Origin of the sequence: Parabacteroides sp. AF21-43 (assembly GCF_003635435.1) — a bacterium.
Lineage (GTDB): Bacteria > Bacteroidota > Bacteroidia > Bacteroidales > Tannerellaceae > Parabacteroides > Parabacteroides distasonis.
Map to the genome: position 1 here is coordinate 1 of NZ_QTMG01000010.1, position 57,671 is coordinate 57,671.

Here is a 57,671-nt window from a genome sequence, read left to right on the forward strand (position 1 = left end):
CAACGGATATCGGGTACATTATAATATAGCACACGCAAAAATACCGACTGCTCACGGAAACGATATAGCCGGTACCCTTGCCATCATAGCGGTAATACTGTGCCACTACGATGGCACGGCCCTGCCACACGGATGGCACAGCGTTGCCACTGTGATGGCACGACCGTGCCAAAGGCGATAAATAAACTGGCACTGCAAACAATTGATAAACAAACATATGCTAGCATGAAAATTTCCCCAGAGGAGACATCTAAAAGACAGGGGACTTTATCTTTTATCTAGATATCTAAAAACAGAATAAGAATCTGCCGTTTTTTTTCATATATTTGAGGTCTCATCTAAATATAAACAAATAATGAAGCACTTGAGTTCCTCTATTTTATTGGGGCTTGGGTTGTTTTCCTTCTTCTCCTGTAAAGAAGCGACAGCGCCCGCCCCTATCCTGCCCGTTCCCACGCCGGCACAAGTTGAATGGCATAAGATGGAAACATACGCCTTTGTCCATTTCGGATTAAATACGTTCAATGATCTGGAATGGGGTTACGGAAATACTCCCGCCTCCACATTCAATCCAACGGATCTGGATTGCGATCAATGGGCGCAAACAATCAAAGCCGCCGGATTGAAAGGCGTAATCTTAACCACCAAGCATCACGACGGTTTCTGTCTATGGCCTACCGCCACAACCGAATATAGCGTAAAGAATTCTCCTTGGAAAGATGGCAAAGGGGATATGGTAAAAGAACTATCCGACGCTTGTAAGAAACACGGGCTGAAATTCGGTGTCTATCTCTCCCCTTGGGACAGAAACAGTGAGAACTACGGACAACCGGGATATGTAGAGAAATTCCATGCCCAATTACATGAATTAGTCTCCAACTATGGCCCGTTGTTCGAATACTGGTTTGATGGGGCAAACGGTGGCAATGGCTGGTATGGCGGCACGAATGAAACCCGTGCTATAGACGCCAAGACCTATTATCAATATGAGCGGGCACGAGACACGATCAAGGCGCACCACCCGGACATCATGGTTTTCGGAGGGACAGTACCCGATATCCGCTGGATCGGTAACGAGGAAGGTTGGGCCGGTGATACCCAATGGAGCATCTTCGCCCCGGAACCCTCCATGCCTACTTTCCAACAGAGTGTATGGGGAGATGAGAACGGACCGATGTGGCTAGGTGGAGAATGCGATGTATCTATCCGTCCGGGATGGTTCTATCACTCCCGGGAAGATCACCAAGTCAAATCTCTGGCAAAATTAGTCGATCTTTATTACCGAAGCGTCGGGCATAACGCCAATTTTCTATTGAACTTCCCCGTAGCGTTGAACGGAAAAATAAGTCCGGTAGACTCCGCCCGTGCCGTACAATGGTATCAAACCATCCAAAATGACTTTAAGGAGAATCTTTTGAAAGGGTGTTACGTACAAGCGAGCAATAAAAGAGGACGTAATTTTAGTCCCAATAAGGCAGTAGATGGGGATTGGGATACCTATTGGGCTACGGACGATGGAGTAACCAGTGGTTCATTGACTTTCACGTTAACCCATCCTACCGATGTAAACCGCTTGGTAATACAAGAATATATCCCATTAGGACAACGAGTACGCTCGTTCAATATCGAACTCGAGCAAGGGGGTAAATGGATTCCGGCACAGACCGTGGATTCTACGACAACTGTCGGCTATAAACGAATTGTCCGTTTCCAGACCGAGAAAGCGGAGAAGATACGCATCAACTTCACGGACGCCCGCGGGCCGCTTTGTATCAATAACGTGGAGGCATACCTTGCCCCCGCCTTGGTGACCGAGCCAACGATTGCCCGTAATATCAATGACGAAGTAACCATACAGGCCGGGGATAAAGGCTCCGAGGTTCATTATACCACCGACGGTTCAGATCCGACCAAGGACTCACCGCTTTATCAGGCGCCATTCGCTTTCGCTCAAAAAGGAACTGTCAAGGCGATTGCCTATGATCCGACTTTCGATACAGTCAGTCCGGTTTCCGCGCAAACGTTCGATATTCCTGCTTGTGATTACACGATCGTATCACCGAAAGATGAGAAAACCAGCCTGATCCTAGACGGAAACGGCTACACAACCTACTATTTGCCACAAGGGAAACAAGAGTTAGTCGTACAATTAGCGAAAGAAATGCCTATATCCGGATTCCGCTACACCCCGAACCAAGGACGTGACGCAAGCGGTCATATCTCCAACTATCAATTATATATTAATGGAAAGAAGGTGGCCGAAGGCGAATTCTCCAATATCAAGGCTAACCCGATCGAGCAAGTCGTACATTTCCCGATAACGAAAGGTAACCAAATCCGTTTGGTCGCAACCCGTATCGTAGATAATAAAAAGCAAGCGGGTATCGGTGAATTCTCGGTAATTACGGAAAAATAAAGAATATCTAATAAAAGCAGAAGGGACCGCCTCGAAAGTTTAATTTCCAGAGGCGGCCCCTTTTAATTATTTATCAATCTTTTATTTATCCTTGAAGGTACCGGTTCATTTGCTTATACACGGCACGTATATTTAATGGTTTAGATATATGAGCGTTCATACCGGCCTCCCTACTTTTCTGCACATCCTCAGCGAAGGCGTTGGCTGTCATAGCGAAGATAGGAACCTTTTGAGCATCAGAACGCCCTAATGCCCGGATACATCGGGTAGCCTCATAGCCATCCATATGAGGCATCTGCACATCCATCAATATCAAATCATAATATCCTTCGGCAGATTCCTTAAACATCTCTACGGCCTGTACCCCGTCCTCAGCACTCTCCACCGACGCACCGGTAACTCCGATCAATTCCTCCGCTATCTCCCGGTTAAGCTCATTGTCCTCAACCAATAAGATCCGTTTACCTTTGAAGTCATAATCAACAGCATAACAATCCTTCGCAAGGTCATTCCTCCCATTAATATCGGAAAAACGAGTGGGCTTACCCGATTCCTTTATTTTGCCGAAAGGCAGATCAACGGTGAATGTACTGCCACTCCCCTGCACGCTCGTCACATGTATGCCACCACCCATCAACCCTGTGAAACGCTTAACGATAGAAAGCCCTAATCCTGTACCTCCATATTTATAAGTAACATCCACATTTTCCTGTTCGAACGATTCGAAGATTTTATCATAGTTCTCCTCGGCTATACCACATCCCGTATCGATTACCTCGAAACGAAGGTAAACATTCTCTTGATCCTCACCTGTTTTAGATACCCGAAGTTTAATCATTCCCTTGGCCGGCGTAAATTTCAGCGCATTCGATAACAGGTTGGAGAGAACTTGATTCAAGCGCAAGGAGTCTCCTATAATCTGTACTTCCAGATCACTAGCCAATATCGTCTCATAGCTGATCCCTTTACTCTTGGCCTGCTCGCCATACAGATTTTCAAAGTCCTGCAAGAATGCCCGGAAATTAAAGCTCTCATGTCGAAGTTCCACTTTTCCGCTTTCTATCTTCGACATATCCAGCACGTCGTTAATGAGAGCGAGAAGATGCTTGGAAGACATGATTACTTTCTCAAGACAGTCCTTTATCTTATCGGTATTATCTATGTTTTGCATGGCGATAGTACTCATACCTACAATTCCGTTCATCGGCGTACGGATCTCATGACTCATCCGGGAAAGAAACTCGCTCTTCGCCAAGTTAGCCGCCTCAGCCCGTTTCAGGTTGCCCTGTATCACGGTCGCTTTCATCCGGGCCCCTATAGCCAGCAGTAATGCCGTAAATAGCACCGACAAGACAAACATCACGATAAACATAAATTGTAAGGGATTCGCATATATAAAGTCCGTAAGAGAGAATTCACTCACGCCGATAGATTCCAGATTCCGATTGCGTATAACAGTCCTCTCGGACTCAGAAAGATTATTGATCGCCTTGTTGAGTACGGTTAATAAATCCGGGTCAACCGGGGTAGGTAACGCAAAACTTATCGCACTCTGATCATTGACCAATGTCACAGGAGCAAGATTGGTGAAATGATAACGCGAAATATCCTGTTCCATTTTAGAGGACAATCCATAGATAAAATCAGCCTCTCCGCTATTGACAGCGGCTAATGCCTCCTTAATGCCCGGATAGGACCGAATCTTCTCCGCAGATATGCCACTTGGAAATCGCTGACTTTCCACCAAAGCACCAACCAAACCCGGAGCGGGATAACTACAGGCTTTATTGCGTACTATGATATTGTTCGCACTCACATAAGAGGCTGAAAGCGCAAGCCCTAGCTGGGCCGCATCGTTCTCATCTCCCAAGAAAAAGCCTAAGATATCAGCTTTCCCTCGTTGTACCAGATGGACCGCATCACTATAATTCTTCGCATACACATACGAAAAATCCAAACCCGTAAAGTCCTTGATCTCATCCAATACATCCACCATGATACCGACATGGTTCTTCTGGGAGGTTTCTTTACAATAAAAAGGATACCAATTCTCCGGAACGGCTACCGTGATCGTTTTCCTTTTCTTGACATATTCCAGATCCCGGTCACTAAATTGGATATTTACAAGTCGGGCAGGAAAGTTAGCGGCATAACGCTCTGCCGCGAAATTTGGATTGGCATCCAAGATCCGTTCCAAAGCCATATTCAAACCATCCAATACTTCCTTATTACCCGGATTGGTTACGATATAATAGGGTTGAGAATTATATGTAGCGATCACCCGTACAGAATCGTGATTGTAAATAATGCCACTCAACAGCAAGTCTATCTCTCCATTCATTAAATAAAAATATAATCCCTCGTCGTTCTTCTGCATATCTTTCAAGCTGTAATATTGGAACTTACAGTCTAATCCGTTGATAGCCAAAAACTCCTTGAGGCGGCGAATATTTTCTTTCGCATTCTCATATACACCGATGGTTTTCCCGTTCATACTCTCCAAATTATAGCTATGGATAGTACGATCGTCAGAACGAGCAAGCAACAAAGAACGGCTATATCCCATATTGTAATCCGGATAAGCATAATATTTCTCTAAACCGGGTATATAATAGTTTCCACCCATCAATTCATACTGACCTGCGATAAATTCATTCAACACGGTTTGCCTATTCGTATCAATGTACTCGTATTCCCAACCGGTATATTTGGCAATCTCATTGAGATAGTCCACGAGCATACCATGATGACTACCGTCCTCCGCCGTCCAACTCATGCCTACCACCTGCGGAAAGGCAACCCGGAGCACACGTTTTTCACTTGTCCGTGCTAACGTAGACAAATGAAACGCCAGCATTATAAATACTAACAAACTTATAGTTATACCATGACCCACATATCTCAGAAGTAAATTCATTATAATGTATATCTTTTATTATCGGCTTTCCCGATGATAACAACCCCTAGACCTCTCCGCAAAACAACGGTTTATTTAGGATAATGCCTATTCATTCTGGTGAACAAAGCTTTTGCGTACCCCAAAACAGAGTACGCAAATATACTACTTTTTATATCACAGCGGATTATAAAATAATTGATTTTTAAAAGAAGATACTATAAAAACAGAAGGGACCGCCTCGAAGGTAAAACACCTCGAGGCAGTCCCTTTCCTAAATCCCAACAAACTTTTATCCCATCGAACTATTGATTACCTGTGTGGTTTTCTCAAAACTCTTCTTTAAGACCTCCTTTACATCCATGGTTTCCCAATATCCCTTATTAAAAAGCTCTACGGATAACCCACCCCGGAAACCGGAGTCGTATAGCAAAGGAAGTACCTTATTAAACGGGCAAATACCATCTCCCGGAAACACCCGATCCGAATCTCTCAACTCCGTACGAGGAGGCAACTCCGGATAATCGTTGATATGAAAAACCGGAAGGATCTTACCATTTATCAAGCGTAAACTATCAAAACTATTTCCTCCTCTGTACAAATGGTAGAAATCCAATAAGACAGAAGCCCGCGAATGCCCGGAGGCGATCGCTATCGCCATGGTATCCGATAATTGATTCAGAACCCCGGCTCCCCATAGTTCCAATATCGGAGTGACACCCATCTCATCCCCTAAATCCAGTATCGCCCGATAGCGTTCGGAATACTCTGGCAACCGTGTACGATCCAGTTGAGTAACTCCTTGAGCAGGAGCGGCGATAAATTTACCGCCCAATCCCGCTACCATCTCCATATCATGCCGCATTTGGTTTAGCCCTTCCTTCCGTTTCGAAGGATCATCGGCAAACCACGAGGCAAAACCGATCATATTCTCCAATAAAAGCCCGGAACCTTCCAGCTGACGCCTGAGTGTCTCATAAGTTCCCCCTTGCTTTACGAACGCATCCACATCACGGGTCCATAACTCAATTCCCTCAAAACCAGCCTCGGCACATAAGTCAATCTGTTTTTGAACAGGAAGTTTATAACCCGCTATCGTAGAGACATTGAGACAGACACGGAAAGGACGTTTCGAAGAGGATGCTTCGGGTGATGGCTCCTCTTTTTTCTTCGGAGCGCAAGAAGCCAAGCCTGCGAACGTACTGCCCAAAACCGCCAGACCGGTAGTCCGAAGCATATTACGTCTTGAAATCTTTTTCTCAAGCATAACACTCTCGTTTTAAATTAAACCTCCAAAGATTTACGGGCCTCCCGGTCCGGATCATTCCGAGCCTCACACGTATTATTCAAGATCATCACCTCTCCATTTTCTTCCGTGTATTTCGGCCAAACGGGTAACTCTCCTCCGTTCGGATCTCCTGTCCGCATGAAATTCAACAAAGCGCCAGACATCTTATCTGACAACGCACGAGGTACCTTACCTCCACCCGTATGAGTAAACATCCGATCCGTATTTTTAAACCAGAAACAGATATCCGAGCAATGGAACGCACGCATACGGTTATTAAACAAGGGCGGACACCAGCCAAACCAAGCTACATACACAGGCTGGCCTTGCTTTAATTTTGCGTTAGCCGCCTCAACCACTCGTTGACGGGAAGACAAAATCATCGCCCAAAGCTCCATCGGAGTCTTATCCGGGAAATTCTTGGCGAAAGCCTTCACGATCGATTCCGCTTTATCACCATATTGACTTCTCAGTTTCTCGATCACACCGTCTTGAGTGATTTTTTCCAAGGCCGCATCCGCCCTGTTCGGGTTCCATTCATGGAAAGTCGTACAGAATATCATCGGGACGACAGGAGACTCCAAATGGCTCTCACCGGAGTAGAATACACCGGCCGGAATATTCCGGTCATCAGCAACAGGGCCAAAAGTCCGTCTCATGCTAATCCCTTGATCTTCCCAGCACTTTTTACAAGCCCTATCCGCTATATCCAAATATTCCCGCCAAGGTATTCTTTGCAATTTATCCAGTTGGGAAGCAGTCAGCCCCGCTTCTCTCAAAATATATTCTCCCACCTTCCGGGTCATCACCTGATCGGAAGCTCCTACCGTAGATCCACTTAAAGCCACGGCTCTATGGATCAAACCTTTTGCCGCCGGCATAGCGGCTACTGTACAGACCTTAGAACCTCCTCCGGATTGTCCCATAACCGTTACGTTCCCGGGATCTCCACCGAAATTGGCGATATTATCATGAACCCATCGCAAGGCGGCAATAATATCTAACATCCCCACGTTTCCGGAATCCTTATACGCTTCTCCACCAACACCAGATAAGTCAGAGAAGCCAATCGGCCCCAACCGATGATTAATGGAACAGAATACGATATCTCCTTCCCGGCTTATATTCTCTCCATGATATCCATCCTGCTCGATCCCACTACCATTTGTAAAACCACCGCCATGCAGCCACACCAATACGGGACGTTTCTTACCATCCGCAATGCCCGGTGTCCATACATTTAAATATAAGCAATCCTCACTCACATCCCAGTAGTTCCAATGATCGGCAAAAGTTCCGTAATTATTGGGCCACCGGTTCTCCATACGTTGCGGCGCCGTATTCCCATAAAAAACCGCCGGTCTCACATCTGTCCACGGCTCTGGCTTTTGGGGAGGCATAAAGCGATTTTTTCCCGACGTATCAGCCCCATAAGGAACTCCCAAGAACGTATATACATGATTCAGCAGATATCCCTGCACCTTCCCATACTCTGTCTGGGCGATGGCGATATCGTCACCGATAAATAGGAATTGATCGTCATCACTCACTTTCCCTCTTTTATCACGGGAATCCCCAGAAGGGGCACAAGAAGAAGTCGATATCAAACTTCCCATACTCAACGAGGCTGTGCCCAATCCTAAGTTTCTTACGAATTGTCGTCTGTTTATTTTCATAATCTCTTAATTCATCTCAACGACCAATACCTCTTTAGATGCCAGCTTCAAGCTGTCCTTAAATAAGATCGTTCGTTTCGTTATTATATCCTTTCCTTCTATTCCCTCTTTTAAAGATTCCTTATAACGGGCAAGTGGAAGATCAACTTCATGATTAGCTCCATTAATAATGACCATGACACTTTTACCCTCTAGATAACGCTCATATACATACACTCCTAATTGTGGCATATAATGTTTCATATTACCTTCAGAAATGATCTTATTGCCCTTCCTCCACTTCAATAAAGTCTGTAAATAATCCCAAGCCTTATTCTGTAGGTCGGAACGTCCTTCCCTCGTAAACCAATTCTGAGAATCTCCAGGCCACCCTCCTGGAACATCTAAACGTATATTCCCATCCCCACCCGGGCGACTTTTCGTCCCAGACATTAACAATTCATGTCCATAATATAATTGAGGAGTGCCAGGGATTGTTAATAAAAAGGCAACCCCTTGTTTATAACCATCTAAGTCTTTAGGCTCCGAACGTAAAAACCTATCAGTATCGTGATTATCTAAAAAACGCAAAACATTTTTAATATCTGGATACACGAAATCATAACACAAATGATCATAGATTTTATCTAATCGCCCTTCCGGTGAAGACTTGTCATTAAAGATATCACTTGCAATACTCATCAGAGTAAAATCCATCACAGACTTCAGTTCCGTATCTTTTCCAAAATTAAGTTTACACCCTTTTTGCCACCAAGCCGTACCAATCGTATAATTAGTCCAAATCTCACCAACTATATTAAACTGAGGATATTCATTCATGATTTGGATATTCCACTCACGCATCATATCAAAATCGGAATATGGATATGTATCTTGCCTAATCGCATCAATCCGAGCATACTCAATCCACCATATAGAATTCTGAATAAGATATTTACCAACATGAGGATTTGCTTGATTCAAATCTATTCCAAATCCTGCATATTTCATTACTTCAGAATCATAAGTTGATGCATAATTGTCATAGAAAATAGCCTTAGCATGATTCCCCCTTTTAGAAGGACTTACATTAAACCAATCCTTAGATGGCACATCTAGCACCCAAGGATGATTTGCTCCAATATGATTAAAAATCATATCCATAACAACCCGTAATCCCTTTTGATGCGCTTTATTTATCAATCGAAGGTAATCTTCATTTGATCCTAGACGCCTATCCACATGAAACATATCCGTTGAGAAATAGCCATGATAAGAACCTCCTTTCCCATCATTCTCCAACACGGGATTTAACCATATAGCTGTTACCCCAAGGTCCACAAAATAATCCAAATGATCTTCGATCCCCTTCAAATCACCTCCATGTCGAGCCCCAGGCTTACTACGATCCATCACATATTCCGTTGACATAGAAATCTGATCATTCGATTGGTCACCATTAGCAAAACGGTCCGGCATAATTAAATACAACACATCCGAAGAATCATATCCTTGTATATCATCTGTACTCTCCTTGCGCTCTTTCAGCTCGTAAGCATATACGAACTTCTTTTCCCCATTCACAAAAGTTATATCAAATGTTCCAGAATGAGCTTGTGATAAATCTAAATATAATATTAAATAATTGGGACTATCTACCGTTACACAACTTTTTAAATAAACACCAGGTTCATTTATAACAGGATGATATTCAGAAATATGATCCCCATATACCATCAACTGTAATTCTGGATTTCTCATTCCTGCCCACCAAAACAACGGCTCTACCTTATTTATCGTTTGAGCAGCCACTGTCCCAAGTACAAATAACAGAAATGAAGTAAATATTATTATTTTTCTAATCATAGCTATAATTATTTAGATGTAAAAGCAAATAAAGGGTGAGCCAAACTCACCCTTTTTAAACAGCCAAGTTAATTCATATTAACATCAGGATTACCATTCTGCTCAACATCCGGAATCTGAAACATCACTTTATGAGAATCCCAAGCTTCACCACGAACCGACTGTTTGATACGCTTCAATTCAAATAATCTCTCACCTTGTAAAGCTATTTCCAAACGACGTTCCTTCTGTACTGCTTTAATAAAAGAAGCCCTATCAGTAGTTGTAGTATTAGCTTTGCCATAAGCCCTTTTTTCTATTTTTTGCAAAGCATTCAAAGCTTGATTCATATTTCCATTCGATTTAGCTAAAGACTCGGCATAAAGTAGTAACAACTCATTATATCCAATAATAATACCATCCATATACTCATAATCAAACTTCAGAGTATACCATGAACCGTCTATATTTTTAAAAAACGTTTTAAAACGATTATCATTTTGTTGGTCATAAGCAGCAATCAACTCATTAGACGGCCTGCTTGTGGGTAAAGCCAATCCATTCGTACGATAATCTCTTAAACCACCCCAAGAATCCTCAATCAATGACGCAGAAGGTATCATCGCTACAATTTCTTGCGTAACAGTCTTTTTTTCCGCTCTACCGAATTTAGCAGTCAAATCCTCATCAAGATCATACTTCTGAGTATTAATAACTTGTTCCGCATATTTAGCCGCATTCCCAAAATCATGTTTATAAAAATAGACTTTTGCCAATAACGCTTTTGCGCCATCAACGGTCGCTCTACCAGACTCTACTTTATTCTCTCCAGGTAAGTTTTCGATCGCATATTCCAAATCTGAGATTATTTGAGAATAAACCTCAGAGACCGTTGAACGTTGTACGACCTCAAATGCAGTAGCACGATCCATCACCCCCCTTAAACGAAGGGGAACTCCCATCTCTGCGATATCCTTAGTCTCCTCTGCATAAGGAAGGCCAAAGGCTCTTACTAAATGAAAATATCCTAATGCACGAATAAAAGATGCCTCAGCCTTAAATTGAGCTTCTTTCTGAGGATCACTCGCCAAGATACTTTCCCCTAAATCGCTAAACGCAACTTGATTCGCCATATTTATGGCATTATATGTCGCGGTCCAGGTATCACGTCCAACCGCATTTACCAAATTCATTGTATGAGCACTCATCTGAACCCATTCAAAAGTAGCCACATCTGCCACACCATCATCTGCGATCACATCAAAACCACGCAACGTCCGGCCTCCCCAAAAGCCCGAAGAACGTATTCCATTATAAGCACCCAACAATAAATTCTCCAAATCATCTACCGTCTTAATACGATCATCTGTCAGTTCTAAACTATCTGGTTTTATTTGTAGAAATCCCATGTCATCACATGCCGTATAGACTAATTGGGTACTGAGTAATATTACTGCTATATATTTTACTTTCATAATCTTATTCATTTAAAAGTTAACACTTAATCCGATAGTATATGTACGAGCTTGAGGAGGTGTTAAATAAGTCACATTCAAACTCAAATTCCTCTTCTGAGCTGAATCGACATCACGCATAATCTCAGGCTCACCACTATATTTATTATAGTATTCACTAAATAAAGTCAATAAATTAGTTGCTTGAGCATATAATCGAATATCCCTTATATTAAACTTCTTGATTCTAATACCTTTGAAAGTATAACCCACATTTACATTTTTTAAACGTAAGAATCCCGCATCATGTAGATATTCAGTTGTATTTCTCGCCAGTTCAATGCCACTTTTTCCTAAACTTACCCGAGGTACATCTGTCACATCACCAGGTTTCTGCCATCTATCAAGAACATTACTTTTCAGATTCCAAGTGCCAACATTATTCATCTGAAATTTCTCACCATCGTCATAAATATTGCCGCCTATTTGGAATGTAAACATAAAACCGAAATCCCAGTTCTTATATGTAAACGTATTATTCAAACCTCCTACAAAATCGGAATAAGGATGGCCTACAGGCTGACGATCTCTATCCGCATTATATTCTTTAGTTTCACCAACCGGTTTCTTATTCTCATCAAGCATTTCATAAACAGGCATACCATCCTGAGGATCAACACGTAGAACCTTAACCAAATAGTTTACGCCAATAGGCTGTCCTACTAACACACGTGTATCACCTTCTCCACTTAATGCGTCTGGTCCTGCATTACCAACATCCAAAACCTTATTCTTATTATAGCTGATATTAAAATCAGTAGTCCATGTAAAATCTCTATTTGTAATATTCACGGATTTAATATTAAACTCCACACCCGTATTTCTGACTTTTCCGATATTTGCCAAGAATGCCGTATATCCCACAGATGCTGGAACACTTACATTCAAAAATAGATCTTTGGAATTCTTATTATAAAATCCGATTTCACCTGAAATCCGATTTTTTAAGAAACCATACTCCAAACCTACATCAAAAGTAGAGGTTGTTTCCCACTTCAAATCTGGGTTTTTCAAAGAATTGATATACCAATAATTATCCCCTACATACAATTGATTCGTATTCACGCTAACTGCCCCCCATTGCGCATAGTTAGGGATTTCCGCATTACCAGTAATACCAAAACCTGTTTTCAATTTCAACAAGCTTACAACCTCGTTATCTTTTAAAAAGTCCTCTTCCGTGATCATCCAACCAATAGAAGCCGCAGGGAAATTACCAAATTTATTATTCTCCCCAAATCGTGACGAACCATCTCTACGGAAAGTACCAGTGAACATATAACGGTCTTTAAATGTATAATTTATACGTCCGAAAAAGGATATAAATGAGAAATCTTGATTAGGATAGCTCGTAAAAGTCTTATTCGTTTCATCATAAGCCGGATTATTAAATAACCAATCTTCTTTTCCTTGCTCAAATACGACATTCGTATAATTCGATACTCGTGTAGATTTCAATGCTTCTGTTCCCAACAAGAAATGAAAACGATGTTTTTCATTAATCGACAAGCTATAATTCAAGAGTGCTTTCGCATTCCAATTTGTCTCATAACGATTTGTCACATTACTATTCGGTTTTGTTGATAATTCTTTCGTTCGTAAATAATTAGACTCATTATCTCGATAATCTATATTACCTTCTAGCCGCAATGACAATCCTTTGATTATCTGTAAGTCAGCATATAAACTTGCCATTGTACGTTGGGTAAATATTCTACGTCTTTTCTCATTTGCCTCCGTCACCGGATTTGTTGATTTAGGAAAAACATAATAACTACCATCCGAATTATAGGCTGGGAAATAAGGCAAAGCCGTACTTATGGCACGTCCCCAACCACCATCCCAACTTGAAGGAGTGGGTCGATGATCCGTGTGAGAGAAACTAAAATTTCCACCTATTTTTAAAATGTTTATAGGCTTATAATCAATATTAAGGCGTACGCTCGTCCTTCCGAAATGATCATTCACCAAATATGAATTCTCTTCTACATTAGAAACCCCTAAATAAGTCTGTATTTTCTTATTACCCCACGATACCGATAAATCATTGTAGGTAGAAATTCCTGTTCTCGTAATAAGATCTTGCCAATCCGTATTATTTAATAAAGCTTGTTCTTCTGAATAACCACCGGGATATGATGATACAGTAGAAGGATCTGTCGCACCAGAGGGATTAAACTTATAATCATTTTCCAATGCTTCTTTATAAATATCCAGATAATCTTTAGTTTCCAACATATCAACTTTCCTATTAGTTGTTGAAAATGCAACTTTAGAACTAAAATTTATTTGAGGTTTTCCTGATTTACCACGTTTAGTTGTTATTAAGACAACACCGTTCGCACCTCTGGATCCATAAATAGCCGTTGCCGAGGCATCTTTCAATATATCAATACTTTCAATATCATTCGCATTTATAGATGACATTGGATTATCTTGTGCTGCACCCACTCGATCTCCGGCATTTTGCATGATGGGTATTCCATCAACAACAATCAATGGATCACCTCCAGCGGTAATAGAAGCGATACCTCTCACTCGAATGGCTGCACCAGAGCCAGCCAAACCCGATGTTTGGGTTACTTGTACACCAGCGGCACGCCCTTGTAAAGCGGCATCGAAAGAGCTTGTTGGAACAGACATTAGTTCCTCACTTCCAACTTTAGCGATCGATCCTGTCACATCTCTCTTATTCTGAACTCCATAGCCAACAACGACCACTTCATCTAATGTCTCCACATCTTCCGATAGACGAACATTAATATGAGTCTGATTTCCGACCTTTATCTCTTGGGAACGATAACCAATATAAGAATACACTAAAATGGCATCTCTATTAGGTACCTCAATTGAATAATTTCCATCCATATCGGAAGTAGTACCCGCAGTGGTACCTTTAATCTGTATGGTGATAAAAGATAAAGGCTCTCCTGTCTCCGCATCAGAAGCAGTTCCTGTGATCTTGATTTGCGCAAACGCTGTCAATGAAAACAAAGAAAGCATAAAGCACATAATAAATTCACTAATACTTTTACATCTCATGACATATTAAATTTAAAGTTAGACAAGTTCTAAAATATAAACACCACGAGCCGGAATATGAACCGCCGTGTCTATCGCAACGATCGTATCTGTTATAATATCTTTCCCAGATCTATAATCTTTTACGACTTCATGAAAACGATTCATATCTAATGTCTGGTTTTGATCTGTTCCATTCATTAAAACAAGTACCGTTTTATTATCCTTTACCCTAGCATATACGTAACAACCCGATTTATCAGGAGTATAATGAATCAACTTACCTTCTTTAACAGCATCACATCGCTGTCTCCAATTCAATAATTTTCTCATATAATCCCAAGCTTGATTCTGCAAATCCGTACGTCCCTCAGGAGTGAAAGCATCTTTTGGATCTCCTGCCCAACCTCCGGGAAAATCAGTGCGGATAATACCATCTCCTTCTGCTTTTGTCCCAGACATTAAAATCTCTGTCCCATAATAAATCTGAGGAATCCCTCGAGTTGTTAATAAAAAAGCAATAGCCTGTTTATACCTTCTTAAATCAGATTCTCCTTTCTGCATAAAGCGTCCTAAATCATGATTATCCAAAAAGACTAGTACATTATTAGGATCCGGGAATAAAAAATCCTGTGCGATAACTTCATAAATTTTAAATAACCCTGCTTCGAATCCTTCACGGCTAGAACATGCATCTCCAAACGCTTTTTGGCAAGTAAAGGTCAAATCAAAATCCATCACTGTCTTTAAGTTACTATTAGATTCATTCATTTTAGAATCTCTTTGCCACCAAGCCGAAGCAGTCCCTCTTGGATACCAAGCTTCTCCCACAATATTGAAATCCGGATATTCATTTTCCACCTCCTTACACCAAGTTGCCATAAAATCATAATCTGCATATGGATGTGTATCTTGACGGATACCATCAATCTGTGAGTATTCAATCCACCAAATGCTATTTTGAATCAAATATCGGGCTAAGTGCCTATTTTTCTGATTTAAATCTGGCATACCTCTACCAAACCAACCATTTACCAAGATCTCTCTCTCCGACTGAGGAGCGTGAACATCCATAAGAGTCCATTTAAAATGATTTGTTTGAACAAAGTTGTCTTGATTATTCAGCCAATCCGAGGAAGGAAAATCTTTTAACCACCAATGAGAGCTTCCGCAATGATTAAAAATCATATCCATCACGACTTTCATTCCTTTTTCGTGGGCCTTATCTATCAATTCACAATATTCTTCATTCGTTCCAAAACGAGGATCTACCTGATAAAAATCAGTAATAGCGTATCCGTGATAAGAACCTCCCGGCATCCTATTTTCCAATACAGGATTTAACCAAATTGTCGTAAAGCCTAAATCACGGATATAATCCAATTTATTAATAATACCACGTAAATCACCTCCATGGCGAGCTCCCCCTCTCGAACGATCTATTTTCACATCATCTAGATTGTCATTAGATGGATCCGCATTTGCAAAACGATCTGGAGTAATCAAGTACATCACATCCGCAGGTGAAAATCCAGCAGCTCCAACCTTTTTATTTCTTTCCTTTAACTCAAAGGCCCGGATTTCTTTCTCTTTCCCTTTTTGAAATATCAAATTCATTGTACCGGGAGAGGCATCTCTGGAGATATCCAAATAAAGGAACAAGTAATTAGGGTTCTCGACTCCAACAATTTCCTTGACTCTTACCCCCGGATAATCAATATAAACTTGAGAGCTTGCGATATTCTTGCCATATACCATAATCTGTAATTCCGGATTTTTCATCCCTACCCACCAGCAAGCAGGTTCTAACCGTGAAATATCAATAGCATATACAGAACTGGCGCACAACAAGCAAATGGTAAACAATAATAGTCTTTTCATAATTTCATTCATTTTATATTCGGAAATTGCCAAGGGCTTCTATATGTTTTGTTCAAGTATGCATCCGCTTTAGGATTGTCCACAAATTTCCTTGTTTGAGGATCGTATACCACACGAGTTCCTGTCCGATACGAGATATTGGCCATATGAGCCAATATTGTAGCAAAAGCCCCCTTTTCTATCGGACTATTTGTCTCAATCGATTTATTCAAAATACATTTACACCAATTAGTCGCATGAGCCTCTACTCCCCCATCTTCAAATTTACCAACCAATTGAGCTTTATCGGCCAAAAGGATACCATCACGGGTTTTCTCCGGTATCAACTCATAGCCTTCACGATTACATACCAGAGTGGCTTTACTTCCGACCCAAGCGACCCCTTGATTCCGATTATAAAGGTAAGCAACTTGTTGAGCCCATTCAATATGGAAATTCTTATATTGGAAAATACTTGTTTGGCAACTTGGAGTTTCATTAAACGATGCCGGATCTTTATATGCAATAGAAAAGACCGCATCTGGGTATTCTCTATCACATAAACCAAGTGCTTTTAACCCGTCAAAAGCAGAATCAATCCAATGCACCCCCCAATCAGTCTGTTGGCCACCACCATAATCCCAAAAACCACGCCAACCACGAAAACGGGAATTATTAAAAGGACGTTCCGGAGCCGGTCCTAACCACATATCATAGTCCAAAGTGGATGGTGCCTCTGAATCCTCAACAGAAGGACGAGGATTTGTAGATTGGCAAAGCCATAATTGTACCTTATAAACATCCCCTAGCACACCAGATTTTAATATCTCATTCGCAGCCCTGAAATAGCGTTGGCTTGTTTGCCATAATCCCGTTGTCACAACACCTTTATACTTTTTCTGAAAGTCCATCATCGCATTGCACTCAGAAATTGAATTACCAACAGGTTTCTCTACATAAATAGCTTTTCCCGCCTTCAAGGCTTCTGCAAAAATATAAGGATGCCAATGGTCGGGCGTGGCAATAATAACCCCATCAATTTCTTTATTGGCCAGTACCTCCCGAAAATCAGTATAAGCTTTTATAGAAACCGTCTGTTCTGGAAAATCTTTCTTAAAACGTGCAAGCTGCTCTTCAAGTCTGACTTTATTCACATCACACATACCGACACAATGTACCCATGGATTATCAGTCAACGCTCCTTGCAAATCTCGACATCCCATTCCAACTCCAATCACGGCAATTCTTACTTTTCCATTTATGACCTCTTCTTTCTGATAAGATCGTAAGGGTGACGAAGACAAAAGAGGAGATACTCCTAAACCTGCCGCCAGCATTGTTGTATTTTTCAAGAAATTTCTACGTGTAGTCATAAGTTATCATTCTTTAAGGTTAAACTTCTTTCTACAAATCTCTAATCCAAATATTTCGGAAAGCAACTTCTACCCCATGGTCTTGTAAACTTAAAGGCATACGGCCATGAGCTACATATTTAGGTAACCCTGTATATGGGGTATTCCCTTTCAGCACATAATTATTCTGAACAACAATCCCATTCAAGACGACTGTTATCATCGCAGGAGATTCCAACTCATCATTTGTTCCAAAACGAGGAGCTTTCCAATATATATCATAAACTTGCCATTCATTCGTCTTTGTAAAAGCATTTGCTAAAGGAGCACTTTGCTTATAAACACTACCAACCCAGCCATTTACGTAAGTAGGATTATCCTCACAATCTAGGACCTGTACCTCATAACGACTTTGTAACATAATGCCACTATTTCCTTTCATTTGTAAAGTATTATCTTTACCTGGTATCGGGGTCTTAAACTCTATGTGTAATTGGCAATCACCAAAATACTCTTTTGTACGGATAGAGCCAGAACCGGGAACTACAACCATCGTTCCATCCTTTATAGCCCATTTTGCAGATCCACCATCCTTCCCAGCAGCTTCCCATTTTGTAAGATCTTTTCCATCAAACAGGATGATTGCATCAGAAGGAGCACTTGTTCCAACTCCAGGGGTTACTTTTGGAGGTACAGGATGATACCATTCTGTACTTTCCGGTTTCCACCGCTCTTGTTGCCTTTGTTGTTGATTACCTTGTTGAGCACTTACAAAGAACGCTCCACATAAAAAACTGATTAAAACAATTACTTTCTTCATATTAACATAGTATTAATTTAACGTTACTAGTCTTATCTCATTAAAGAACTTGTCGCAAATGTATCATTGATATTGAAAAACAAACCATTCAATCATATCAAAATTGTTACTTTTCGTATCAACACACCTATAAACCAACTAGAATTAGAAGAAATTGGAATCTGAAAATCAATATTGAGACTATATGAAAAAGAATGAAACTAATTTACAAAAGCAAAAATCAAAAAAGTTGATATCTTGCAAACGAAACATGGAAAACATCAACAGCTCATGAAGTTTCAAATTGTGCTATTATGCTTATTCTTCTTAGTAGAACTGAATGCAACCCCATTCTACTTTAAGTCCTATGACATGGAAGACGGATTAAGTAATAATCATGTCACATGTTGCGTACAAGACGACTATGGCTTTATGTGGTTTGGTACCAGAGATGGGCTCAATAGATTTGACAGCAAAAAATTCTATACATTCAAGAGCTACTCTTCAGAAAAAGGCTCTTTAATGAGCAGTTATATTCTTGACTTAGCGAAAAGTCCCACCGGACAAATTTGGGTAAGTACCAACCTTGGGCTACAAAAATATGACTATCAAACAGATTCCTTCACACTCATTGATTTCACCAAAGGAATCAACTGTTATTCACTACAATTTGACCAGCAAGGAAATCTCTGGATGATTCTTAATGGGTACTCACTCGTAAAATACAATGAAAGTCAAGGTATGCATCTTAATTATATGTATAAAGGAAGTGATCCTATTACCTCCTTTTATATAACTCCTCAAGACCAAATTTGGGCAACAACAGCGAATGGTAATGTCGTTTTTCTAGATGATGACAAAAATGAATTCATAGCCTTAGATATCAAGAATCTAGATAAAAATCATCCTATCGATGATATGACAGCAATATGGGCCTCTCCTTTAGATAATATATTATTAATTGGAACTAAAGATAATGGTATAAAACGAATCGATATACAGACAAAAACATATAAAGATATTTTACCTCAACAAAAAAAATCTCCACTTTATACTAGAAATATCATTCGTATGACAAAGGAGAAAGTATGGATTGGCACTTTTAATGGCATATATTTATATGATATTCAAAATGATACGATAATGTCTATCCAGCAAAATAAAAGTGACCTCTATTCATTATCCAGCAATGCTATCAAAGAACTCTACAAAGATCAAGAAGGAGGTATCTGGGTTTGTACTGATAATGGCGGTATCAGCTACTCTCCTCCTTATTCAAAATTCAAAAGGCACTATAATATTCCTGGACAAAGAACGCTCAATGGAGATATTATACACGATATTTGCATAGACAAAAATAATAATCTATGGATTGGCACAGAAGACGCTGGATTGAATAAGCTAAACATGAAGGACCATTCATATACATCTTTTAATGACATGAAAGGCCTTTCACAAAATTGTATACATGGATTAGCGTCTATAGATAATCACCTATGGATAGGGACACACGCTAATGGTATTGATTTAATGGATATCCGTACTGAGAAAATAATCAAACATTACACGATTTCCGTAAATCCTTATGCAAACAAAAACGACATCATCGTATACCTTTATAAACTCCAAAACAATGATTTGCTGGTAGCTACCGCTCTTGGTGTCTATCAATATAATTCTCAAAAAGACATTTTTGAGAAATTAAGCCAATTTCCTAATAATTGTAGGATACAAACTCTTTTTGAAGATCATGATGGAGTAATATGGGCTGGAACATCGAGTAAAGGACTATATTATTATAATCCTGCTACTTCCCAACACGGAGAATTTAAATTAGATACAGTAAATACAAGCCGAACAATAAACAATATTTATGAAGATCGTAAGAACAACTTATGGTTCGCAACTGGTGACGGAATCAAAATTTATGACCGTAGTACTCAACAAACGACCAAATACGATATGCAAGATGGCTTACCTAGCAATGTAATTTACCGTATTGAAGAAGATAAAAAAGGAAACATGTGGATCAGTACGGCTAACGGCCTCGCAAGACTCAACCCTAAAAACCATAAAATAAAAGTCTTCAAAAAAGAACATGGATTAACTTCAAATCAATTCAATTATAACTCTTCTTTAAAAACAGATAATGACAAATTATATTTTGGGACACTAAAGGGGATGATTAGCTTCCAACCTAATAGTATCCAAGAATTTTCCATTCAACCGAAAGTATATATATCACAGATTAATTATAATGATCCAGATCATAACTTCTTACACCAAGAGGCTATCACTTTTAAAAAAGGAATCACCTTAGAACATAATCAGTCCACATTCTACATCGACTACACATCATTAAGCTACCAAGCTCCCAACCTCACCCAATACGCCTATTGCATGGAAGGGTTAAGTTCCAAATGGTATCATGTGGTGGGCGAGAACCGGGTTTATTTCACAAAACTACCGCCCGGTAATTATACGTTCAAGGTGAAGGCGGCGAACCTGTCCGGTATTTGGAATGATGAGCCGGCGATGTTCCAGATTACGATCCTTCCCCCATGGTGGCTCTCTACCAAGGCGTTAATCCTATATGGGATTATCGCTATCGGATGCGTAGTGTTGCTGATCTTTATCATTTCCCGGCATAATAAGGCCAATATACAGCAGAAAATACAGGAGTTCGAGAATGAAAAGGAGAAGGAGCTTTATCAAGCTAAGATTGATTTCTTCATCAATATCGCTCATGAGATACGTACGCCCCTAACTTTAATTAAAAGTCCTCTGGAGAAAGTAACACGGGACATCAAGCTATCTCCCAGCGCAAAGAATTATCTGACGATTGTGGATAAAAACGCGAACCGGCTACTGGATCTGGTGAATCAACTACTGGATTTCAGGAAGACGGAAATCGAGGGATATAAACTAAACTTCATACATACGGACATCATCGCATTGATGCAAGAGACCTTTGAGCGTTTCCACGATACGGCGGAGCAGGAGGCATTGCAAATGATTATCGAGTGTAACGTGAAATCTTTCTACGCCTTTATCGATAAGGAGGCTTGCACGAAGATACTCAGCAACCTCCTATCGAACGCTATTAAATACGCAAGAAGCAAGATCATCGTCCGGTTCGAGACGCAAGATGGCGAGCGATTCACGATCGATATCATGAACGATGGAAAGCCCATCTCGGAGGAGATAAAAGAAAAGATCTTCGAGCCTTTCTACCGGGATGACTCCTCTATCCATAAATCCGGGACCGGGCTCGGACTACCCTTGGCCCGTTCTTTAGCGGAGATGCACGAGGGATCGTTGACGTTGGAGGAATCTCCGACTGGGCTTATCATCTTTAGATTACGTTTGCCGGTGAACCAACCGAACTCATTAAAACTAGAGGAAGAGAAAGCAGAGGTCCTGACCAACCCTGCCAGCGAGCGGAAATATGTCACCCAAGAATCCCGCCCGACGGTTCTCGTGGTGGAAGATAACACCGAAATGCTCCATTTCATCGGTCAAGAGATCAATGTCCATTACAATGTTGTCACCGCCGGTAATGGCGAGGAGGCGATTGCCCGTCTTCAGGAATATGGCATCCAATTAATCATCAGCGATATCATGATGCCTGTCATGGATGGTTTCACCTTATTGAAAAAGATAAAGACTAATCTGGAGTTCAGCCATATCCCGATCATCCTCCTGACGGCTAAGAACACCTTGCAATCTCGCATGGAAGGGCTTGAGCTGGGGGCGGACGCTTACATCGACAAACCTTTCTCCATGGATCTATTGCTTACCCAAGTGACGAACCTGCTGAACAACCGGAGCAATATGCGTGCCTATTATTTCAACTCGCCGATTGCCAATATCAAATCCATGGCTTACACGAAGGCGGACGAGAAGTTCTTGAAGAAACTGAACGATATCATCGACAGCCATATAAACGACGTGAACCTAGACGTGGACATGATAGCGGACTTGATGAATCTAAGCCGTCCGACCCTTTACCGTAAAATCAACGGCCTGTCGAACGTAACGCCCAACGAGTTGATCAAGATCAGCCGGCTAAAGAAAGCCGCCGAGTTGATCCTTCAAGGCGATATGAGGATTTACGAGATCGCCGAGGCGGTTGGTTTCAACTCGCAATCCTATTTCAGCCGGGCCTTCTCCAAGCAATTCAACATGAGCCCCTCGCAATACGCGAAAGAAAATAATATCGAATTGAAATAGCCCGCTAGGAAGAATAGGTCTGGAACCAACGAGTTACCTTCTCGCTATACGTCTTGGAGATCGGGATATCGGGTACTTTCTCGATCCCCAGCTCCAGATAAACACCCTCCTTCTCCCTGCGGATCACCTTCACTTGGTCGAAATTTACCATGAAAGAACGATGGCAACGGAGTACATTCGTATCAGCGAGGCTCTCCTCGATCGCCTTCAAGGAGTTGCGAAGCATAAACTTCATGAGCTGCCCCTTATTCAGATACCAGATACAAACGTAATTATCCGCCGATTCAAGGTACAGCAGGTTACTTCGCTTCACGGAAAGGCGCAACTCGTTCTTCTCGTCATAGAAAGAGAAAACGCTTTGCCGAACCGCCGCTTCCGTCTGGTTCTCCTCCAACAATCGCAATTGTCGCTCTTTCTCTTTATAAGAGAAATACAGGTGCAGCACGGAATAAGGGAGCAATAAAACCAGACTGGTATTCACCGCCGAATCGTTAAAAACTTCCATATATTCTCGTTCCGGATTCAGTACCAACGTATAAATCGTATAGAAAAGCGACATGAAGAATATCTCCAGCACGATCCAGATCGCATAGGTCCGGACCGTGATAGCATGCCGCTTCCCCCAATGGAACAGAATAATACGGCTCAAGACAACCACCAATACTCCCGTCAAGATAATCAAGCTGGAGAATACGAAGAACTTAAACTCCGAGACCTTGTACCAAGAGGTGGAGCTAAACGGCTTGTAGATGTTGATAAACACCAACGCAAACAAGGCCGTCCACAAAATCAGCCTCACGATATTCTGTTTACCGTATATGTAACTTGGTATTTTTTGATCCCACATTCCCATCTTTTTGCCTCTATTTTGGAACAAATGTAATCATTTTCCCAGACGAAATTCACCCCTCTATAAAAGATTTCACCCCTAAATAACACTTTATGTCCCCAACAAAGCCCGTTTAAACCATTTATTTTGAAGAGATGTTTTTCTATTGTTTGTTTGCAGTAAAAAATCAGAGGATTATGGATATTTCACTTCGTACTAAGCAACTGAACAGTCTTTTCTCTTATGACAAAAAGACTGAATTGGAAGAGAGCCATCTGGAGATCATCCCGTTTCGCTTCACCCAGACCCGTGGCGCCAGCGAGATCGACGAGTTCCAGAAGGGACTTACCCCCACCGGATTCTGTCCGATGACCGACGATCGTATCCAAGAGAACAAATCTTTCTCATATGCCATATTCACGCCCTCGGGACGTAAAAAGAATAATGAGGCGATTATCCTGTTGCATGGCCTGAACGAGCGGACTTGGGAAAAATACCTCACATGGGCGGAATACCTCACCCATACGACCGGTAAACCGGTCATCCTGTTCCCGATCGCTTTCCATATGAACCGTACCCCGGGATTATGGGCCAATCCCCGTGCGATCCTCCCTTGGGTAAGCAAACGCAAGGAGGAGATAGCGAACGTGACGAACTCCACCTTCGCCAACGTGGCCCTCAGCAGCCGGCTATCCCAAAACCCGTTACGCTTTTACGCCTCGGGCAGAGAATCCGTTTATAATATGTGGCAATTGGTTCATGAGATCAAGAACGGCGAGCATCCTTTGTTCAAGGAAGATACGTCCATCAACTTATTCGCTTATTCCATCGGCGCGTTACTCTCGCAGGTCTTGTTATTAGCGAATCCGGACAAGATGTTTACGGACACCCGTTTATTCATGTTTTGCGGTGGCTCCATCTTCAGTGAGATGGATGGCAACGCCCGTGATATCATGGACAAGGAGGCGTTCGCCAAGGTACGCCATTACTTCCGGCATGATTTCTTGGAGAACCGTACGCTTCCCACCTCGTTCAAGAATGATTTTCTGGAGCAAGCCTTTAAGGCCATGGTACGTGAGGATGTGTTACGAGATTACCGGGAGTCGTTCTTCCAACGGGCTTGCGATCGTATTCGGGCGATCTCATTGAAAAAAGATATCGTTATGCCTACTGGCGGGGTGATCAAGGCTTTAGGAAAAGCGTCCGGCAAGATATTGGAAGAGCTGGATTTCCCGTTCGCTTACTCCCATCAAATCCCCTTCCCGACACACTCCCGTATCGATCCGGGCCTGATCAACCAAGCCTTTCATTCCATATTCACGAGGGCGGCGGCGTTTCTCTAAAGAGATCACAAATTGTGACCTCAAACACTCATATTCTTTTTTAGTTCATGCAGGTACAATAAAAAATCGCTAAATAACTAATATTACGTTATTTAGCGATCATCCATCGTGGTCCCACTTGTACCTATTTTATGTTACTTATTGATACCTATTGATACTCCCTTTATTTCATCATTTGCTGATTTTCAATAGTTTATAAATTACAGCATGTATCAAGGAGTATCAATAGGTAACAAAAAGGTGGGCACAATGTGGGCACATTTCATGAGAAATAATACCTTTGCGAAAATAACAATAACGGGAAGCGGTTACATTTGTCGATCTTTTCTTTCCTTCGCTAAAACTCGTGCGAGAGAAGAAATAAGTTTAAAAAAAATTGTTTTGTTTTAGCGGCACCATCGACACCATCGACACCCGAAAGAATGAGTATAGGTATATGGCAGTGAATTTTTTTCTTCGAGGGAAGAGCGGTCTTTGCGCTATATTCGCAAGGATCCGCAGCAGGAAATACGGAATGGATATAAGAATCACGACCCGCTTGTATATTGACGCTTCCGCATGGGAGAAAGGACATCGTGATATAGAGTCATTAAAAAGATTCCGTATAAGGGAGAAGGCCACATTTGACAAGTTGGACAAAATAGAACGAACGTTGAATCTATTATTAGAAAACGGGACGATCAACAATGATATAGCCTCAGAGCGGATCAACGAAATTGTATATGCCGAGGAAATAGCGGAAGAGACGGAAAAAGAACGGATAAGAGCAGAGGAGGAAAAAGCCGCACGAATGATGGATCTTAACGCCTACATACAAAAATACATAGATGAAATGCGAAACGGGACAAGGAAAAACAACAAGGGAATGTTATATTCACCGGGTACGATAAAGAACAAGGTATCGTTCCAAAGCGAGTTCAATAAGTTCCAAGAATATACCGGCCATAGATATAACTATGATGATATAACCATGGATTTCTACAATGATTTCATAGATTTCTTCAATGATAAGGAGTATAGCCCAAATACCACCGGGAAACATATCAAGAGCCTAAAGGAGATCATGGCGGCGGCGTTCACAGAAGGATTACACGAGAATACGCAAAGCTCCATGAGATCATTCAAGATACTATCGGCCGATGCTGATACGGTTTACCTAACCCGGCAAGAGATCACGGCGATCGAGAATCTGGATCTATCGGGAGACAAGCACAAGGAGCTATCATTGTGCAGGGATGTCTTTCTTGTCGGGGTTTACACGGCGCAAAGATATAGCGATTACCACCGTATAAACAAGACGAACATAATAACGCTAGGGAATGGTATCAATGCGATAAAGCTCACCCAACAAAAAACAGGGGCGAAAGTGGTTATCCCATTAACCGGGAAACTGGACACACTACTAAAAAAATACAAGTACAACCTACCGAAGACATACTCTCAGATCATGAACGAGAGTATAAAGGTCATTTGTCGGATTGCCGGAATAACACAAAAGGTAGAACACACTAGCGCAAGGGGAGCGAGGATCATTACCGAGCGGATCGAGAAACACAAGCTCATTACCACTCACACCGCACGGCGCACGGGAGCTACGCTCATGTACATGGAAGGAATGGACACGTTAAGCGTGATGAAGATAACCGGCCACAAGACGGAAAAAGAGTTCAAGAAATATATTCGTGTCGGCGAGGAGGAGAACGCACTATTGGTGTCTACGTCTAAATTTTTCGGATAAAAGTTGTACAAGGAAATATATTCATCTATATTTGTGAACATGAGAGAAGAACGGAAAAAGACGATATTATCCGAGACGGGGAAATTCCTTGTCGATATAGCCAAGCTGGTGTTTGGTGGGGTCATTCTCGCGGGCATCATGAAGTATGAGAGCGTGAACTCAACATTGTTGTATGGTATCGGTGGTATGGCTGTCGTTATCTGTTTCGTATCAGGACTTATATTATTAACGCTATCAAAAAAATAAAAGCATGGGACTAATCATATTTTTGTCAATAGTCGGGATCATAGCCTTGTGTATAGGGGTATGGGGTATGGTGCAGCTTCATAATGAAACGAAGGTGTCTCATTGATACGATGGGATTCTTTATAAAAAAGGTCGTGTCTAGTAGGTTAGGCATGACTTTTTTATTTTTAGTTCTTTTTACAATTCCGCATTAAATACATAATTATCAGCTTATTACACAATACCATTTCCGCAAAAATAACCAATTAGCATTATTTAACTGATTACGCATTTATACATAACAACATAATATACAACCAATTAACCATCATGTAATTTACGATTACCAAACAAATCACTTTTTTCTATTCGCTATGTCTGAAATATGCCTATCTTTGCGGTGCGACATTTCATATACAGGTACTACAAGCAAGTAGGCCAATAGATAGTAGAAAGCATTTGCAGTTCTATCATAATCCGTTATATATATCTATGATGTATATGGAGTGTCGCAACTTTGGATTATATAGGACTGCTTTTTTGTTTAATTCATCTAACAGCGACATTCCAGATGAAACAATCAATCCAAGCCACCGGTACACCCGTACCCGTGTCCGTAAGAGCCGGAAAGATCTTCTCGTGGCGCACTATCGCCAAGTTATTAACCGTATTGTCATTCGGCTTGCTCGAGTGCGATAACAGGAACGACGTTATCGGTTACGTCAAGGTGCTAATCTTATTGATGTCCGCATTCGTTTTGGCCGGGCTGGAAGGAGGTGCGCTATGAGCAATATAGGGCTATCCTACGATTTCAAGGAGGTAGACAATATGTTACATAACAAGTCTTTGAGTGAATTGAAAGAGGGCTTATTCTATCTTCTCTTAAATTATGCCAAATTGATAGAGGATAAAAATATCCATGAATTTATAGCGGACATATCAACATTAAGGTTTGTTTTCGACATGCTTGCGTCTATCAAGCCTATAGAGACGGAAGGAGGTGAGAAATGATACAGTAAAGAGTCGCATATTTTTCCAGAGAAAGAGTGTTTTCAAATTACTTAATAAATCCATATTTTAATAACTACAAGCAAAATGAAAGATTCGATAGAAGAGATCGTCGTTAAATCCGGCGATAAAGAGATAAAGATAAACGATGTTTCCGCTTTAAAGATCGGCAGCTTTACCATGACGCCGGAAATGATCGAGGAGTTAAAAATCGTGTCTCAATATAAGTACTCATGTGATATAAACAACATGATGGATCACTTGATACTTAATAGTTTCGAGAATGATGATGACGCAAAAGACACGCTAAACAAAATAAGAGCGATGTTTTGTATCAGGGACTTTTTGAGGAGTATCGAGAAAGAGGGCATCGACATATACAACAATAACCACATAATACACTGACAAACAATTTAATACATTCATGTATTACATCAATTCGGTATATACATAAATGGCAATGAAGCCATTTGTATAAAATGTTTTATTTATGAAAATAGAGGAACATATTCTTTTCACAAGGACAGAGTTAAATGCGATGATTGACGCTCGTGTAAATCTGAGGCTGGAAGAGAAGTTGAAAGAGATGATCGAATTATGTAATCCGAAGTTCTGTACGGTCACGGACATTTGTAGGGAATATCATGTTTCCAAGCAAACGGTTCATAGATGGGCGAAGACAGGGACCATCGTCCCCCGCAAAATCGGGGGGCGTACCCTATTCCTTAGTGAGGAGGTGGAGAAAGCCTTATGCGATAAACCGAGGTTGATAAAAGCTAAAAGGAAACAAGGAGGAAAACCATGAGAACCGACTTTTCTAAATTCGACAAGCCGGAAGAAAGGCCGAAGGACGCACGAGCGATCATGGCCGAATTACGGGATCTAGTACTAAGGGTAGATTTTGTCTCTTTAGTACATCCGGAGGCCGGGAGCATAAAAGAGCGTATGGGATCCGTAACGGACGATGCGGAAAGGGACACATTAAAAAAGAGGCTCGCAAAGCTGAAAGTCACGGAGCGGCAGAAATATGTCGTTATCGTCGATGAGCTTCTACGACTGGCCGAGGCCAACAACTACGGGCTGGCCAAGAACGGTGCGTTCGTCTACCTTTATAATGGGCGCTATTGGGAAGAGATCGAAAAAGACCTATTGACCGATTACCTTGGTGAGATAGCCGAGCGGATGGGAGTGAAAAGATATGACGCCCGGCAGTTCCAAGTGAAAGAGAACCTGATGAAACAGTTCCTTTACAGCAGTTTTCAGTCATTACCGGATCCGGGGGATGGAATAAAGATAAACCTAATGAACGGCACTTACGTTATCGGGGAGAAAATAGAGTTGAGAGAGCACAGGCGGGAAGACTTCTTGAAATACCAACTACCGTTCAAATACGATCCTATGGCCGTTTGCCCGTTATTTCATAAATACCTAAATACCGTATTACCGGACAAGACGGCGCAAGATGTTATGGCTGAATATCTAGGCTATTGCTTCACGAGGGGGCTAAAGCTGGAGAAGGTGCTGGTATTGTACGGCTCCGGAGGTAACGGGAAGGGGGTATTCTTCGAGATCGTATGCGCCTTATTGGGGAATAAGAACGTTAGCAATTATTTCTTGAACCTCTTATGCGATGATAACGGTTATTACCGGGCGAAGCTATGTAACAAGATCGTGAATTACAGCCCCGAGAAAGGAACGGACTTTGGAGGCGAGATATTCAAGTCGCTTTGCAGCGGTGAGCCGGTACCGGCACGATTACCATACGGCGAGCCGTTCGAGATAACGGATTACGCCAAGTTGATCCTAAACGCGAACTCACTACCGGTGCCACAGGAACAAAACGAGGCTTACTTTAGGCGTTTCCTTATTGTTCCATTCAGCAAGACAATACCACAGGAAGAACGAGACCCCGATTTACCAAACAGGATCATACGCAATGAGTTATCGGGGATATTCAACTGGGTACTGGAGGGGTTGGACAGGATAATAACAAACCGGAGATTCTCCAATTGCGTTACCGCTAACGAGGCGTTGGAGGCGTATAAGATAGAGAGCGACAGTGTGACATGCTTCATCAAGGAAGAGGGATATATATCCAGCCTTGATTACCGCACGGAGCTAAAGACATTCTACAATGATTATCGATCGTTCTGCATGGATAACGGGTATAAGCCATGCTCCAACCGTGTATTCAGTAAACGAGTCGAAAACAACGGGATCACGTTAATAAGATCCCATGGATCGAGATATGTGTATGTAGACAGGAAACAGGAGGGAATGATATGAGCGGGATATTCGATATTAAGGTTAGCTTTTATTCCGGCGTGACATGCGTAAATCCTACGGATGTCGTTCTACGGGATATGTTGTTCGGCAACGAATATAGGGAGAATGTCTTATACGCGAGGCTACTAAAAGCGAACAAGGGAGACGAGGCTTATAAAGCGGCCAAGATGCGATTGCCACTTTTCACCCCATCCGGGATGTTCTCCAGCTCAAAGGCGGATAGCCTTATACGACATAGCGGTTTCATCTGTATCGATATAGACGGCAAGGACAATCCCGATCTTGACGATTTCGACGAGGTGAAGGAGCTTATATCGCAAGTGCCTTACATAGCCTATTGCGGACGCTCAGTCGGTGGACATGGTTATTTCGCCCTTATAAGAATATCCGATCCCTCTCAGCACCAACGACACTTCAATTCGCTTAAAGAGGATTTCGCCCGGTGCGGGTTGGTGATCGATAAGGCATGCAAGGACGTAAGCCGCAAGAGGTTCGTTTCCTTCGACTCATCGCCATACGTAAACGAATGCGCACTAATCTATAAACGATTAACGAATGAGAGACAACAACCTATGCCAAAGATCCAACAACTATCCGGAACCGGGAGAAGCAAGGATGTATCGGATTTAGTGGAAGCTATCAAGCGAACCGGCACGGATATAACAGGGGGGTATGACCAATGGTTCCGTATCGGATGTGCGTTGGCTACCGAGTTCGGGGAGAGTGGAAGGAACTTGTTCCACGCTATCAGCGAACAAGGGGTTAGCTACAATTACCGGCAATGTGACAGTAAATATTCTGACTGTTTAAGAGCCGGGGGGAATATAGGGATTGGCACTTTATTTTATTACGCTAAAAATTATGGATTATGAGAAAAGACAGAGAGATAGGAAGATTGGATATGATTTCGGCAAGGATAAGACCGGACGAGACTTTATTCTTGGAAGAAATGAGCGAGGCTTTTAAGATAAGCAAAGGAGAGGTTATAAGAGCGGCCTTAATGATCGCACGGCGGCTATTGCAAGACGAGGAGACCGGGAAGATCAACAAGGAGATATGGGATCGATTCAATGATACCCCCCCCCCTTATGATTTTTTAGAGGCGGGAAGTGTTGAAACCACGTCCCAAACAACTTCACACGCACAGTGATTTTCAGATTTTCAAAATGGTAATAAAAAAATAAGATAATGGCAAAGAAATATATATTCAAGATTCCGGACTGGGTACAGCCGGGTACCAAAAACTTTATAAAGGCGGTGATTAAGAGCATAACCCCACGACCGGAAGATGAGGGGCTTTTGATGAGTCTTTGCGCCAACTACGACACCATGCTGCAAGCTCGTGACACGATAGCGAGAGAAGGCGTTTGTATAAAGTGCGGAGACAAGACGGTAAGACATCCGGCAACGGCAGTTCTAAAGCAGTCCAGCGATCTTGTCGTAACGATCTGCAAAAGCTTTAGAATAACAAGGAAGGAATCACCGAAAGACCTAGAAAGAGAATTGTCCCCGATAGAACAATACTTCAAAGAAGAGGGTATTTTAAATCATTGACAACAAGCAAATTGACAGCAAAACGTATATATCTACACAAAATGTAATACACCGATTCGGTATATATATAGAAAACTTTTAAACATAGAATTTATGAACGCAAGAGATTACATTTGTAGAAATTACCTTAAACTGGCGATGCTAGCAAAGGAAGCGGTAAGCGAGAATCGGATATTCTTGGTAAAAGGGGATCAATTGTTACAACAAGCAATTGACTTGATGGAACGGGATTATAAAGGCGAAAATCCGGCCATGGCTTTTAATAAAGCGATAGGCCGTCTAGTGAATCATTATCAAAACATAGAGAAAGGCATTTAATATGGGAAAGATAGAAAAATGGAATGATCCAAAAAGGGATATAAAGGAAATCATGATGCGATCGGAATCCGGAAGACGGCTTTTAGAGCTGGAAAAACGATCGTTCGAACAAGATTTTATGAATAGAATCGAACAAAAAGAGGATAAAAATGAGCGAAAAGAACCTTCGAAAAGGTCAAGTTTTAAATATACTCCGCAAAGTTTTTGCGCTATCCTAGCGGATCTTACCCGTTGCGAGGGGTTTAGCGACCCTAACACCCGGTTTATATCAAACGATGCGGAACAAATATTGGTACGTTCCGGTGTACCCACATCTGCGGCCGGATTTTTCCTACCTCTGTCGGATGAGACTAGAGCGATAACCGCACAAAACGCACCGCTTGGAACATTCATAGCCTCTTTCAATCGGGCGTTAAACGATCACCTCATATTATCCAAGTTAGGCATTACTCAATTACCGAATTTAGTAGGGGCAAGCCGGGTATGCGAATATTCAGGATCTACGGCTAAATGGGCAGGAGACACGGACAGTGCGCAAAACGGGAAAGGAACGTTCAATAAGGTTGAGCTTACCCCGCACAGGTTAACCGCATATCTTAACGTTAGCCGATTAGAGTTGGCGCAAAACATTGGTATCGCCTCTTTCTTGGCCGACGACCTAGCGCAAGGCGTAGCAGAAGCTATAGAATATGCGGTATTCGGGGACGAGGCTCATTCGGACAACAAGCCGGACGGTTTCTTTACGGGGAAGGATATAACGCAGATGGAGGCTACCTACACTAACATTCTTTCTATAGAGGGTGCCGTAAGGAATAACGGCATGCCTATGAATTGGGCCATGAATGGAGATTGCGAGAGGCGATTAAAAACAACGCAACGCAACGGGTCTTCGATCGTGACCGGGGGACTTTGCAGCGACCGCCCTTATTTTGTGTCCGACATGATCCCAAGGATAACCACGGGAGAAGGTTCAGCGGAGAAGACAGGCGACGGCATTATTTACGGTCGTTGGTCTGATTTCATTCTAGCTTCATGGGGTGCGTTAGAGATTATATATAATCCATACACGCAAGCCATTAACGGACAAGCAACTTTTATCGTTAACTTTTATACGGATTGGACATGGGTAGAAAAATCATTCAAGACGGCAGCGGTAAAAGGCGTATAATTGTCTTCCGTGTATCGGAAAGCGATTATACACGCCTTAAAACAATCGCAAATAAATATCGATCCAGCGTGAGCAACACGGCTAGGCAACTTTTGGGGATCTCAATGGAGAAACTAGAATAAAGAATCAAATGTTGTTGCTTTTTACATAGATCTGTTTTTACCGGATGCTTTAAGCATTCGGTTTTTTTTATGTCTTATTTTATATTCCCAGTGTCGATGGTGCCGATGGTGTCGCTATACTCATTCTTTCGGGTGTCGATGGTGTCGATGGTGCCGCTAAAACAAAACAATTTTTTTTAAACTTATTTCTTCTCTCGCACGAGTTTTAGCGAAGGAAAATACAATAAGCTCTTTAGAAGGGACAATAAAAGGTGGGCACAATGTGGGCACATTTCGCACATATCAAGCAAAATAAAAATCGCTAAACAGCTGATATTACGTTGTTTAGCGATCATCCATCGTGGTCCCACTTGGGCTTGAACCAAGGACTCCCTGATTATGAGTCAGGTGCTCTAACCAACTGAGCTATAGGACCTGTTCAGAGCTAGGCTCTGAAATCGGGTGCAATATTACGATTTATTATCGAGATATGCAAATGTTAAAGGGAAAAACTTATTTTTCCGCGCTTTCTTCTCCGGCGAACTCCATCAAGTATGCTTTGATGAAATCGTCGATCTTTCCATCCATCACACCGTTCACGTCGGAAGTCTGGTAGTTCGTACGATGGTCTTTTACGCGACGGTCATCGAATACGTAACTACGGATCTGCGAACCCCACTCGATCTTTTTCTTTCCGGCCTCCACCTTGGCCTGCTCGGCCATACGATGCTGCAACTCCTTATCGTAAAGGATGGAACGCAATTGACGCATAGCGTTCTCACGGTTCTTGGGTTGGTCGCGAGTCTCGGTATTCTCGATCAAGATCTCTTCTTCCTCGCCTGTATACGGGTCCTTGAACTGATAACGCAAGCGAACTCCGGATTCCACCTTGTTCACGTTCTGTCCTCCGGCGCCGCCCGAACGGAACGTATCCCAAGAGATAGCCGCCGCCTCTACCTTTACCTCGATCGTATCATCCACCAACGGGGTGACGAATACGGAGGCGAAAGAGGTCATTCGTTTACCTTGGGCGTTGTAAGGAGATACACGTACCAAACGATGCACGCCATTCTCGCTCTTTAGATAGCCATAGGCATAATCGCCCTCAATATTGAAGGTCACGGTCTTGATACCGGCCTCATCCCCTTCCTGATAGTTGGCGATAGAGATCTTATAACCGTTATTCTCAGCCCAACGCTGATACATACGCATCAACATGGAAGCCCAATCTTGGCTCTCGGTACCACCGGCACCCGAGTTGATCTTGAGCACGCAGCTCATTTGATCGGCCTCGTCACGAAGCATATTGCGGAACTCCAAGTCTTCCAGTAAATGAAGGGCCTTCTTATAAGCCGCGTCCACCTCTTCCTCGGTGATAATCTCTTCCTTTACATATTCGTAAGCCAACTCTAGCTCCTCAGCCGCCGCATGTACCTCACTGTAAAGCTCGATCCATTTCTTTAGCTCCTTTACTTTCTTCATCTGGACTTCCGCGCGTTTGGCGTCTTCCCAGAAACCGGGGTCTTGCGTACGTAGCTCCTCCTCTTCTAACTGAATGGTCTTGCTATCGATGTCAAAGATACCCCCTCAGCGCCTTATCGCGCTCCAACACGTCATGTAGTTGGTCTGATGTGATCATATGTTCTTTTCTTTTTTAAATTTACCGCGAAGATAAGAAATAGTTGATAGCCGACAAACTCGTTATTCCTCGTACATCGCCTCTATCTCGGTAGCGTACTTCTGCAATACGACCGGACGTCGCAACTTTAGCGTATCCGTCAGCTCGCATCCCATCATGAAGGGTTCCGGCAACAAGGTAAAGCGCTTGATCTTCTCGTAAGAAGCCAAGTTCTTCTGGTGCTCCTCTACCCTAGCCTCGATGAAACGAATGATATCCTTGTTCTTCACCAACTCCTCCCGGCTCTCGAACGAGATGCCTTTTTCCCCGGCATACTTCTCCAACAATGGATAAGCCGGCACGATCAAGGCGCTCACGAACTTACGTTGATCGCCGATAACAGCGATTTGCTCGATATAATTATCACCGCTCATCACCATCTCGATCGCTTGCGGGGCGATATATTTTCCGTTTGAAGTCTTATACAAATCCTTGATTCGTTCCGTAAAGAATAACGTATTACCCTCCAAACGACCAGCGTCGCCGGTACGGAAGAAACCATCTTCGGTGAAAGCCCTCTTCGTCTCTTCCGGTTTATTATAATATCCGGACATCACGGTCTTGCCTTTCACCAAGATCTCGTTATTCCTCGGATCTATTTTCACTTGAACTCCCGGCATTACCTCACCAATAGAACCAAACTGGAATCCGATCTCCGGATAGAAACAAACCGTAGCCGTCGTCTCGCTCAGTCCATAGCCATAAGCGATCGGGATATTCACGGACTGCAAGAACTCATTAATCGTATCCGATAACGGAGCGCCCGCCACCGGGAAAAACCGTCCACGCTCAATACCCAATACCTTCTTCAATAAGGTAAAAACCGTTTTATTGTAAAATTGGAACTTCAACTTCAGACTACACGGGGCCGGAATACCTTTATTCTTATACTCCAGATTATACCTTCGCCCAGTCTCGATAGCATCCAAGAAAATCTTCTTCATGGCCGGAGAGGCGGAGTTGATCTTCTCGTGTACGCCCGCATACACCTTCTCCCAGAAACGAGGCACATTGCACATCAAAGTAGGATGAACCTCCGGCAATGTCTTCTGGATCATTTTCGGGTCTTGGTTGATAGCGATCGTAACCCCTTTATGGAGACAATAATAGCACCAAGCTTTCTCGAAGATATGAGTCATTGGCAAGAAACTCATGGATAGATCCTTGTCGGTTACCAGAGGCAGACGGACATCATGTATCCGCATCGCCTCCAGATAGCAAGAATGAGGAAGCATTACGCCTTTCGACTCACCTGTCGTACCGGACGTATATATAATGGTAGCCAGATCCTCCGGAACGGCTTCCGTCATACGTATTTTCACCGTGCTCTCCGCATGCGCGTTATCCCCCAAGCGCAAGAAATCATCAAAATAAATGGACGTCTTATCTTCCGGATTCATCTTGACCGCCGGATCAAAGACAACCAGACGCTCCAGATACTTAGAGTCCTTCTGTACCTTGAAAGCGTTATTATACTGCAATTGCTCACCCACGAACAACGTGCGGATCTTAGCGTCATTGATGATGTACTCGATTTGTCCCGGAGAATTCGTCGCGTACATCGGGATGGAAACCACCCGGTTACCATACGCACCGAAGTCCGTATATAAACACTGAGGCATATTCTGGGAATAAACCCCGATATTCTCTTGTACCTTTATCCCGAACTCAGCCATCGCCTTGGCCGTAAGCATAACTTTATCGGAAAACTCCCTCCAAGAAATCTTCAACCATTTCCCCGTAGCGTTATCTCTATGTTTCAACGCTGTACGGTTCCCATATTTCTCTGCCTGACGGTGTATTAACTCGGCGAAATGATAATAAATCATAATTCCTTATTTTGAATTGATACCGCGAAAGTACGCTTTTCTCTTCTAAAAGACATGACATCAGTCCTTTTTTTACACATAATTGCTCTTTTTGTGCAAGTATTCGGTTAAATAATAATAATTCATAGTAGCATGTATTGCATAGTACATATGTAATACATACATTTGTAGCATAAAATTAAAAGAGATGAATGCAGAGAACGTAAAATCACAAATGAGGAAAGGGACGTTGGAATATTGCATCCTCCTGCTTCTCAAAAAGGAACCCGCTTACACCTCTGATATCATTCAGAAGTTACAAGAAGCGAAGTTGATCGTTGTGGAAGGCACTTTATATCCTCTTTTAACCCGACTAAAAAATAGCGAGCTATTAAGTTATCAGTGGATAGAATCTACGCAAGGACCGCCACGCAAGTATTACCAACTGACCGAGAAAGGAGAACTATTCCTCGGCGAGCTGGAGGCTTCATGGCAGGAACTAAATGATACAATAAACCACATCAGAAACAATTAAAACGAAAGAGTGATGAAGAAGACACTTACTGTTAATCTGGGAGGCACAGTTTTCCACATTGACGAAGACGCATACCAATTATTAGACAAATATCTGTCTAACCTGCGCATCCACTTCCGCAAAGAAGAGGGTTCGGATGAGATCATGGATGATTTCGAGATGCGTATCTCGGAACTTCTTAACGAGCGTGTCCGCTTAGGCTACGAGGTCATCACGATCGAGCAGGTAGAGGAAGTGATCAAACGGATGGGTAAGCCGGAAGAGATTTTCGAGGAGGAAGAGAAAAGCACCGACCACGAGGATAATTACCGGGCACAACAACAGGAGACTCATACCCAGACGACCAAGAAACGCTTGATGCGTGACCCGGATAACCGTATTCTGGGAGGTGTCGCCGGAGGTTTCGCCGCCTACATGGATTGGGACCCGACTGCCGTACGTATCGTGCTTTTCCTTCTGATGTTCTTCTATGGAATCACGGTTCCGCTTTACTTTTTGTTGTGGATCATCGTACCGATGGCACGTACGGCGACCGAGAAACTCGAGATGCGCGGACAAAGCGTGACGGTGGAGAATATCGGAAAGACCGTGACAGATGGATTCGAGAAAGTCAGCAATAACGTGAACGACTTTATCAGCTCGGATAAGCCGAGGAACTTCTTCCAAAAGCTGGCGGATGTTTTCGTTCTGGTCATCGGGTTCATCCTGAAGTTTTTCATCATATTGGCCGGAATCTTCCTGTTGCCACCGCTAGTACTAGTCGTATTCATTCTGGTAGTCGTAACATTCGCGTTGCTCATGGGTGGGGCCGGACTCATCTATAACCTCTCTCCGTTCGGAGCGGACTTGATAAACGGAGCACCGTTGTCAATGGCAATCATGGGATGCATAGGGACAATCTTATTCATCGGTATCCCCATATTCTCCTTGATATACGCTATTTGCAGCCAATTATTCAAGGTACGCCCCTTACCGACGCAAGCAAGATGGATATTATTAGCCTTATGGCTTATCTCCTTTATATTATGTGGTGTATATATCCATCAATCCGGTATGCTATATGACTGGCATAATTATTGGAACGGTGTACACGATTGGAACAGGAATGCCGTTTGGCTCCCTTAACCTTATCCGAAGGCGTAAAATGAAGATATAGATTTAGTAGTTTATAATGTTTATTGTGTGTTTAAAAAAAGAAGGCCGCTCTGTCACAGAGGGGCCTTTCTTCTAAGGTTAACAAATTTATGAGTAAAAACCACTAATGAATCATATTAATGATTTGCTGTCCCCTTTGCATGATATTGTCACGCATAAAACAGCGGGTACAAATATAACCAATTTTTTATAATTAAAAAATTATATTCAATTATTTGAATTCTTTTCTAATCTTAGCGGCGATCTCGGCCAATTCTTCTTGGCTTACAGCCAATTTCTTCCCGCCGAAATACATATCGGACTCCTTCGTGATAGGAATCAAATGGATATGCGCATGGGGCACTTCCAAGCCCATGACAGCCAACCCTACACGCTTACACTCGATAGCGGTCTCTTGGGCACGAGCTACCCGTTTAGCGAAAGCTACCATCCGTCCCAGCATCGGATCATCGATATCAAAGATATAATCGACCTCCTTCTTGGGAATTACCAAGGTATGCCCCAAGGCTACCGGATTGATATCGAGGAAAGCAAAAAACTCATCGTCTTCCGCAACCTTGTGGCTAGGGATCTCACCCGCCACGATTCTACTGAAAATAGTTGCCATACGTCTTTCTGTTTTTAAATTGAAATATCCATAATCTCAAACGTCATCAAGCCGGAAGGTACACGGATCTCAACGACATCCCCTACCTTCTTTCCCATCAAACCTTGGGCGATCGGCGTGCTTACGGAGATCTTTCCTTCTTTTAGGTTAGCCTCCGAATCCGATACCAACGTGTAGGTCATGACAGCGTTATTCTTCGTATTCTTAATTTTCACCTTGTTCAAAATCTGAACCTCATCTGTTTTCACACGACTCTCATCGATCAGACGGGCGTTTGAGATCAAACCTTTTAACTGCGCAAGCTTAGCCTCCATGATACCTTGAGCCTCTTTGGCGGCATCGTACTCAGCGTTCTCAGATAAGTCACCCTTATCCCTCGCCTCAGCGATCTGGGCTGATATTTCAGGGCGCTTCACGGTCTCCAAATAGTTGATTTCAGCTAAAATCTTATCGTAGCCGTCCTTTGTCATATAACTAACAGCCATATTAAATCCTCCTTATTCTTTATATTAATATTGATTGATTATCGCATAATAAAAAAGAATCCCGACCAAGTCATATGGCCGGAACTCCCCTTTTTTATCATTTCAAGACTCCGCAAAGTTAGGTTATCTTTCTAAGATGAACAAGTTTACGAAAGTGCTTTATAACATATAAATCTGATGATTAAATCATGAACATTTTACAATACGGACTTGATGTCAGCCTCAAGTTTCTTCACGTCGTCCACCCGTTTAACCAAGTTTCCCTTGCGATCCAAGATAAAGATCGCCGGAAGCTGTTTCACGTTATACAACGCCGCGGTCTGAGAGTAAACAGACTGTGGATCACGCACGCAAGTCCAAGGTAAATTAGAAGCGGCGTTCTTCCAGAAGTGGACATCATTATCCAAAGAGATCTGGTAAATCTCCAAGCCCTTATCGTGGTACCTCGTATATAAATCGCCAAATTCCATATTCAAGGCAGGAGACCATTCGGACATATAGGCCGTGAAGTTGATCAACACCACCTTACCTGTAGCGACAGAAGACAATTTCGTGTTTTCCCCATGTACATCCGGCAACTCGATATCCAAGAAACTAACCTCTTTCTTCTCCACCTTATCCAAGTCCATCGGGCGCTGGCTACGAATCACCTTTATCGATTGAAGAGCCAAGTTATACAGATGCTTAGCACGAGGGCTTTCCGGATAATAGTGATCGAAGCTGGTGGCTACGGCACCATAAGCCTTCGAGTCGTTCTTGTCATACAAATCGAAGAACAGCAAGCCGTCGATTTGCTGGAACAAGGCAAAGTAAGCGGCAGCGGACATCGGGGCGGAATAAATATACTTACGAGCCACGTCCTTATAAGCCTCGGCGGCCTCGAGCACCTGACGGGAATATACGGAATCCGCCAACAGACCGGACTCAGACTCTTTCCGTAAACGATGGATCGCTTGGTTCGCGTCTAATTGAGCCAAGGTAATATTCTTGATCGCCTTGCAATTCTCTGAGCCCTCCACGCTATAAGAAGTAGCGAAAGTCCCGGCATCGGCCACGAACGAGATCGTCTCCGTAGAATCTACCGAGAAGTTGATCAATTGGTTATTCAGACGCAAGCGATAAAAATCCGGGAATGCCGGACGAGGCTTCGTAAAGCTGAATTTACCGGCCGCCGTCAGTTTTACGGAGTCCATCAACTCTACCGTCGACACACCTACATTCTCCAGATACATCATCTGGCCATCAGCGCCGGACACTACACCTTCCACCGTAAAATCAGAATTCTTCTTACAAGCCGTGAACAAAAGCAACATAACACACAGCACAGCTAGTAAATTCGTAGATATTTGTTTCATTATTCCAGTTTGTCTATATTACTAATCCGGTGCAAATATACATTATTTTACAATTGTGGCACTATTATTCCGTATTTCTTCAAGGCTTTTTTCAAAAAAAGTATTTCAAGACTGTTATTTCTTTTCATTTTCATGCAATTACAGGTAAACTTTCATTACATTTGCACCAATTTTTGACAGATAGAAAAATAAGAAAAAAGATTATGCTTAATCCAATTAACAAGACGATCGAGTTAGGTGATGGAAGAACCATTACCATCGAAACCGGGAAATTGGCCAAACAGGCGGACGGAGCGGTTACCGTTCGTATGAACAACACCGTGTTGCTCGCCACTGTTTGTGCCGCTAAAGATGCGAACCCGGGTGTTGACTTCATGCCGTTGCAAGTAGAATACAAAGAGAAATACTCCGCTTTTGGACGTTTCCCCGGAGGTTTTACAAAAAGAGAAGGAAAAGCTTCTGATTATGAAATCCTCACATCTCGTTTAGTAGACCGTGCGTTGCGTCCTCTTTTCCCGGACAACTACCACGCTGAGGTATATGTAAATATTATATTGTTCTCCGCGGATGGCGAAGATTTGCCGGACGCATTAGCAGGTTTGGCCGCTTCCGCCGCTTTGGCAGTTTCTGATATTCCTTTTAACGGACCGATCTCTGAGGTTCGCGTAGCTCGTACGGATGGAAAATACATCGTCAACCCAACTTCCGCGGAATTGGAGAAAGCTGATATCGACATCATGGTTGCCGCTACCATAGACAACATCATGATGGTTGAGGGTGAGATGAACGAGGTTCAGGAATCTGAGATGCTTGAGGCTATCAAGGTCGCTCACGAGGCTATCAAGGTACAATGCAAGGCTCAATTGGAATTATCCGAGGCTTGCGGCAAATTGGTAAAACGCGAATATTGCCACGAGGTAAACGATGACGAGTTGCGCAAGGACGTACACGACAAATGTTACGCCAAGGCTTACGCCGTAGCCACATCCGGTAGCGGCAAGCACGAACGCAGCGAGGCATTCGAGAAAATCGTAGAGGAATACAAGGCTCAATTCTCCGAGGAGGAGTTGACGGACGAGAAACTGGAAATGATCGGTCGCTACTATCACGATGTAGAGAAAGAGGCTATGCGCCGTGCCATCCTTGATGAGGGCAAGCGTTTGGACGGTCGTAAGACTACCGAGATCCGTCCGATCTGGATCGAGACAGATTGCCTGCCGGGTCCTCACGGTTCCGCTATCTTTACACGTGGAGAGACTCAGTCTTTATCTACGGTAACTTTAGGTACGAAGTCTGATGAGAAAATGATAGACGACGTATTGAACCATGGATACGAGCGTTTCCTTTTACATTATAACTTCCCCCCGTTCTCCACAGGCGAGGCCAAAGCAACACGTGGTGTAGGCCGTCGTGAGATCGGACACGGTAACTTGGCTCACCGTGCGCTGAAACGTATGATCCCGGACAACTATCCGTATGTAGTACGTGTAATCTCCGATATCTTGGAGTCTAACGGTTCTTCTTCTATGGCTACGGTTTGCGCCGGTACCTTGGCGTTGAGAGACGCAGGTGTTCCGATGAAGAAACCGGTATCCGGTATCGCTATGGGATTGATCTCCGAGAACAAGGGTACGAACTACGCCATCTTGTCTGATATCTTAGGCGACGAGGATCACTTGGGTGATATGGACTTCAAGGTAACGGGTACGAAAGACGGTATCACGGCTACCCAGATGGATATCAAGGTAGACGGTTTGTCTTACGAGATCCTTGAGAATGCTTTGGCTCAAGCGAAAGAGGGTCGTATGCATATCTTGGGCAAGATATTGGAGGCTCAACCGGAAGCTCGCGAGGATTTGAAACCTCATGCACCTCGTATCGAGACGATGATTATCGGTAAAGAATTCATCGGTGCGGTAATCGGCCCGGGCGGTAAGATCATCCAAGGTATCCAAGAGAAGACGGGAGCTACGGTATCTATCGATGAGGTAGACGGCGTAGGAAAGATCGAGATCTCCGGCACGAATAAGGCTACGATCGACGCGGCTGTCAAGGCGATCAAAGGTATCGTGGCTGTTCCTGAGATCGGAGAGGTTTATGAAGGAAAGATTTCCTCTATCATGCCTTATGGTGCGTTCGTTGAGTTCATGCCGGGCAAGGATGGTTTGCTTCACATTTCCGAGATCGACTGGAAACGTCTGGAGACCGTTGAGCAAGCCGGCTTGAAGGAAGGCGATACGGTTTCTGTCAAGTTGGTTGATATCGATCCGAAGACAGGCAAGTTCAAACTTTCCCGCAAGGTATTGCTTCCGAAACCGGAAGGTTACGAGGAACGTCCACCAAGACCAGAAAGAGGTGAGCGTGGACCTCGTCCAGACCGTGGAGACCGTGGTCCTCGTCAAGATCGTGGTGATCGCGGACCTCGCAGGGAGTACAGAGACTAAGATAAGGTCTTATACATTATATATAATCCCGGGTAGATTAAACGCTATCCGGGATTTTTTTATCAAATCATCTACCACACCTACAACTATAGCTATAAGCAATTGGTCATAAGTTATTTATCGAGTGGTGGTAGATAAATAGCATCTACCACTATTGGCTCGTATCTACCACCATTTACTACTTTTCAATCACAAAACACCATCGTCCCCTACTCGCCAACCGCATTATTAGTCCTATCTTTTTCAAGAAGCGGCAGAAGACGGAGACATTGCTTAGCCGGCAAGCTATCTATTTGATCATGCTTCATATATCATCTAAAAAACTGATTAATTGATATTTATAGTTTTTCTTAGTATAAAACAAAAGTTTTCCGCTATGGAAACATTTGTTTCCTCATGAGGAAACCTTAGTTTTGTGCTTACGAAACTTTAGTTTTCCCTAGGAGAAACTGTTTGCTCTTGTATGTTAATCTATTATCATGTATCTCTAATCTGAACGCACAAGTATTTAAATTAGAAAACGGCTTAGCTTTTTCGAAATTACAAACAAAAGGAGTCAAAGGTGCAAATATAGATTTATACCCCCATAAGTTAACGACTTATCAAATATCATTAGATATCGAGTATTTACAAACAAAACATTTCTATTTATCAAGTTCCATTGGTTACCTTGAAAAAGGAGGCAAATATACAGACATTGTAAATCAATCCATGAGTGAGAGACATATCAATCAGTATATAACAATACAAAACAAAGAAATTCTCAACATCCTCATCACTAATTTTTATGTTATTACTAAAATTACCGGATAGCAAACCTAGTACAGACTAAACAAACGACCATAAACCTTATATCCAGGCCATGATCATCGTTTAGCCTGCACAAACAGTAACGTTTAATAAATATAAGCGTAATTCCAAACCAAAGCATTCAAACTGGGATCCCATCGATTCCACTGACGCCCCAGCATATCATATTTAACTTGATATGCAGCCGTTTTCATATAGAATCTATTACCTGTTTGACCATCTACCGCACAACCTCGCAGTCCCCCACCAATTGAGTTCGGATCAAATCCACATTTTGGAGACTCTTTAGTTACTCCCAGGGTTCCGTCCGGAAGGGTCACCATTTTTCTAACAATATAGATATCACAAAAGTAATAACCAGTAGGAATATTTGTAGGTGATTTGTTGATAAGAACTTTTTTATTTTCTTCCACTAAGAATGTGTTATCATATCCTGTCACACTAAAAGTCTCACTCGTAGCCTTAGTCTCAATTAATGGGGATTGTTCTGATTCCATAAATTCACCCATAAGTTCAATAAACTGATTCCACGTAATTGCACCATTAGCTTCCGCACATTTCCTCAAATCTTCTTCACTCATGTTATCATAGTCAAGACCATCTCCTACGATAACCTCTTCTTGGTTAGAACAAGAAGACACAAAAAACAAAAACAAACATGATAAAATTAGAATCTTTTTCATACAAAAAACTATTTATAAATTAAACATTGAATAATCAAAGAAATTAAATATTACAAATCATCCTCACATTCAATTTTAGAAAAGAATAAAAAACTCTTCATAGATGTTGTCTCCTTCTACTCTTATTAAATAAGGTTTAAATAAAAGACCTTGCATGGAAATACAATAGCTCTGAGAAGTAGAAAGAGGTACAGACTCTTCATATACGAGCATCCCACTATCATCAACAATTTGTATAAACACATTGTCTAATGGCTTCATAAAATAGAACATGATTCCATCATTTACAATCTTCACTTCTACCGGATTAGGAGAAATAGAGCGCTCCTCTTCCTCATCACGCTCATTCTTATGCTCTCTTCCAGCCACCGTATGTGTCCATAAGCATACACAACTCAATAAAGTCAAAAATAAAAATCTTTTCATCCCATTCATTTTTTGACTGCAAAAGTATCCGATAAGGTTGGATTCGGGGCTAAAACACTGTTCGCTTTTTGTTCGCTTTTTGTTCGCAGAGTTGTATAAGGCTAAAGACCAGCGATTAATTCATCCAGTTCATTCGGGGTTCCATCCTCTCCCTTTATTTTTTTATAAAGCCGTTTACGGGATGAGGATACGGAGGGTTTGGAGCGACCCAAGATTTTTGCCATATCAGTTACCTTGACTGATATCTTTATCAAGTAACAAATCCGGAGTTCTATCAATGACATTCCCGAATATAACTGATATAGACGATTCGTAAAATTATTGTATGTCTTATCTAACTCCTTCCGTAAAGCATTCCAATCTTCTTCCCTGATTATCTGATCTGCCTCATTCGTGGAATGGAATTTCATATAGATATCCGAATGCCTTAAATCCGACTCTAACAAATCACGCTCGGTACGCCGCAACTGTATTTGTTCATTGGTCACTTGCAAAAGTTCTTTTCGCACATGAAGCAATGAATTTGTATCTTCATGGTCTTTAGATAGTAAGGTTCCCAATTCATTCAATTTCACGTTATTCGCTTCTACATATTGAAAACTTCTCTCATATTGTTCTTGCTTTTCCCGCTGAAGCGCCTCAAACTGCCTAGCCAACCGCTCTTTCTGCCGTTTCAGTCTATATATAAACAATAAGGTTATCGAAAGCCCCAATCCGAACAAGGATAATATCCGGTAAATACGAATCTGCATCCGGTCATTCTCGCCCTTTAGCCGTAAATTCTCAGTTTCCCGCTTTTGATAATTATATAAAGAGGTCATTTTACGGATTTCCTCCGAATCGGTTATCTTGCGGATGGAATCTTGCACTTGCTGGCCAAGACGGACATAGCGAATAGCCTCCCGATAATTCAACCGACGCTCATACAAAAACGACAAGTACTCATAAATAGCGTCTCTAACATATAAATCAGGACTATCCAAGCATCTCCTTAAATAGTAGTCGGCAGAGTCCAATCTTCCCACCTCTAAATAAATATGTCCCAATGTAGAATAAGTGGGGTACATATTCCGGCCTACGGAATCTTTTAATGATTCAAACAAACATTCCAATGCCTTATCATACATTCCCAATTCCCGGTAAAGATCACCCTGCTCAGTCAATATACCGGAATATCGATGTCTATTTCCTGTTTCATTCGCTATAATTGCCGCTTTTTGAAAATAGAGAAGCGCACTGTCATTCTTATCGACCATATCATATACCCGGGCAATATCTCTCAGCACAAGAGACAAACTAGTACTATCTCCTTTCAGTAATTTATACTCAGCCGCTTTCTCATACATACGGATCGCCTCTTCATATACATTCTGATAATCATAAAGCATCCCCATCTGCGAATAGACATTGGACAATAATCGGTACTTTCTCGTATCTCCCGCCACATCCAATGCCTTTTGGAAATACTTCAACGCTTCCGGAGCATCGTTCAGATCCCGGTAGACACGTCCCATATAGTAATAAGACTCCAGTAATTTATCCCGATCGCCATATACCTCATAAAAAGCGGTGATTCGCTTGATCAGGGAATCGGAAGTATGCCGGACATACATCTTATCATTGACCTTCAAGTCGAGCAAGTCATAATACATACGCTGTTCCTCATCAAAGGACGAAAGGCTATCCCGCAATCGATCCAACAAAGGGGGGGCTTCCTCCGGATTTGTATCCGCAAGGGATTCGATCTGCAACAGGGTAGCGGGATAAGGCTTCCCCCGATGATCGCAAGCATAAAAAGCCGAGATCAAGACCGACATCAAGAGGATGTATATACGAGGCATTGGAAATCTGTTTTATCACTTAAACGCAACAAAGGTAAAAAATTAAAGTGTAATAGTTTCATTGATATTTATACAAACTTTTGAAAACCAATACGCAAAGTACGCTACGACCGGATACTTACAGGTTTTGCTTTCTACTCTTAACAGATCTGGGTACTTTTTGCTATCTATCTTAAACAAATCGTATATTTCTCATTCAATCAATCAGCGTATGGATAGCCTATTTATTAAACAAGAACGATTACTGGCACAAACGAGCACCCGTATCATAAGAATAGCGGATCTCCCCGATTCCTTCATCTTGGCTGACAATATGGAGTTCGCCTCTGGCAAGAAACTACCGTTGTGGATCGTGGGATTAACCTATTAAAAAAACACGTACGACTTTTTTTTTAAAAAAAAAGCGGTATCCAGCTTGCCGCCGGATACCGCTTTTCATTTATCTTTACCGATCAAAGAATCAGCAACGAGGCTTGATCTGCTTGAAGAAGTCATTACCCTTGTTATCTACCAAGATAAACGCGGGGAAGTTCTCTACCTCGATCTTCCAGATCGCTTCCATACCCAATTCCGGATATTCCACGCACTCGATGCTCTTGATATTGTTCTGAGCCAAGATAGCCGCAGGGCCACCGATAGATCCTAGGTAGAAACCGCCGTGATTCTTACAAGCGTCCGTAACTTGCTGGCTACGGTTACCCTTCGCCAACATGATCATGCTACCGCCATGGCTCTGGAACAAGTCAACGTATGAGTCCATACGACCCGCCGTCGTCGGGCCCATCGAGCCACAAGCCATACCTGCCGGAGTCTTAGCCGGGCCCGCGTAATAAATAGGATGATCCTTGATGTATTGGGGAAGATCCTCGCCACGATCCAGACGCTCCTTCAACTTAGCGTGAGCGATATCACGGCCCACGATGATCGTTCCGTTCAATGACAAACGAGTAGATACCGGATATTTATCCAATTCCTTCAAGATATCTGCCATCGGTTGGTTCAAGTTGATCTTGACAGCGTCGCCCTCACCCGCTTGACGAAGTTCCTCCGGAATCAATTCGCCGGGATGGCTATCCAACTTCTCGATCCAGATACCTTCCTTATTGATCTTACATTTAATATTACGGTCCGCGGAGCAGCTTACACCCAAACCTACCGGGCAAGAAGCGCCGTGGCGAGGCAAACGGATGATACGGACATCGTGAGCCAAATATTTACCGCCGAATTGAGCGCCCAAGCCAATATTCTGAGCGGCGGCCAATACCTCTTTCTCCAACTCCACGTCGCGGAAAGCACGGCCACCCTCGCTACCGGTCGTAGGCAAGCTATCGTAGAAACGAGTAGAAGCCAACTTCACCGTCAATAAATTCTTCTCAGCGGAAGTACCGCCAATCACGATCGCGATATGATACGGAGGACAAGCGGCCGTACCCAACGTCTTGATCTTCTCTACGAGGAAGGGAACCAATGTACCCGGATTCAAGATCGCTTTTGTCTCTTGGTATAAATAAGTCTTATTGGCGGAACCACCTCCCTTTGTCACGCAAAGGAACTCATACTCCATGCCTTCCGTAGCCTCGATATCGATCTGGGCCGGCAAGTTACATTTCGTATTTACCTCATCGTACATATTCAGCGGAGCGTTCTGGGAGTAACGAAGGTTCTCTTCCGTGTAGGTCTTGTAAACACCTAAAGAAAGCGCTTCCTCATCGCAGTAACCGGTCCAGACCTGCTGGCCCTTCTCGCCGTGGATAATAGCCGTACCGGTATCTTGGCAGAAAGGAAGTACGCCTTTAGCCGCTACCTCGGCGTTGCGAAGGAATGTCAAGGCCACGTACTTATCGTTGTCCGTAGCTTCCGGATCGCTTAGGATCTTAGCGACCTGCTCGTTGTGAGAACGGCGAAGCATGAATGATACGTCGCGGAAAGCGGCGTTAGCCATAGCGGTCAAACCTTCTTTAGCGACTTTCAAGATCGGTTTTCCTTCAAACTCAGAAACGGAAACATAATCTTTTGTAAGCAAATAATACTCTGTTGTGTCCGGTCCCTTTTGGAACATCGGCTCGTAGTGAAACGGAGGTGTTGCCATATCTTTAGAATTTAATTATATATTGGTTTTATTTAAGTTTGTCCGTACTTTTCGATTGGCAAACTTAGCGAAAAAACTTGATATATAGATCATGGGGTAAAGAAATATAGCTATATTTGCCCGATATGAAAAAGTTGACCTCTTTATACATTGTATTCCTGCTAACGATGCTCGGTTTTCAAGGAAATCTGAAAGCGCAGGTTAGCCACGGAGGCCGCCCGCTTCCGCTATCGCTCATGCGAAGTACAAACGGACAGATGTTTAAAGAAATGCCTCCGTTCGACGTCCAAGAGGAATTGCGTATCGACTCGCTGAATGAGAGCGACCTAAGAAGCGGTTTCCGTTTTGCCTATAAATTCATAACGGATTACAATCGGTACAACTCGGGCGTAACTTTCACCGGGCCGGATGGGACACGTGTATGGAGACTCGGGATCTACTCGCCCGGGGCCCTTTCCATCAACGTGCTCTTCTCGGAATATGAACTGCCCGAAGGCGCCCAGCTCTTCCTATATAATGAGGACCAGACACAGATATTAGGCTCGTTCAATCACCTAAACAACTCGGAGTTAAACCTATTGCCGGTCTCTCCTATCCAAGGGGATCGCCTGATCATAGAATATCAAGAACCGGCCAACGCCTCTTTTCAAGGAAGACTGACCGTCGGGGAAGTCAACCATGGCTACCGGAGCTTGCGGGGGTTAGAACCGGGAGACAACACCTCACTGATCGGTAAAATCCCACCGTTAGCTTGCTATCAAGATGGGACAAACGATTACGCCCAATGGGGGCAAAGCGTCGTTCTCCTGATCATAGACGGAAGTGTAGGGTGCACGGGCACCCTGATAAATAATACGGACAATGACGGAAAGCCTTATCTACTCACCGCCTCCCATTGTCTGAACAAGCAATTCACGATGAAAAACCCCGATTATGAGAAAATAGCCGGAAGCATCGTCTGCTTTTTCAACTTCAACAGTCCTTTCTGCGACCCGATCCTAAGAGGAACGGAAGAGATGTCTACCGCATCCACTTACTTCAAGGCGGTTAATGAAATGGCAGACATGGCCTTGTTGGAACTTACCGCCACACCTCCGGTTTATTACAGGCCTTATTACGCGGGCTGGAACGCACAAGAGGTAGGACCTGCCCCCTATACGTGCATCCAACATCCCCAATACTCGGTAAAGCGAATCAGTATATCCGATGAGGATCTGGCTCCCTTTACCTTGACAGATCCAAACATGATTTTTTACGAGAACGCTCATTTACATGTCAAGACTTGGGAAGTAGGTTATACGGCCAGCGGTTCCTCCGGATCTCCTTTATTCAATGCCGACGGAGAGATTATCGGAGCGTTATCCGGCGGGCAGTCCAGTGAGAATAGTCCGAAGAATGATTACTTCTTCTCTTTGAAGAAACCCTGGGACGCGATCGATACCCCCGAGAGACAGCTCAAATATTGGCTAAACCCGTCCGATGACGAGACCAAGGTTTGCGAGGGACTTGATCCGTATAAATCAACCCCTTGTTTCCGGTTGAGCAACATCTATGACTCCGGTAATCAAGAAAACGCCGAATGTACGCTCTATCCCGGGTCTGAAAAAGCGTATTTGTTCGGGAACAACCCCGCCAATATCACTGAATACGCGGAAGCTTACCAAGTAGCCGAAGCGGGTACCTTATACGGAACTTATTTCGTAACACCGCCTGCCGGAGCGAATTACAAACAAATGGAAGTGGAAGTTACCGTTTACAGCGGTGACTCTAAGCCCTCTACATTATTATATACGGAAACATTCCAACCCACCTACAGCAATAAATCGATATTGGACGATACGTTTATTGAGACCGCTAAATCCCTAAATCGGTCACAGGAAAGTTATATCCATTTCTCCAAGCCCGTGAACGTTAGCGGAAAGTTCTACATCGGCTATAAGCTCAAGAGCGTCCCGGAGAACACGTATTTCTCCGCTTACAATTTGCCCAAAGGCAAAACGACCCGGAATACGGCTTGGGTTCATGATAAAAACGGCTGGAGACAAGCTACCGAATATACGCAAGCAGGTTTTAGCACCTCCTTGTTTATCGATCCCGTCATTCAATACGGTAACCCCGTCAGCAACGAAAAGCTCGAGGCGAACGAGCAGGTACTCATTCATCTCGGTCCGGAGAAAGGCATGGTACACCTTGTTTTGCCGGATGGAATAGAGAAAGCGACTTATACATTGCACTCGGCACAAGGAAAAGTGTCGGAAAACGGAGAGATCACGGACAGGCAAGCTACACTCCATTTCCTAAAATTAACATCTGGAGTCTACTTTCTAACCGTGCACTATGGCGAGGAGCATTATACACAAAAGATTATATTTTAATCAAAAAATATACAATAAGAGTTCTGGGAAACCATCCATTGAAAAGAATGGCAAGAGGTACACAGCCATATTTTTTCAATAATTCTACCCATATTTTATGTATAAAACAAGCCTAGGATTCATTAATAAGTATTAATTAAAAAGATTTTATCGCTTCTTTGCTATCCATAACAAAAAAATACTTTAGTTTTGCACGATAATGGCTAAGGGATAATTTGGAAGTGAATATATTAACATAGTAACATTTTAAACTTACATCAAGATTATGAACAAAAAGTTTTTATTGCCATTCTTCGTATTGGCAGCCATTTTAACTCTTTCTTCTTGTTCAAACAAGTTGAAACCGTTGGCAGAACAGTACATTAAAGCAGAGCCGCAGCCGCTAGAGGCTATCGGAGGCAAAGTTCCTGTAACGATCAATGCGACTTTCCCCGCTAAATGGTTCAACAAGAAAGCTGTTGTAACTGTAACTCCGGTATTGCGTTACCAGGGTGGCGAAGCTTGGGGCACTTCTTACACTTACCAAGGTGAGAAAGTAAAAGGTAACAACCAAGTAATCCCTCAAAAAGAAGGCGCTAACGTAACTATGAAGTCTTCTTTCACTTACAAACCCGAGATGAAAAAATCAGAATTGTATTTGACTTTCGACGCGAAGATCAAAAACAAGACTGTTAAATTGCCGGACGTAAAGATCGGTGAAGGCGTTATCGCTACTTCCGAATTGGCAGACGCAGCTACTGCTACAGCAGCTATCGCAGCTGATAAATTCCAACGTATTATCAAAGAGGCTCATGACGCTAACATCATGTTCTTGATCCAACAAGCTAACCTTCGCGCTAAAGAATTGAATTCTGACGCTATCAAAGAATGGAAAGATCTTGTTAAGAACGCTGACGAGGCTCCGAACCAGAATGTAGCTATCGAGATCAGCGCTTACGCTTCTCCTGATGGTGGTTTCAAATTGAACAACACGTTGGCTGAGAATCGTGAAGGAAACACTACGAAATATTTGAACAAGGAATTGAAGAAGATGAAGGTTGACGCTCCGGTTGACGCTCGTTACACAGCTCAAGACTGGGAAGGCTTCAAGGAATTAGTTTCTGCTTCTAACTTGCAAGATAAAGACTTAGTATTGCGTGTGATCTCTATGTACCAAGATCCTGAGACAAGAGAGAAAGAAATCAAGAATATCTCCGCTGTTTACTCTGACTTGGCTGAGACTATCCTTCCGCAATTACGTCGTTCTCGTTTGACTGCTAACATCGAGATCATCGGTAAGTCTGACGACGAGATCAGCGCTTTGGCGAAGAGCAATCCTTCTGAGTTGAATATCGAGGAAATCCTTTACGCCGCTACATTGACTAACAACGACGGTGAGAAGATGGCTATCTATACAAAAGCTTCTGAATTGTATCCTAACTGCTACCGTACTTGGAACAACATCGGTATGATGGCATTCAAGGCTGGTGATTTGGCTAAGGCTGAGCAAATGTTCAACAAGTCTAACTCTGTTAAGAATAACGCTTCCGCTAACATGAACTTAGGTTTGATCGCATTAACGAAGGGTGACCAAGCTAAGGCTCAACAATTGTTCGGTAACGCTGCCGGCGTAAACGAATTGAGCGAGGCTCTTGGTGTTCTTTATTTAGAGCAAGGTGAATATGCTAAGGCTGTTAACTCTTTCGGTTCTGTTAAGACTAACAACGCTGCTTTGGCTCAGATCTTGGTTAAGGATTACAGCAAGGCTTCTCAGACTTTGAACGGTGTCGCTAATCCTGACGCTGTAACTTCTTATTTGAAGGCTGTTGTTGCCGCTCGTACGAACGACGCTAACGGTGTTATCAACAACTTGAAGGCTGCTATCGCCGCTGATAAGAACATGGCTAAGGAAGCTGCTATCGACTTAGAGTTCGCTAAATACGCGACTAACTCTGACTTCGCAGCTTTAGTAAAATAATTAGAAAATATTCTTTCTAAATAAGAAAAAGACCTCATCCTTTTGGATGGGGTCTTTTTTTATATCCCACCATCCAATCCTACATTTGATAAAAGCGTAACAGCTTGAAATAAATATTGATTATCAATGATTTTTCATGAAATAAATTCGTAGATTTGCAAAATCTAACAAAGTTGTTGTAAATATTAATCAAATAGGGTAAAGAAATTATGAGATCACAAATCTGGAAACAAATGGTGTGGGTATTTTGTCTGCTCTTTCTAATGGGGTCATGCGTTAAACATGACATTTTTCAAGGAGAAGACCCCACGGTAGATCCGAAAGAACCTACCAAAGAAGAAGAAGATTACATAGCCCAGTTCGAGAATTTCGAGAACATACAGGTTAACATATCTTCTCAGCATGAAGGGACCGTATATTCTATTTATTATGAATATCCTTATGAGGAAGGCTCTTTAGTCAAAGATCCTTATTTAATTGGTAAAACTCCGATCCATATGGCTCTGGAAGTACCTACACACGTAAAGAAACTCTATATCCTAAGAGGGGATGGGGAACTTATTGAGAGCGATGTAAAGGACATCACGATCGGCAGCGATACCAAAAGTAGTTTACGGGCTACAAGTGCGATCAGTGATGAAGTCCTTCATTTGATCAATAACAAATACTTTCCAGAAAAGGCATACAATGTAAAAAGCGAGGATTTATATAGATGCTCTGATCTAAAAATCACGGAAACCGTTTTTACCAGTAGCTTTGAGAAAGCGGATATTTGGCTGACCTATATAAGCGATGGAGGAATGTCCAAAGACAATATGTATGGTAAAATTTGGTTCTATACATATCCCTTCGAGAAGATGGAGAATCTCACTTTAGACGACTGCACCTTCTATGGAAAGACTAATGGCACCATCCAAGTCATTGACTTCAAGATGATCAACCAAGGCGAGAATTATATCTTTTACTCCAAAGAGGAACAGCCAAAGGCTAAGACAGAAGAATATACCCGAATCCCCCTAGGAAGATTCGACAAGGGGCTTAACGTCGGTTTCGTATATCGAGGCACAGACCGTCCACAATTCTCCACCCCGGCATTAAATGGGCCGGATAACAATAAAGTGCCAGACAATGGGGCATTCTCCCATAATTATATAGGCCATACCTTAAAATACGGCAATTCTTCTTTCAAAATAGAGAAAAACGTAGCAAACGGATTCATCCACCACATTCAAGAAGGTGATTTTGAAGGAAATATATTGGGAATGGAAAATCGTTGTCCAAACTATAGGGCCTACGACGGAGACTACAACGATATGCTTTGTCTAATCGAAAGTAATCCCGTTGCCATCGAGCCGGCAGAGCCGGTAACCCCTCCCGTCATAGAATCGCAAACGAACAAGAAAGGATTCCTCTTGTTCGAAGATAATTATCCAAACCAAGGCGATTTCGATTTCAATGACGCTGTCATATATTATAGCATCACAGCATATACCGATAAGAGTACCGCAGATGTTTATGCCCAGTTACTGGCTAAAGGCTGTACATTCCACAACCAATTTGGATTTAAGGACGCCAATGGACTAACTCCCTTTTTCTCCGATGTCAATGGATATGTCAATGTGAGAAAATTCGACAAGGAACCGGAAAGTGGGATTACAAAGACATTAACATATAGCTCAACTCAACTGATCATGCCTTACATTGATAACGGGAAGGGACCGGTAAGTAAAAACGTAAAGAATACGGATCTATACCCATATGTGTTGGATATCCCTTATTCGGAAAATAAACCTTTCCATTGGTGTATAGAGAATAAGAGTATTGACAATGCCTATAATTTTGATCAGGATTACCGCAAAGCGCACGGAGATTGGTATGAGACTCCTAAAGATGAATCGCTTGTAATAAAATTCACGACTTCGGATGAAGAGAAGAAAGATCCGGAAAATAAAGAATGAAGTTACGCGAACCCATTGAAGGATCTCTAAAATCCTATAACACATAAAAACGGCGGCCTTTTTAAAAGGTCGCCGTTTTTTATATTTATTCAATAGAAGAATTTATCTACCTTGGCGCTTGCGCTCTGTCTCATCCAAGATGATCTTACGCATACGCATATTATTCGGGGTGATCTCTACGTACTCATCGCCCTTGATGTACTCAAGCGCATCCTCTAGGCTGAATACGATAGGAGGAGCCAAGGAAACCTTGTCGTCCGAACCAGAGGCACGCATATTCGTCAACTTCTTGGATTTGGTGACATTTACCACCAAGTCATTGTCTTTGGTATGCTCTCCGACCACCTGTCCAGCGTAAACCTCCTCGCCCGGGGCGATGAAGAAACGCCCGCGGGATTGCAAGTTATTCAGGGCATAAGCGAAAGCCTGACCTGTCTCCATAGCGATAATCGAACCATTCATACGTCGTTCGATATCACCCTTCCACGGTTGATATTCCAAGAAACGGTGTGCCATGATAGCCTCACCGGCAGAGGCGGTCAATACAGCGTTGTTCAAACCGATAATACCACGGGAAGGAATCGTGAACTCCAAGTGCATACGACCATTCTTGCTTTCCATCATGGTCATCTCGCCCTTACGTTTCGTTACCATATCGATAATACGGCTAGAGCATTCCTCCGGAAGATTCACCGTCAATTGCTCTACCGGCTCACATTTCTCACCATCGATCTCCTTGATGATAACCTGAGGTTGACCTACCTGCAACTCGTATCCCTCACGACGCATCGTCTCGATCAATACAGACAAGTGAAGCACACCACGACCATATACCAACCAAGAATCAGCGGAATCAGTAGGAACTACGCGTAAAGCCAAGTTCTTATCCAATTCTTTCTGCAAACGGTCAAAAATATGACGAGAAGTAACGAACTTACCATCCTTACCAAAGAACGGAGAATTGTTGATCGTGAAAAGCATAGACATCGTAGGCTCGTCGATAGCGATCGTTGGCAATGGCTCCGGCTCGTTCACGTCGGCGATTGTCTCACCGATCTCGAAACCATCGATACCGATAATAGCGCAAATATCCCCGGACTGCACGGAATCAACTTTCGTACGTCCCAAGCCCTCGAATACATCCACTTCCTTGATCCTCGATTTCACCATACTACCATCACGCTTACAAAGCATGACATCTTGGCCCTCTTTCAACTCGCCACGGTGTACACGTCCTACAGCGATACGACCTACATACTTAGAATAATCCAAAGAAGTAATCAACATCTGCGGAGTACCCTCCAACATCTTTGGTTCGGGGATATACTTGATGATCGCATCAAGCACAGCCGTTATATCCTCTTTCGGCTCCTTCCAATCCTCGGACATCCAGCCCTGCTTGGCGGAACCATAAATAGTAGGGAAGTCAAGCTGCTCCTCGGTAGCATCCAGACTAAACATCAAGTCGAATACCATTTCCTGCACTTCCGACGGGCGGCAATTCGGCTTATCCACCTTATTAATTACCACGATCGGCTTCAAACCCAGTTGAATCGCTTTTTGCAAAACAAAACGAGTTTGCGGCATAGGCCCCTCAAAGGCGTCTACCAATAGCAAACAACCATCCGCCATATTCAAGACACGCTCCACCTCGCCACCAAAGTCGGCGTGGCCCGGAGTGTCAATAATATTGATCTTATATCCCTTATAATTGATAGACACGTTCTTGGCAAGAATCGTGATACCTCGTTCCCGTTCCAGATCATTGTTATCCATGAACTGATCCGGTTCTGCCTGTCCTTCACGGAAAAGCTTACCGGCTAATAACATCTTATCCACGAGCGTCGTTTTGCCGTGGTCTACGTGCGCGATAATCGCAATGTTTCTGATCTTTTGCATTGAAGACTAATTTATTGGCTGCAAAAATACGATATTTTTACGATATATATATGACATTCATGCTTCAAAACACAAAAAAGATAGTAGAATCTATTGCAAATCAAAAAGGAATGCCTA

Annotated in this window: 43 protein-coding genes and 1 tRNA gene; 23 read left to right on the forward strand and 21 right to left on the reverse strand. The window is 42.7% G+C overall.

Features of this window, described 5'->3' with window-relative positions:
• Together DWX84_RS21835 and DWX84_RS08940 are read left to right on the forward strand one after the other, a co-directional pair.
• Positions 1 to 181: hypothetical protein (locus DWX84_RS21835; protein WP_233573926.1), on the forward strand; the 181-nt coding region annotated here is incomplete at its 5' end.
• A 174-nt stretch (positions 182 to 355) separates the two neighbouring features.
• Complete coding sequence (locus DWX84_RS08940) at positions 356 to 2,416, forward strand: alpha-L-fucosidase (protein WP_005864201.1); 2,061 nt, start codon at positions 356 to 358, stop codon at positions 2,414 to 2,416.
• Positions 2,417 to 2,501: 85 nt separating this feature from the next.
• Here DWX84_RS08940 and DWX84_RS08945 read toward each other — a convergent pair whose 3' ends face one another.
• From DWX84_RS08945 to DWX84_RS08985, 9 genes are all read right to left on the reverse strand, one after another.
• Positions 2,502 to 5,333: a transporter substrate-binding domain-containing protein gene (locus DWX84_RS08945; protein ID WP_009018669.1), complete on the reverse strand. Its 2,832-nt coding sequence runs from the start codon at positions 5,331 to 5,333 to the stop codon at positions 2,502 to 2,504.
• 271 nt (positions 5,334 to 5,604) lie between these two features.
• The gene (locus DWX84_RS08950) at positions 5,605 to 6,579 is read right to left on the reverse strand and encodes a sugar phosphate isomerase/epimerase (RefSeq protein ID WP_008781089.1); all 975 of its coding nucleotides are present in this window, start codon (positions 6,577 to 6,579) and stop codon (positions 5,605 to 5,607) included.
• Between the two features lie 17 nt (positions 6,580 to 6,596).
• Positions 6,597 to 8,276 (reverse strand): carboxylesterase/lipase family protein, encoded by a 1,680-nt coding sequence (locus DWX84_RS08955; protein ID WP_009276690.1) that lies wholly within the window; start codon positions 8,274 to 8,276, stop codon positions 6,597 to 6,599.
• Between the two features lie 6 nt (positions 8,277 to 8,282).
• Positions 8,283 to 10,121 carry a glycoside hydrolase family 13 protein gene (locus tag DWX84_RS08960; protein ID WP_005864194.1) on the reverse strand — a complete coding sequence of 613 codons (1,839 nt, stop codon included), beginning with the start codon at positions 10,119 to 10,121 and terminating at the stop codon, positions 8,283 to 8,285.
• A 68-nt stretch (positions 10,122 to 10,189) separates the two neighbouring features.
• Positions 10,190 to 11,575, reverse strand: coding sequence for a RagB/SusD family nutrient uptake outer membrane protein (locus tag DWX84_RS08965; protein WP_005864192.1), 1,386 nt, complete (start codon positions 11,573 to 11,575; stop codon positions 10,190 to 10,192).
• 12 nt (positions 11,576 to 11,587) lie between these two features.
• Entirely contained in the window at positions 11,588 to 14,656 is a 3,069-nt protein-coding gene (locus DWX84_RS08970) for a TonB-dependent receptor (RefSeq protein ID WP_005864190.1), read from the reverse strand.
• 18 nt (positions 14,657 to 14,674) lie between these two features.
• The gene (locus tag DWX84_RS08975; RefSeq protein WP_034528029.1) at positions 14,675 to 16,516 is read right to left on the reverse strand and encodes a glycoside hydrolase family 13 protein; all 1,842 of its coding nucleotides are present in this window, start codon (positions 16,514 to 16,516) and stop codon (positions 14,675 to 14,677) included.
• 8 nt (positions 16,517 to 16,524) lie between these two features.
• The gene (locus DWX84_RS08980) at positions 16,525 to 17,868 is read right to left on the reverse strand and encodes a Gfo/Idh/MocA family oxidoreductase (protein ID WP_005864188.1); all 1,344 of its coding nucleotides are present in this window, start codon (positions 17,866 to 17,868) and stop codon (positions 16,525 to 16,527) included.
• 31 nt (positions 17,869 to 17,899) lie between these two features.
• The gene (locus tag DWX84_RS08985; RefSeq protein WP_005864187.1) at positions 17,900 to 18,667 is read right to left on the reverse strand and encodes a DUF1080 domain-containing protein; all 768 of its coding nucleotides are present in this window, start codon (positions 18,665 to 18,667) and stop codon (positions 17,900 to 17,902) included.
• Between the two features lie 270 nt (positions 18,668 to 18,937).
• On the opposite strand from DWX84_RS08985, the gene DWX84_RS22175 reads away from it, so the two are divergent.
• Positions 18,938 to 22,879 (forward strand): hybrid sensor histidine kinase/response regulator transcription factor, encoded by a 3,942-nt coding sequence (locus tag DWX84_RS22175; protein ID WP_121961136.1) that lies wholly within the window; start codon positions 18,938 to 18,940, stop codon positions 22,877 to 22,879.
• Positions 22,880 to 22,883: 4 nt separating this feature from the next.
• Here DWX84_RS22175 and DWX84_RS08995 read toward each other — a convergent pair whose 3' ends face one another.
• Positions 22,884 to 23,726 (reverse strand): LytTR family DNA-binding domain-containing protein, encoded by an 843-nt coding sequence (locus DWX84_RS08995; protein WP_121961137.1) that lies wholly within the window; start codon positions 23,724 to 23,726, stop codon positions 22,884 to 22,886.
• A 179-nt stretch (positions 23,727 to 23,905) separates the two neighbouring features.
• On the opposite strand from DWX84_RS08995, the gene DWX84_RS09000 reads away from it, so the two are divergent.
• The 13 genes from DWX84_RS09000 to DWX84_RS09065 all read left to right on the forward strand — a co-directional run bounded on the left by DWX84_RS09000 (position 23,906) and on the right by DWX84_RS09065 (position 33,348).
• Entirely contained in the window at positions 23,906 to 25,051 is a 1,146-nt protein-coding gene (locus DWX84_RS09000) for a DUF6051 family protein (RefSeq protein ID WP_022192278.1), read from the forward strand.
• A gap of 436 nt (positions 25,052 to 25,487) precedes the next feature.
• Entirely contained in the window at positions 25,488 to 26,789 is a 1,302-nt protein-coding gene (locus DWX84_RS09010) for a tyrosine-type recombinase/integrase (protein ID WP_147431258.1), read from the forward strand.
• A 39-nt stretch (positions 26,790 to 26,828) separates the two neighbouring features.
• Positions 26,829 to 27,035 carry a DUF6722 family protein gene (locus DWX84_RS09015; protein ID WP_048928689.1) on the forward strand — a complete coding sequence of 69 codons (207 nt, stop codon included), beginning with the start codon at positions 26,829 to 26,831 and terminating at the stop codon, positions 27,033 to 27,035.
• Positions 27,036 to 27,585: 550 nt separating this feature from the next.
• Complete coding sequence (locus tag DWX84_RS09020; RefSeq protein ID WP_048928690.1) at positions 27,586 to 27,801, forward strand: hypothetical protein; 216 nt, start codon at positions 27,586 to 27,588, stop codon at positions 27,799 to 27,801.
• Positions 27,798 to 28,025 carry a hypothetical protein gene (locus tag DWX84_RS09025; protein ID WP_122377490.1) on the forward strand — a complete coding sequence of 76 codons (228 nt, stop codon included), beginning with the start codon at positions 27,798 to 27,800 and terminating at the stop codon, positions 28,023 to 28,025. Before DWX84_RS09020 ends, DWX84_RS09025 begins: the two co-directional genes overlap by 4 nt.
• Before the next feature lie 84 nt (positions 28,026 to 28,109).
• A complete protein-coding gene (locus DWX84_RS09030) occupies positions 28,110 to 28,427 on the forward strand; it encodes a hypothetical protein (protein ID WP_122377491.1) in 318 nt (105 codons plus the stop codon).
• Positions 28,428 to 28,512: 85 nt separating this feature from the next.
• Complete coding sequence (locus DWX84_RS09035; RefSeq protein WP_048928761.1) at positions 28,513 to 28,827, forward strand: helix-turn-helix domain-containing protein; 315 nt, start codon at positions 28,513 to 28,515, stop codon at positions 28,825 to 28,827.
• The gene (locus tag DWX84_RS09040; protein WP_122377492.1) at positions 28,824 to 30,308 is read left to right on the forward strand and encodes a phage/plasmid primase, P4 family; all 1,485 of its coding nucleotides are present in this window, start codon (positions 28,824 to 28,826) and stop codon (positions 30,306 to 30,308) included. Before DWX84_RS09035 ends, DWX84_RS09040 begins: the two co-directional genes overlap by 4 nt.
• Positions 30,305 to 31,180 carry a PriCT-2 domain-containing protein gene (locus DWX84_RS09045; protein WP_122377493.1) on the forward strand — a complete coding sequence of 292 codons (876 nt, stop codon included), beginning with the start codon at positions 30,305 to 30,307 and terminating at the stop codon, positions 31,178 to 31,180. The genes DWX84_RS09040 and DWX84_RS09045 overlap by 4 nt, the downstream gene beginning before the upstream one ends.
• Positions 31,177 to 31,458 (forward strand): hypothetical protein, encoded by a 282-nt coding sequence (locus tag DWX84_RS09050; protein ID WP_122377494.1) that lies wholly within the window; start codon positions 31,177 to 31,179, stop codon positions 31,456 to 31,458. Before DWX84_RS09045 ends, DWX84_RS09050 begins: the two co-directional genes overlap by 4 nt.
• A 38-nt stretch (positions 31,459 to 31,496) precedes the next feature.
• Entirely contained in the window at positions 31,497 to 31,862 is a 366-nt protein-coding gene (locus tag DWX84_RS09055; RefSeq protein ID WP_048928693.1) for a P27 family phage terminase small subunit, read from the forward strand.
• Positions 31,863 to 31,955: 93 nt separating this feature from the next.
• A complete protein-coding gene (locus DWX84_RS09060) occupies positions 31,956 to 32,180 on the forward strand; it encodes a hypothetical protein (RefSeq protein ID WP_048928694.1) in 225 nt (74 codons plus the stop codon).
• Position 32,181: 1 nt separating this feature from the next.
• On the forward strand, positions 32,182 to 33,348 hold the full coding sequence (locus tag DWX84_RS09065; protein WP_122377495.1) for a phage major capsid protein: 1,167 nt from the start codon (positions 32,182 to 32,184) through the stop codon (positions 33,346 to 33,348).
• 463 nt (positions 33,349 to 33,811) lie between these two features.
• On the opposite strand, the gene DWX84_RS09070 is transcribed toward DWX84_RS09065, so the two are convergent.
• The 3 genes from DWX84_RS09070 to DWX84_RS09080 form a co-directional block, all read right to left on the reverse strand.
• Positions 33,812 to 33,885 (reverse strand) — tRNA-Ile (locus DWX84_RS09070).
• A gap of 77 nt (positions 33,886 to 33,962) precedes the next feature.
• A protein-coding gene (gene prfB / locus DWX84_RS09075; protein WP_121961138.1) for a peptide chain release factor 2 occupies positions 33,963 to 35,088 on the reverse strand; the annotation gives its coding sequence in 2 pieces (ribosomal slippage) (positions 33,963 to 35,024 and positions 35,026 to 35,088; 1,125 coding nt in all).
• 62 nt (positions 35,089 to 35,150) lie between these two features.
• Entirely contained in the window at positions 35,151 to 36,956 is a 1,806-nt protein-coding gene (locus tag DWX84_RS09080) for a long-chain fatty acid--CoA ligase (protein ID WP_121961139.1), read from the reverse strand.
• A gap of 187 nt (positions 36,957 to 37,143) precedes the next feature.
• Between DWX84_RS09080 and DWX84_RS09085 the strand changes: the two genes are divergently transcribed.
• Both DWX84_RS09085 and DWX84_RS09090 read left to right on the forward strand, forming a co-directional pair.
• Positions 37,144 to 37,470 carry a PadR family transcriptional regulator gene (locus DWX84_RS09085; RefSeq protein WP_005860828.1) on the forward strand — a complete coding sequence of 109 codons (327 nt, stop codon included), beginning with the start codon at positions 37,144 to 37,146 and terminating at the stop codon, positions 37,468 to 37,470.
• A gap of 12 nt (positions 37,471 to 37,482) precedes the next feature.
• Positions 37,483 to 38,595, forward strand: a complete 1,113-nt coding sequence (locus DWX84_RS09090; protein ID WP_005864147.1) for a PspC domain-containing protein — start codon at positions 37,483 to 37,485, stop codon at positions 38,593 to 38,595.
• 241 nt (positions 38,596 to 38,836) lie between these two features.
• Here DWX84_RS09090 and DWX84_RS09095 read toward each other — a convergent pair whose 3' ends face one another.
• From DWX84_RS09095 to DWX84_RS09105, 3 genes are all read right to left on the reverse strand, one after another.
• Positions 38,837 to 39,232 (reverse strand): HIT family protein, encoded by a 396-nt coding sequence (locus tag DWX84_RS09095; RefSeq protein ID WP_005860824.1) that lies wholly within the window; start codon positions 39,230 to 39,232, stop codon positions 38,837 to 38,839.
• 14 nt (positions 39,233 to 39,246) lie between these two features.
• A complete protein-coding gene (gene greA / locus DWX84_RS09100; protein WP_005860822.1) occupies positions 39,247 to 39,717 on the reverse strand; it encodes a transcription elongation factor GreA in 471 nt (156 codons plus the stop codon).
• A 197-nt stretch (positions 39,718 to 39,914) separates the two neighbouring features.
• Positions 39,915 to 41,072 (reverse strand): TlpA disulfide reductase family protein, encoded by a 1,158-nt coding sequence (locus DWX84_RS09105; RefSeq protein WP_005864144.1) that lies wholly within the window; start codon positions 41,070 to 41,072, stop codon positions 39,915 to 39,917.
• A gap of 203 nt (positions 41,073 to 41,275) precedes the next feature.
• Here DWX84_RS09105 and pnp point away from each other — a divergent pair, with 203 nt between their 5' ends.
• On the forward strand, positions 41,276 to 43,516 hold the full coding sequence (gene pnp / locus DWX84_RS09110) for a polyribonucleotide nucleotidyltransferase (protein WP_005864142.1): 2,241 nt from the start codon (positions 41,276 to 41,278) through the stop codon (positions 43,514 to 43,516).
• Between the two features lie 896 nt (positions 43,517 to 44,412).
• On the opposite strand, the gene DWX84_RS09120 is transcribed toward pnp, so the two are convergent.
• The 3 genes from DWX84_RS09120 to DWX84_RS09130 form a co-directional block, all read right to left on the reverse strand.
• Complete coding sequence (locus DWX84_RS09120) at positions 44,413 to 45,009, reverse strand: hypothetical protein (protein WP_005864140.1); 597 nt, start codon at positions 45,007 to 45,009, stop codon at positions 44,413 to 44,415.
• 75 nt (positions 45,010 to 45,084) lie between these two features.
• The gene (locus DWX84_RS09125; RefSeq protein ID WP_005864139.1) at positions 45,085 to 45,435 is read right to left on the reverse strand and encodes a DUF3244 domain-containing protein; all 351 of its coding nucleotides are present in this window, start codon (positions 45,433 to 45,435) and stop codon (positions 45,085 to 45,087) included.
• Between the two features lie 101 nt (positions 45,436 to 45,536).
• Positions 45,537 to 47,276, reverse strand: coding sequence for a tetratricopeptide repeat protein (locus DWX84_RS09130; protein WP_005864137.1), 1,740 nt, complete (start codon positions 47,274 to 47,276; stop codon positions 45,537 to 45,539).
• 211 nt (positions 47,277 to 47,487) lie between these two features.
• Here DWX84_RS09130 and DWX84_RS21625 point away from each other — a divergent pair, with 211 nt between their 5' ends.
• On the forward strand, positions 47,488 to 47,646 hold the full coding sequence (locus DWX84_RS21625) for a hypothetical protein (protein WP_008778786.1): 159 nt from the start codon (positions 47,488 to 47,490) through the stop codon (positions 47,644 to 47,646).
• A 90-nt stretch (positions 47,647 to 47,736) separates the two neighbouring features.
• Here the strand turns inward: DWX84_RS21625 and DWX84_RS09140 are convergent, their stop codons facing one another.
• Entirely contained in the window at positions 47,737 to 49,365 is a 1,629-nt protein-coding gene (locus DWX84_RS09140; protein ID WP_005860810.1) for a fumarate hydratase, read from the reverse strand.
• 125 nt (positions 49,366 to 49,490) lie between these two features.
• Here DWX84_RS09140 and DWX84_RS09145 point away from each other — a divergent pair, with 125 nt between their 5' ends.
• The 3 genes from DWX84_RS09145 to DWX84_RS09155 all read left to right on the forward strand — a co-directional run bounded on the left by DWX84_RS09145 (position 49,491) and on the right by DWX84_RS09155 (position 55,655).
• Complete coding sequence (locus DWX84_RS09145; RefSeq protein WP_121961141.1) at positions 49,491 to 51,740, forward strand: trypsin-like peptidase domain-containing protein; 2,250 nt, start codon at positions 49,491 to 49,493, stop codon at positions 51,738 to 51,740.
• A 265-nt stretch (positions 51,741 to 52,005) separates the two neighbouring features.
• Positions 52,006 to 53,697, forward strand: coding sequence for a hypothetical protein (locus DWX84_RS09150; protein ID WP_121961142.1), 1,692 nt, complete (start codon positions 52,006 to 52,008; stop codon positions 53,695 to 53,697).
• A 209-nt stretch (positions 53,698 to 53,906) separates the two neighbouring features.
• Positions 53,907 to 55,655, forward strand: a complete 1,749-nt coding sequence (locus DWX84_RS09155) for an LruC domain-containing protein (protein WP_121961143.1) — start codon at positions 53,907 to 53,909, stop codon at positions 55,653 to 55,655.
• Between the two features lie 102 nt (positions 55,656 to 55,757).
• On the opposite strand, the gene typA is transcribed toward DWX84_RS09155, so the two are convergent.
• Positions 55,758 to 57,554 (reverse strand): translational GTPase TypA, encoded by a 1,797-nt coding sequence (gene typA / locus DWX84_RS09160; RefSeq protein WP_005864133.1) that lies wholly within the window; start codon positions 57,552 to 57,554, stop codon positions 55,758 to 55,760.
• Between the last annotated feature and the right edge of the window lie 117 nt (positions 57,555 to 57,671).

Bases quoted from the DNA above. Each gene is read 5' to 3' on its own strand.
- DWX84_RS08940 (WP_005864201.1), top strand. From the start codon at position 356: ATGAAGCACTTGAGTTCCTCTATTTTATTGGGGCTTGGGTTGTTTTCC.
- DWX84_RS08945 (WP_009018669.1), bottom strand. From the start codon at position 5,333: ATGAATTTACTTCTGAGATATGTGGGTCATGGTATAACTATAAGTTTG.
- DWX84_RS08950 (WP_008781089.1), bottom strand. From the start codon at position 6,579: ATGCTTGAGAAAAAGATTTCAAGACGTAATATGCTTCGGACTACCGGT.
- DWX84_RS08955 (WP_009276690.1), bottom strand. From the start codon at position 8,276: ATGAAAATAAACAGACGACAATTCGTAAGAAACTTAGGATTGGGCACA.
- DWX84_RS08960 (WP_005864194.1), bottom strand. From the start codon at position 10,121: ATGATTAGAAAAATAATAATATTTACTTCATTTCTGTTATTTGTACTT.
- DWX84_RS08965 (WP_005864192.1), bottom strand. From the start codon at position 11,575: ATGAAAGTAAAATATATAGCAGTAATATTACTCAGTACCCAATTAGTC.
- DWX84_RS08970 (WP_005864190.1), bottom strand. From the start codon at position 14,656: ATGAGATGTAAAAGTATTAGTGAATTTATTATGTGCTTTATGCTTTCT.
- DWX84_RS08975 (WP_034528029.1), bottom strand. From the start codon at position 16,516: ATGAAAAGACTATTATTGTTTACCATTTGCTTGTTGTGCGCCAGTTCT.
- DWX84_RS08980 (WP_005864188.1), bottom strand. From the start codon at position 17,868: ATGACTACACGTAGAAATTTCTTGAAAAATACAACAATGCTGGCGGCA.
- DWX84_RS08985 (WP_005864187.1), bottom strand. From the start codon at position 18,667: ATGAAGAAAGTAATTGTTTTAATCAGTTTTTTATGTGGAGCGTTCTTT.
- DWX84_RS22175 (WP_121961136.1), top strand. From the start codon at position 18,938: ATGAAGTTTCAAATTGTGCTATTATGCTTATTCTTCTTAGTAGAACTG.
- DWX84_RS08995 (WP_121961137.1), bottom strand. From the start codon at position 23,726: ATGTGGGATCAAAAAATACCAAGTTACATATACGGTAAACAGAATATC.
- DWX84_RS09000 (WP_022192278.1), top strand. From the start codon at position 23,906: ATGGATATTTCACTTCGTACTAAGCAACTGAACAGTCTTTTCTCTTAT.
- DWX84_RS09010 (WP_147431258.1), top strand. From the start codon at position 25,488: ATGGCAGTGAATTTTTTTCTTCGAGGGAAGAGCGGTCTTTGCGCTATA.
- DWX84_RS09015 (WP_048928689.1), top strand. From the start codon at position 26,829: ATGAGAGAAGAACGGAAAAAGACGATATTATCCGAGACGGGGAAATTC.
- DWX84_RS09020 (WP_048928690.1), top strand. From the start codon at position 27,586: ATGAAACAATCAATCCAAGCCACCGGTACACCCGTACCCGTGTCCGTA.
- DWX84_RS09025 (WP_122377490.1), top strand. From the start codon at position 27,798: ATGAGCAATATAGGGCTATCCTACGATTTCAAGGAGGTAGACAATATG.
- DWX84_RS09030 (WP_122377491.1), top strand. From the start codon at position 28,110: ATGAAAGATTCGATAGAAGAGATCGTCGTTAAATCCGGCGATAAAGAG.
- DWX84_RS09035 (WP_048928761.1), top strand. From the start codon at position 28,513: ATGAAAATAGAGGAACATATTCTTTTCACAAGGACAGAGTTAAATGCG.
- DWX84_RS09040 (WP_122377492.1), top strand. From the start codon at position 28,824: ATGAGAACCGACTTTTCTAAATTCGACAAGCCGGAAGAAAGGCCGAAG.
- DWX84_RS09045 (WP_122377493.1), top strand. From the start codon at position 30,305: ATGAGCGGGATATTCGATATTAAGGTTAGCTTTTATTCCGGCGTGACA.
- DWX84_RS09050 (WP_122377494.1), top strand. From the start codon at position 31,177: ATGAGAAAAGACAGAGAGATAGGAAGATTGGATATGATTTCGGCAAGG.
- DWX84_RS09055 (WP_048928693.1), top strand. From the start codon at position 31,497: ATGGCAAAGAAATATATATTCAAGATTCCGGACTGGGTACAGCCGGGT.
- DWX84_RS09060 (WP_048928694.1), top strand. From the start codon at position 31,956: ATGAACGCAAGAGATTACATTTGTAGAAATTACCTTAAACTGGCGATG.
- DWX84_RS09065 (WP_122377495.1), top strand. From the start codon at position 32,182: ATGGGAAAGATAGAAAAATGGAATGATCCAAAAAGGGATATAAAGGAA.
- DWX84_RS09080 (WP_121961139.1), bottom strand. From the start codon at position 36,956: ATGATTTATTATCATTTCGCCGAGTTAATACACCGTCAGGCAGAGAAA.
- DWX84_RS09085 (WP_005860828.1), top strand. From the start codon at position 37,144: ATGAATGCAGAGAACGTAAAATCACAAATGAGGAAAGGGACGTTGGAA.
- DWX84_RS09090 (WP_005864147.1), top strand. From the start codon at position 37,483: ATGAAGAAGACACTTACTGTTAATCTGGGAGGCACAGTTTTCCACATT.
- DWX84_RS09095 (WP_005860824.1), bottom strand. From the start codon at position 39,232: ATGGCAACTATTTTCAGTAGAATCGTGGCGGGTGAGATCCCTAGCCAC.
- greA (WP_005860822.1), bottom strand. From the start codon at position 39,717: ATGGCTGTTAGTTATATGACAAAGGACGGCTACGATAAGATTTTAGCT.
- DWX84_RS09105 (WP_005864144.1), bottom strand. From the start codon at position 41,072: ATGAAACAAATATCTACGAATTTACTAGCTGTGCTGTGTGTTATGTTG.
- pnp (WP_005864142.1), top strand. From the start codon at position 41,276: ATGCTTAATCCAATTAACAAGACGATCGAGTTAGGTGATGGAAGAACC.
- DWX84_RS09120 (WP_005864140.1), bottom strand. From the start codon at position 45,009: ATGAAAAAGATTCTAATTTTATCATGTTTGTTTTTGTTTTTTGTGTCT.
- DWX84_RS09125 (WP_005864139.1), bottom strand. From the start codon at position 45,435: ATGAAAAGATTTTTATTTTTGACTTTATTGAGTTGTGTATGCTTATGG.
- DWX84_RS09130 (WP_005864137.1), bottom strand. From the start codon at position 47,276: ATGCCTCGTATATACATCCTCTTGATGTCGGTCTTGATCTCGGCTTTT.
- DWX84_RS21625 (WP_008778786.1), top strand. From the start codon at position 47,488: ATGGATAGCCTATTTATTAAACAAGAACGATTACTGGCACAAACGAGC.
- DWX84_RS09140 (WP_005860810.1), bottom strand. From the start codon at position 49,365: ATGGCAACACCTCCGTTTCACTACGAGCCGATGTTCCAAAAGGGACCG.
- DWX84_RS09145 (WP_121961141.1), top strand. From the start codon at position 49,491: ATGAAAAAGTTGACCTCTTTATACATTGTATTCCTGCTAACGATGCTC.
- DWX84_RS09150 (WP_121961142.1), top strand. From the start codon at position 52,006: ATGAACAAAAAGTTTTTATTGCCATTCTTCGTATTGGCAGCCATTTTA.
- DWX84_RS09155 (WP_121961143.1), top strand. From the start codon at position 53,907: ATGAGATCACAAATCTGGAAACAAATGGTGTGGGTATTTTGTCTGCTC.
- typA (WP_005864133.1), bottom strand. From the start codon at position 57,554: ATGCAAAAGATCAGAAACATTGCGATTATCGCGCACGTAGACCACGGC.